General features: G+C 62.6%; 58 protein-coding genes and 5 pseudogenes (2 of these 63 cut by a window edge). 25 read left to right on the top strand and 38 right to left on the bottom strand.

Annotated features, from left to right (window positions below; all coding sequences use genetic code 11):
- On the top strand, positions 1-114 hold the 3' portion of the coding sequence (locus QF031_RS10750) for a molybdopterin oxidoreductase family protein (protein ID WP_307427659.1). The gene continues 2,376 nt to the left of window position 1, outside the view; the window shows 114 of its 2,490 coding nt (coding positions 2,377-2,490); its start codon lies beyond the left edge, outside the window; the stop codon is at positions 112-114.
- On the top strand, positions 111-572 hold the full coding sequence (locus QF031_RS10745; protein WP_307427657.1) for a hypothetical protein: 462 nt from the start codon (positions 111-113) through the stop codon (positions 570-572). Before QF031_RS10750 ends, QF031_RS10745 begins: the two co-directional genes overlap by 4 nt.
- Positions 573-869: 297 nt before the next feature.
- Here the strand turns inward: QF031_RS10745 and QF031_RS10740 are convergent, their stop codons facing one another.
- The 4 genes and pseudogenes from QF031_RS10740 to QF031_RS10725 form a co-directional block, all read right to left on the bottom strand.
- Positions 870-2,324 (bottom strand): DUF2254 family protein, encoded by a 1,455-nt coding sequence (locus tag QF031_RS10740; RefSeq protein ID WP_307427655.1) that lies wholly within the window; start codon positions 2,322-2,324, stop codon positions 870-872.
- Positions 2,325-2,752: 428 nt separating this feature from the next.
- Positions 2,753-3,056, bottom strand: a pseudogene (locus tag QF031_RS10735) (DUF4193 domain-containing protein).
- A 403-nt stretch (positions 3,057-3,459) separates the two neighbouring features.
- Positions 3,460-4,497, bottom strand: coding sequence for a DUF4192 domain-containing protein (locus QF031_RS10730; RefSeq protein ID WP_307427653.1), 1,038 nt, complete (start codon positions 4,495-4,497; stop codon positions 3,460-3,462).
- Between the two features lie 403 nt (positions 4,498-4,900).
- Complete coding sequence (locus tag QF031_RS10725) at positions 4,901-5,350, bottom strand: hypothetical protein (protein ID WP_307427651.1); 450 nt, start codon at positions 5,348-5,350, stop codon at positions 4,901-4,903.
- A 969-nt stretch (positions 5,351-6,319) separates the two neighbouring features.
- Between QF031_RS10725 and QF031_RS10720 the strand changes: the two genes are divergently transcribed.
- A complete protein-coding gene (locus QF031_RS10720; protein ID WP_307427649.1) occupies positions 6,320-7,099 on the top strand; it encodes an Lrp/AsnC family transcriptional regulator in 780 nt (259 codons plus the stop codon).
- An 87-nt stretch (positions 7,100-7,186) separates the two neighbouring features.
- On the opposite strand, the gene QF031_RS10715 is transcribed toward QF031_RS10720, so the two are convergent.
- The 9 genes from QF031_RS10715 to QF031_RS10675 form a co-directional block, all read right to left on the bottom strand.
- A complete protein-coding gene (locus tag QF031_RS10715) occupies positions 7,187-7,807 on the bottom strand; it encodes an MBL fold metallo-hydrolase (protein ID WP_307427647.1) in 621 nt (206 codons plus the stop codon).
- The gene (locus tag QF031_RS10710) at positions 7,807-8,907 is read right to left on the bottom strand and encodes an S-(hydroxymethyl)mycothiol dehydrogenase (RefSeq protein WP_307427645.1); all 1,101 of its coding nucleotides are present in this window, start codon (positions 8,905-8,907) and stop codon (positions 7,807-7,809) included. The genes QF031_RS10715 and QF031_RS10710 overlap by 1 nt, the downstream gene beginning before the upstream one ends.
- A 45-nt stretch (positions 8,908-8,952) precedes the next feature.
- Entirely contained in the window at positions 8,953-9,177 is a 225-nt protein-coding gene (locus QF031_RS10705; protein ID WP_307427643.1) for a hypothetical protein, read from the bottom strand.
- 120 nt (positions 9,178-9,297) lie between these two features.
- The gene (locus QF031_RS10700) at positions 9,298-10,695 is read right to left on the bottom strand and encodes an aldehyde dehydrogenase family protein (protein ID WP_307427641.1); all 1,398 of its coding nucleotides are present in this window, start codon (positions 10,693-10,695) and stop codon (positions 9,298-9,300) included.
- A gap of 51 nt (positions 10,696-10,746) precedes the next feature.
- Positions 10,747-12,087 (bottom strand): aspartate aminotransferase family protein, encoded by a 1,341-nt coding sequence (locus tag QF031_RS10695; protein ID WP_307427639.1) that lies wholly within the window; start codon positions 12,085-12,087, stop codon positions 10,747-10,749.
- A gap of 95 nt (positions 12,088-12,182) precedes the next feature.
- The gene (locus tag QF031_RS10690; RefSeq protein WP_224025895.1) at positions 12,183-12,581 is read right to left on the bottom strand and encodes a GlcG/HbpS family heme-binding protein; all 399 of its coding nucleotides are present in this window, start codon (positions 12,579-12,581) and stop codon (positions 12,183-12,185) included.
- Positions 12,582-12,678: 97 nt separating this feature from the next.
- On the bottom strand, positions 12,679-13,632 hold the full coding sequence (locus QF031_RS10685) for a phosphotransferase (RefSeq protein ID WP_307427636.1): 954 nt from the start codon (positions 13,630-13,632) through the stop codon (positions 12,679-12,681).
- Between the two features lie 142 nt (positions 13,633-13,774).
- Complete coding sequence (gene solA, locus QF031_RS10680; RefSeq protein ID WP_307427634.1) at positions 13,775-14,902, bottom strand: N-methyl-L-tryptophan oxidase; 1,128 nt, start codon at positions 14,900-14,902, stop codon at positions 13,775-13,777.
- 37 nt (positions 14,903-14,939) lie between these two features.
- The gene (locus QF031_RS10675; RefSeq protein WP_056390044.1) at positions 14,940-15,554 is read right to left on the bottom strand and encodes a TetR/AcrR family transcriptional regulator; all 615 of its coding nucleotides are present in this window, start codon (positions 15,552-15,554) and stop codon (positions 14,940-14,942) included.
- A 218-nt stretch (positions 15,555-15,772) separates the two neighbouring features.
- Between QF031_RS10675 and QF031_RS10670 the strand changes: the two genes are divergently transcribed.
- From QF031_RS10670 to QF031_RS10650, 5 genes are all read left to right on the top strand, one after another.
- On the top strand, positions 15,773-16,570 hold the full coding sequence (locus QF031_RS10670) for a tyrosine-protein phosphatase (protein ID WP_307427630.1): 798 nt from the start codon (positions 15,773-15,775) through the stop codon (positions 16,568-16,570).
- A 49-nt stretch (positions 16,571-16,619) separates the two neighbouring features.
- The gene (locus QF031_RS10665; protein WP_307427628.1) at positions 16,620-18,071 is read left to right on the top strand and encodes an APC family permease; all 1,452 of its coding nucleotides are present in this window, start codon (positions 16,620-16,622) and stop codon (positions 18,069-18,071) included.
- Positions 18,072-18,248: 177 nt separating this feature from the next.
- Positions 18,249-19,094 carry an SDR family NAD(P)-dependent oxidoreductase gene (locus tag QF031_RS10660; RefSeq protein WP_307427626.1) on the top strand — a complete coding sequence of 282 codons (846 nt, stop codon included), beginning with the start codon at positions 18,249-18,251 and terminating at the stop codon, positions 19,092-19,094.
- 258 nt (positions 19,095-19,352) lie between these two features.
- On the top strand, positions 19,353-19,961 hold the full coding sequence (locus QF031_RS10655; RefSeq protein WP_307427625.1) for a phage integrase central domain-containing protein: 609 nt from the start codon (positions 19,353-19,355) through the stop codon (positions 19,959-19,961).
- A gap of 55 nt (positions 19,962-20,016) precedes the next feature.
- The gene (locus QF031_RS10650; protein WP_307427623.1) at positions 20,017-20,628 is read left to right on the top strand and encodes a hypothetical protein; all 612 of its coding nucleotides are present in this window, start codon (positions 20,017-20,019) and stop codon (positions 20,626-20,628) included.
- 188 nt (positions 20,629-20,816) lie between these two features.
- Here QF031_RS10650 and istB read toward each other — a convergent pair whose 3' ends face one another.
- From istB to QF031_RS10630, 4 genes and pseudogenes are all read right to left on the bottom strand, one after another.
- Entirely contained in the window at positions 20,817-21,635 is an 819-nt protein-coding gene (istB, locus tag QF031_RS10645; RefSeq protein ID WP_307427622.1) for an IS21-like element helper ATPase IstB, read from the bottom strand.
- Positions 21,632-22,753, bottom strand: a pseudogene (locus QF031_RS10640) (Mu transposase domain-containing protein); the annotation flags it as partial. The gene istB and the pseudogene QF031_RS10640, both read right to left, overlap by 4 nt.
- 33 nt (positions 22,754-22,786) lie before the next feature.
- Positions 22,787-23,931, bottom strand: a protein-coding gene (locus QF031_RS10635) for an IS3 family transposase (RefSeq protein ID WP_307427455.1) whose coding sequence is annotated in 2 segments (ribosomal slippage) — positions 22,787-23,655 and positions 23,655-23,931 — 1,146 coding nt in all. Because the reading frame shifts where the segments join, the coding sequence is not laid out codon by codon here.
- A gap of 354 nt (positions 23,932-24,285) precedes the next feature.
- Complete coding sequence (locus tag QF031_RS10630; protein ID WP_307427620.1) at positions 24,286-24,687, bottom strand: hypothetical protein; 402 nt, start codon at positions 24,685-24,687, stop codon at positions 24,286-24,288.
- An 812-nt stretch (positions 24,688-25,499) separates the two neighbouring features.
- Here QF031_RS10630 and QF031_RS10625 point away from each other — a divergent pair.
- A complete protein-coding gene (locus tag QF031_RS10625) occupies positions 25,500-26,423 on the top strand; it encodes a phosphotransferase family protein (RefSeq protein ID WP_307427619.1) in 924 nt (307 codons plus the stop codon).
- Positions 26,424-26,902: 479 nt separating this feature from the next.
- The gene (locus QF031_RS10620; protein ID WP_307427617.1) at positions 26,903-27,583 is read left to right on the top strand and encodes a hypothetical protein; all 681 of its coding nucleotides are present in this window, start codon (positions 26,903-26,905) and stop codon (positions 27,581-27,583) included.
- A 126-nt stretch (positions 27,584-27,709) separates the two neighbouring features.
- Here QF031_RS10620 and QF031_RS10615 read toward each other — a convergent pair whose 3' ends face one another.
- The 3 genes from QF031_RS10615 to QF031_RS10610 all read right to left on the bottom strand — a co-directional run bounded on the left by QF031_RS10615 (position 27,710) and on the right by QF031_RS10610 (position 29,795).
- Entirely contained in the window at positions 27,710-28,288 is a 579-nt protein-coding gene (locus tag QF031_RS10615; RefSeq protein ID WP_307427615.1) for a hypothetical protein, read from the bottom strand.
- Between the two features lie 802 nt (positions 28,289-29,090).
- Positions 29,091-29,201 carry a DUF2510 domain-containing protein gene (locus tag QF031_RS21480; protein ID WP_370874562.1) on the bottom strand — a complete coding sequence of 37 codons (111 nt, stop codon included), beginning with the start codon at positions 29,199-29,201 and terminating at the stop codon, positions 29,091-29,093.
- 195 nt (positions 29,202-29,396) lie between these two features.
- Positions 29,397-29,795: a hypothetical protein gene (locus QF031_RS10610; RefSeq protein ID WP_307427614.1), complete on the bottom strand. Its 399-nt coding sequence runs from the start codon at positions 29,793-29,795 to the stop codon at positions 29,397-29,399.
- Between the two features lie 579 nt (positions 29,796-30,374).
- On the opposite strand from QF031_RS10610, the gene QF031_RS10605 reads away from it, so the two are divergent.
- Together QF031_RS10605 and QF031_RS10600 are read left to right on the top strand one after the other, a co-directional pair.
- Entirely contained in the window at positions 30,375-30,638 is a 264-nt protein-coding gene (locus QF031_RS10605) for a hypothetical protein (RefSeq protein WP_307427612.1), read from the top strand.
- Positions 30,639-30,694: 56 nt separating this feature from the next.
- A complete protein-coding gene (locus QF031_RS10600; protein WP_307427610.1) occupies positions 30,695-30,862 on the top strand; it encodes a hypothetical protein in 168 nt (55 codons plus the stop codon).
- 157 nt (positions 30,863-31,019) lie between these two features.
- Here QF031_RS10600 and QF031_RS10595 read toward each other — a convergent pair whose 3' ends face one another.
- The 7 genes from QF031_RS10595 to QF031_RS10565 form a co-directional block, all read right to left on the bottom strand.
- Positions 31,020-31,793, bottom strand: coding sequence for a class I SAM-dependent methyltransferase (locus QF031_RS10595; RefSeq protein ID WP_307427608.1), 774 nt, complete (start codon positions 31,791-31,793; stop codon positions 31,020-31,022).
- A gap of 120 nt (positions 31,794-31,913) precedes the next feature.
- A complete protein-coding gene (locus tag QF031_RS10590) occupies positions 31,914-32,579 on the bottom strand; it encodes a helicase associated domain-containing protein (RefSeq protein ID WP_307427607.1) in 666 nt (221 codons plus the stop codon).
- Entirely contained in the window at positions 32,576-32,854 is a 279-nt protein-coding gene (locus tag QF031_RS10585; RefSeq protein WP_307427605.1) for a hypothetical protein, read from the bottom strand. The genes QF031_RS10590 and QF031_RS10585 overlap by 4 nt, the downstream gene beginning before the upstream one ends.
- A complete protein-coding gene (locus tag QF031_RS10580; protein WP_307427603.1) occupies positions 32,854-33,015 on the bottom strand; it encodes a hypothetical protein in 162 nt (53 codons plus the stop codon). The genes QF031_RS10585 and QF031_RS10580 overlap by 1 nt, the downstream gene beginning before the upstream one ends.
- 975 nt (positions 33,016-33,990) lie before the next feature.
- Complete coding sequence (locus QF031_RS10575; protein ID WP_307427601.1) at positions 33,991-35,856, bottom strand: hypothetical protein; 1,866 nt, start codon at positions 35,854-35,856, stop codon at positions 33,991-33,993.
- Positions 35,857-35,921: 65 nt separating this feature from the next.
- Positions 35,922-36,398: a hypothetical protein gene (locus QF031_RS10570; protein WP_307427600.1), complete on the bottom strand. Its 477-nt coding sequence runs from the start codon at positions 36,396-36,398 to the stop codon at positions 35,922-35,924.
- Entirely contained in the window at positions 36,395-36,775 is a 381-nt protein-coding gene (locus QF031_RS10565; protein ID WP_307427598.1) for a hypothetical protein, read from the bottom strand. The genes QF031_RS10570 and QF031_RS10565 overlap by 4 nt, the downstream gene beginning before the upstream one ends.
- A 503-nt stretch (positions 36,776-37,278) precedes the next feature.
- Here QF031_RS10565 and QF031_RS10560 point away from each other — a divergent pair.
- Both QF031_RS10560 and QF031_RS10555 read left to right on the top strand, forming a co-directional pair.
- The gene (locus QF031_RS10560; protein ID WP_307427597.1) at positions 37,279-37,620 is read left to right on the top strand and encodes a hypothetical protein; all 342 of its coding nucleotides are present in this window, start codon (positions 37,279-37,281) and stop codon (positions 37,618-37,620) included.
- Positions 37,590-37,943 carry a hypothetical protein gene (locus tag QF031_RS10555; RefSeq protein WP_307427595.1) on the top strand — a complete coding sequence of 118 codons (354 nt, stop codon included), beginning with the start codon at positions 37,590-37,592 and terminating at the stop codon, positions 37,941-37,943. The genes QF031_RS10560 and QF031_RS10555 overlap by 31 nt, the downstream gene beginning before the upstream one ends.
- Before the next feature lie 31 nt (positions 37,944-37,974).
- Here the strand turns inward: QF031_RS10555 and QF031_RS10550 are convergent, their stop codons facing one another.
- The gene (locus tag QF031_RS10550; protein ID WP_307427593.1) at positions 37,975-38,391 is read right to left on the bottom strand and encodes a YybH family protein; all 417 of its coding nucleotides are present in this window, start codon (positions 38,389-38,391) and stop codon (positions 37,975-37,977) included.
- Between the two features lie 193 nt (positions 38,392-38,584).
- Positions 38,585-38,821, bottom strand: coding sequence for an EAL domain-containing protein (locus QF031_RS21475; protein WP_370874561.1), 237 nt, complete (start codon positions 38,819-38,821; stop codon positions 38,585-38,587).
- Between the two features lie 11 nt (positions 38,822-38,832).
- Here QF031_RS21475 and QF031_RS10545 point away from each other — a divergent pair, with 11 nt between their 5' ends.
- Together QF031_RS10545 and QF031_RS10540 are read left to right on the top strand one after the other, a co-directional pair.
- A complete protein-coding gene (locus QF031_RS10545) occupies positions 38,833-39,039 on the top strand; it encodes a ribbon-helix-helix protein, CopG family (protein ID WP_307427591.1) in 207 nt (68 codons plus the stop codon).
- A 63-nt stretch (positions 39,040-39,102) separates the two neighbouring features.
- Positions 39,103-39,219 (top strand): annotated as a pseudogene (locus tag QF031_RS10540) (hypothetical protein); the annotation flags it as partial.
- A 150-nt stretch (positions 39,220-39,369) separates the two neighbouring features.
- On the opposite strand, the pseudogene QF031_RS10535 reads toward QF031_RS10540, so the two are convergent.
- From QF031_RS10535 to QF031_RS10520, 4 genes and pseudogenes are all read right to left on the bottom strand, one after another.
- A pseudogene (locus QF031_RS10535) lies at positions 39,370-39,576 on the bottom strand (SDR family NAD(P)-dependent oxidoreductase); the annotation flags it as partial.
- Between the two features lie 93 nt (positions 39,577-39,669).
- A complete protein-coding gene (locus QF031_RS10530; RefSeq protein ID WP_307427589.1) occupies positions 39,670-40,641 on the bottom strand; it encodes an NAD-dependent epimerase/dehydratase family protein in 972 nt (323 codons plus the stop codon).
- Positions 40,638-41,237 (bottom strand): hypothetical protein, encoded by a 600-nt coding sequence (locus QF031_RS10525; RefSeq protein WP_307427587.1) that lies wholly within the window; start codon positions 41,235-41,237, stop codon positions 40,638-40,640. Before QF031_RS10525 ends, QF031_RS10530 begins: the two co-directional genes overlap by 4 nt.
- 12 nt (positions 41,238-41,249) lie before the next feature.
- On the bottom strand, positions 41,250-42,017 hold the full coding sequence (locus QF031_RS10520; protein ID WP_307427586.1) for a DUF4386 domain-containing protein: 768 nt from the start codon (positions 42,015-42,017) through the stop codon (positions 41,250-41,252).
- Between the two features lie 91 nt (positions 42,018-42,108).
- Between QF031_RS10520 and QF031_RS10515 the strand changes: the two genes are divergently transcribed.
- A complete protein-coding gene (locus QF031_RS10515; RefSeq protein ID WP_307427584.1) occupies positions 42,109-42,789 on the top strand; it encodes a TetR/AcrR family transcriptional regulator in 681 nt (226 codons plus the stop codon).
- Here QF031_RS10515 and QF031_RS10510 read toward each other — a convergent pair.
- The 3 genes from QF031_RS10510 to QF031_RS10500 are packed head-to-tail and all read right to left on the bottom strand — an operon-like array spanning position 42,756 to position 44,928.
- Complete coding sequence (locus QF031_RS10510) at positions 42,756-43,205, bottom strand: hypothetical protein (RefSeq protein ID WP_307427582.1); 450 nt, start codon at positions 43,203-43,205, stop codon at positions 42,756-42,758. The two genes, QF031_RS10515 and QF031_RS10510, sit on opposite strands and share 34 nt — an antisense overlap.
- Entirely contained in the window at positions 43,202-43,930 is a 729-nt protein-coding gene (locus QF031_RS10505; protein ID WP_307427580.1) for a DUF4386 domain-containing protein, read from the bottom strand. The genes QF031_RS10510 and QF031_RS10505 overlap by 4 nt, the downstream gene beginning before the upstream one ends.
- Before the next feature lie 14 nt (positions 43,931-43,944).
- Positions 43,945-44,928 carry an NAD(P)-dependent alcohol dehydrogenase gene (locus tag QF031_RS10500; protein ID WP_307427578.1) on the bottom strand — a complete coding sequence of 328 codons (984 nt, stop codon included), beginning with the start codon at positions 44,926-44,928 and terminating at the stop codon, positions 43,945-43,947.
- A gap of 314 nt (positions 44,929-45,242) precedes the next feature.
- On the opposite strand from QF031_RS10500, the gene QF031_RS10495 reads away from it, so the two are divergent.
- The 8 genes and pseudogenes from QF031_RS10495 to QF031_RS10460 all read left to right on the top strand — a co-directional run.
- Positions 45,243-45,797 carry a TetR/AcrR family transcriptional regulator C-terminal domain-containing protein gene (locus QF031_RS10495; RefSeq protein ID WP_307427576.1) on the top strand — a complete coding sequence of 185 codons (555 nt, stop codon included), beginning with the start codon at positions 45,243-45,245 and terminating at the stop codon, positions 45,795-45,797.
- Between the two features lie 513 nt (positions 45,798-46,310).
- Complete coding sequence (locus QF031_RS10490) at positions 46,311-46,997, top strand: DUF4386 domain-containing protein (protein ID WP_307427574.1); 687 nt, start codon at positions 46,311-46,313, stop codon at positions 46,995-46,997.
- Positions 46,998-47,186: 189 nt separating this feature from the next.
- Complete coding sequence (locus QF031_RS10485) at positions 47,187-47,447, top strand: hypothetical protein (RefSeq protein WP_307427572.1); 261 nt, start codon at positions 47,187-47,189, stop codon at positions 47,445-47,447.
- A 295-nt stretch (positions 47,448-47,742) separates the two neighbouring features.
- Positions 47,743-48,231, top strand: coding sequence for a hypothetical protein (locus tag QF031_RS10480; protein WP_307427570.1), 489 nt, complete (start codon positions 47,743-47,745; stop codon positions 48,229-48,231).
- Positions 48,232-48,580: 349 nt separating this feature from the next.
- Positions 48,581-51,235, top strand: coding sequence for a LuxR C-terminal-related transcriptional regulator (locus QF031_RS10475; RefSeq protein WP_307427568.1), 2,655 nt, complete (start codon positions 48,581-48,583; stop codon positions 51,233-51,235).
- Positions 51,236-51,432: 197 nt separating this feature from the next.
- Positions 51,433-51,699, top strand: coding sequence for a hypothetical protein (locus QF031_RS10470; RefSeq protein ID WP_307427566.1), 267 nt, complete (start codon positions 51,433-51,435; stop codon positions 51,697-51,699).
- 39 nt (positions 51,700-51,738) lie between these two features.
- Positions 51,739-52,491 carry a DUF4386 domain-containing protein gene (locus tag QF031_RS10465; RefSeq protein WP_307427564.1) on the top strand — a complete coding sequence of 251 codons (753 nt, stop codon included), beginning with the start codon at positions 51,739-51,741 and terminating at the stop codon, positions 52,489-52,491.
- A gap of 900 nt (positions 52,492-53,391) precedes the next feature.
- Positions 53,392-54,393: pseudogene (locus tag QF031_RS10460) on the top strand (alpha/beta fold hydrolase); the annotation flags it as partial.
- Here the strand turns inward: QF031_RS10460 and QF031_RS10455 are convergent.
- Entirely contained in the window at positions 54,310-54,621 is a 312-nt protein-coding gene (locus QF031_RS10455) for a 4a-hydroxytetrahydrobiopterin dehydratase (RefSeq protein WP_307427562.1), read from the bottom strand. The pseudogene QF031_RS10460 and the gene QF031_RS10455 sit on opposite strands and share 84 nt — an antisense overlap.
- A gap of 239 nt (positions 54,622-54,860) precedes the next feature.
- On the bottom strand, positions 54,861-55,534 hold the 3' portion of the coding sequence (locus tag QF031_RS10450; protein WP_307427560.1) for an alpha/beta fold hydrolase. The gene runs 151 nt beyond the window's last position; 674 of the gene's 825 nt are visible here — the last part of the coding sequence; the start codon falls outside the window, past its right edge; its stop codon occupies positions 54,861-54,863.

Raw genomic sequence — 55,534 nt, 5'->3', positions numbered from 1 at the left:
GGACGGGGAGGCAAACGGGTGCTGCCCACGGCGGGCGGGCCGGCAGCACAGGCCAAGGAGACAATCGCACCAGTCGAACCCCCGGCGGTGGCCACCAAGGAGGAACACTCATGAAGCTTCCCGTCTACCTGGGCCTGCTGCACAAGTCCGAAGGCACCCTCGCCGAATCCTTCCGACAGGTATCCGAAGGGCACGGGCACGAGCCCGACGTCCACTTCCTCTGCCAGACGCTGGCGGCACAATGCGACGAACACCAAAAGGCACTTCAGCCCGTCATCAACCGGTACGGCGAGGTCGATGCCGACGACGAACCAGAAAGACTGCATTCCGACGGGCTCCAGGACACCCGAACAGGTCCCGTTGGGCTGCTGAGAGACCTCCAGGACCTCTACCTCCTCGCGAGCCTCGTCGACACCACTTGGACCATGATCAAGCAAGCCGCGCAAGGACTAAGGGACAAGGAACTCCTGGACATCATTACCGCCTGCGACGGGCAAACCGGCACCCAACTCAAATGGCTGCAAACCCGAATGAAACAAGCAGCCCCCCAGGCCCTCATCATCGCTGAATGAATCCTCGTTTCCGCCTTCGTCCACCGCGGTAGTCGTCCCATGCACAAGGCCAATAATGGACCTTCCGTCGGGCTACGGCCACGGGGTTACGGTTCGAAGACGCCGTCGGACCGGTTCCCAGGCGCGGCGGGGAGAGGAGTGTTGGTCGCGGGTTTCGTACCCATCTGTTCGGCAAGACGGTACGCGCTCCCGTGACGGGGGCCCTGCACCCCCTCATGGATGCTCTCGAAGTCTCGAAGGCTTGGCCCTCCAGTAACTCATCTCTTCGGGAACCGGACCGACACCGGTAATTTTTCGTTACTGGGGATGAGCGGACTCTGGTTCGTCGGAGGGTTTGGGCAGCAGGCGGCGGGCGGATTCGTCGAGAAGGTGACGGACCTCGCCAACGCGGTCGATGTTGTATCCGCACTGGTACATCACGTGCTCAAGCTCTGCAAGGGCGTTGCGCAGCACCGGTACGTGTGCATGTTGGATTACGGCGGGCAAGGCGCCGTCGAGGACCTCTTCGAAGTCCTTCTTGTCAGTTTCGTGGAGTCTGGGTACCAGGCGCGCGAAAGAGCGGATCAGCTCAGCGCAGGTCTGGACCTGGCTGGAATCGACGGTGCCGATGATGAGGGTGCTCAGCGCTGCCATGCCCAGCGGCACAGCCCCGTCCAAATAAACTACGGGCAACTCTTCCTGTTCTAGAGAGCGGTTGGATCTGTCCCGCTCTCCGCTGATCATCCACCGTCCCAGTAGGTCGCTCAGTGACCGGATTGCAGCGGTGGCGGTGTTCGGGCTTTGGGAGGCGCTGGTGCCGGTTGCCCAAGCAATGTTCTCCAGTTGGTCAATGGCGTAACCGGCCTCGGCATCGACGTCGCGGATGTCGTCGATTCCGAATGCTGCAAGGACGCGGTCATCGTGTGAGGAATCATCTGGGCTTACGCCGACCAAGCGGACTACTACTTCATCGAAAACCAAGTACTCACCCAGCCGGCCTTCCACCAGAACCTCTGTGTGCGGACCAGCGGCCCGGGCAATCTGGGCAAGCCTGTCGACGTCGATTGTGACCACGTAACCACTATCCAGTACCCGCACCTTCCGCTCAGGCGCGCCCTCGGCGCTTATCCTCCGCTTGCGCGTCCGCCCCAGGAGGACAAGTTCGTTCTCGCGTGCCCGCAGCGCAAGTTCATGGATGGAACGCACGACCGACTGCGGGCGCATTTGGTCGATGGTCCCGTGAATGAGCAGAAGCAGGGCCACCAGCGCCGCCACGGTCAGGAACAATGTGATGGCTGCCCCGTACACGGGCGCCGGGTCATCCCGTGCCAGGCCGAGAACAAGGAAGGTGAAGGCGGTGGCCCCCACGAAGAACCCGAAATAGGCTTGGTTGGCACGTCGGCGCAGGAACTGGTCGAAGACCACGGAGGTCAGTGAACTCGCGGTCTGTTGCACGGCCAGCAGCAGCACTGAAAACGTAATCGACGTGACGGTCAGGAGGCTTGTCGCAACTGCTGATACGAAGTCTGATGCCCCTTTGGCAGGCACGATGGCCGCCGCAACACTTCGCAGCGGCGTCTGATTCCCGCCCACAATATCCAGGACTGACACGAGCACGCCCCCGACGCAGAAAGCGGCCGTAATCAGCAGAGGCACCCTGAGGAACTCGTCGACGCCACGCCGGACCCGGCCCGCCTCGTGCATGCGGCCAGAACTGCGCAGCGGATCACTAACTGCAGAATTCCTGCCCTTGCTGGTGTCCCATCCGCTCATGCCCACTCCTTCAAAGGGTCAATAACAGTGGTAAGCGGCGTCCCAGTGAGTTGCCTCCGGCTTGCTGTCCCGTCCGCGTCACTGTCAAGTATGCTCGCTACGGAGTTTGGCGGTCAGGTCCATTCCCAAAGTTCTTAGGTCCCGAATTTGTACCTCTGCACATAGATCTGTCCGGGCTGCTTTATGGGGTTAGGTCATGGTGGCGACGGCGAAGAGTCCGGCGACGCCGATGAGGTAGAGGATGAGGACGACCACGGGGAATGGAAGCCTTCGGCAGTGGTGAGGACGCCCAGCGCTGGCTGAAACAGTCCTTTTGCAGACACTCCCCTGTCGATTCTAAAGAGCCGATAGTGGATATTTTGTCAGGCTGGCGCCGAAAGGGGCTCCGAGACTACGATTTCGGCTCCTTAGGCAAGGAAGATTTTGCCTTAGCCTTCGCACTCGACGCAGTATGAATGGCCGTTGCTCTCGCGCGCCAGCTGGGACCGGTTGCCGGACGAGAAAACAGGAATAGCATGTGAACTCGTCAGCGGCTTGGGGAATCACTTGCACGATGAGCTCGTCGGCGATGATTTCCCCGCCAGGCGTCAGCCCTTCGTCCAGGGCGTCGGCTTCGTCCAGCTCGGTGACGACGCTGCGCGCATCAGGGGTTTTTACAGACTGTACGTCCTCCAGAGAGCGCTCCTGGGACTCCTTGACGTCGGGACGGACTTCGTCATAGTCGGCTGCCACGTTGTGCTTCTCGTTTCCTCGTTGCCTGGTGATTATCCTCTTCTGAGGCTGCAACGTGCGCGCTTGCGCGGTTGTTCCCGGGCCTAACTGGCCAATAGAAGGCGCCAAGCGGGACCCCTGCTCGTGGCGGCCACTGGTGAAGCTCCGATCAAATAGCGGTTGACCGGAGCTTCGGTACATTATGGTCGTTGGTGCCTGAGAATTCGCTGGAAGCCCAGCTCGCCGTAATTTAACTCCACGGACCATTTGTACTCCCCCAGCGCCCTTCCATCGGGCCGCTGATGGCCGACGTTCCGTCAACCTAGCAAGTTGCGATTGCCTTGGCGACCTTTTGCATGAGCTGAGGAGCTCACCGCGATGTAAGCGTGCCTCGACACTGCCCTTCTGTCCAGCTTCGCGTGATTTACGGCATTTCGTACGGCAGGGCTTTGTAGGCGGTGTGTTTGTTCATGTTCCAGCCTGCGACGATTCCGGAGCCGATCATTTGGTCGCTGAGTCGTGCGAGGCGGTAGGCGGGGTCGGTGTCGAGGGCGAGTTGGAGGAATTGGTGTGCTTTGCTGCCTCTGCCTTCCCACCAGTTGATGTAGCCGATGGTGGTGAGGACCGGGGCAGCGTGTTGGGGGCTGGTGCGGGTGTAGGCGTGCAGGAGTAGTTGCTGTGCCCACTCGATGCGCGACCACTTGGGGGCGCCGTCGGTTTGTGCAAAGAGGATGCTTTGCAGTGGCTCTTCCAGGTCTGGGATGTCGGCGATGAGGCGGTCGCGGATGGCCGGGAACTGGAGGTTTGCGACCAAGGCGTGTGAATCGTCGTCGCTGGGGAAGGATGCAGTGTCCAGCATGCCGGCCCAGAGCTCCCGGGCTTGCCTCGTTGCGGTACCGGCGGACATGGATCGGATGGTGTCCATGTGGTGTTCGACGGCGGCGGCGTTAGCAAGTGCCTCTCTGGTGGCTGGGAGTGTGATCTGGTCGGTGGGTTGGACGGCGCTGCCGCGGTAGATGAACTCGGCGTTGATTGCGCTGGTCTGGGTGGAGCTGACGGGCAGGGCGAGTTCGTGGCCGGGTTCGCCGTCGTATGGGGAGAAGGTGTCGTCGCCGACGAAGAGCCCGTCGCGGATGGTGATGCCTTGTTCGGCGAGGACTCCGGTGAGTGCGGCGATGGTGCCGGCGTGGGGTTTGGGCTGTCCGGGTTGCCAGGGTGCGCTGGTGTAGACGGCGAAGATCAGTGACGTCGCGGTGGTGTCGCTGGTGAGGTAGTGGGCGACGGTTCGGGCGTAGGGGAGTTCCTGGCCGGGCTGGCGGGGGAGATCGATCCGTAGGGTGGCGCCGATGCTGTTCTCGTTGAGGGTGATGCAGACCAGGCTTTCTTTTGGCCAGAACCCGAGTGTGTGCCCGATGAAGCTGAGGACATCCGGTGGCGTTTTGATGGTGAGTTTTTCCATCATCCCTGTTCTCCTTGACCCTTGAGTTGCCTTGTTCCTGTGGTTGTTGGTGGTGAGCGTCGTTCTGGTAGGGGACCATCCGCTGGGTTGAGGGGCCGGAGTGCAACTTGGGGGACCGGCGCCGGGGACGAAAACTTCATCGCCATGCAGTGCCTCCGGTGCGATCATGGAGAAGTTTTCGGTTCCGGGGTCGGCGCGGTAGCGCCCTGGTTGCGCGGAGGACCCGCCCAGCGATCATGGGATATATCAGAATGACAAGCAGCGATACAGCTTCCACTCATTCATCGGACTAGGCAGATCGAGCAGCATGACCACTCCAAGATGGCTGAGCTGCAAGCAATGCCCGGAGACCTTTCAAAACGACACTGGGAGCGGGGCGGCAGGGACCATCGGGCGTTTGTGGGTGTCAGCGATGTGCTGGTCGCATGGCTTCGATGTCGAGTTCGAGCGCGATCTTCTGGTCCTGGGGGAGGAAGCGAACGGACTTTTCGTAAAGGGCGAGGCCTGCGGTCCAGTTTTCCCAACGGCCGTCGCTGCGCAGGACGCCCGGGCGGTGTAGGGCGGCGGCGGTGAGGATTGCGGTGACGACAACGTCGTAGGGTTTGTTCTCGGTTTTACAGAACCAGGCATGGTGCCCACTGCCGGCGGCGTTTGCGCTAGGGAGGGAGAAAGTCTCGTAGGCTTCACCTGCTGCGGCGAACCCGTTCAGCTTGATGCCGTGTGCTTCGATGAGGACCGGCAGCCCTTCGCCGCGGGGCCCGCAGACTGTGACGCCGGAAGCTTCGATGATTTTTGCGGCCTCAGCGATGACTTGGGGCGTGGCGATCAAGCCGCGAAAGTAGTGGGTGTAGCCCATGCGCTGCTCCTTCGATAGTCAGGAGCGACTCTAATCCCTCAACAAGTTGAAGGGGGATGCCGGCGTGGAAGTAATGACCTAGATTTTCTGCTGTCGAGGGGCGGCGGTGCCCTCGAGGAGGACCGGAATAGCTGATCGGATAGAGGGTAGTATGCGTGTAGACAATGTCCACGCGTGCCGTCTCAGAATGCCTCGTGTAGCCTTCGGTTTCGACCGGATTACGCATGTTGCCGGCCGGGAATGCAGTTCGAGTCCCACCTTGGGCACGCAGAGCCCCTCGTCAGAGGGGGTTTTTGCTTTAAGCGTGTCTACAAAGCTTTGGCCCGTCGACTCTGACGGTGGTTCGCGGCCGTGGCCTGGCCGCCGCGGTGGCCTATTCAGGTGTGTGGGTGGCGGGCTCAGTGCCCTGGCTGGTGGGCTCACCGCCTGCTGTTTATGGGTGGCAGGTGGTTCCTCGTTCCGGTTCTGTCGGGTTGGTCTGGGGTGGCCAACACCTGTTCATGGCTTTGCGGTGCGGGAACGACATGACGAAGACCTCTCTGGTGCGGAACGGTCTCGGAAGGCCGCTCTTGGTTGCGCCGGAGGACGTGGTCGTGTATTTGTCCGGCCAAGGGAGGTGTGGACTGTGTCCACAGCTACGTCTGCTTCTTGGAGTGGCCGTAGGGGTCGTGTCCACTGTCCGGTTCAGGGATATGAATTCATTTCGGCGGCGTCAGAAAAGAAACAAACCGAGCCCAGCCGGACCCTACACACCACCGCTCGACGTCAGGTTGGGGTGTGCCCCACCTGGTTGACCTCGATGCCTGCGGCAGGATGCCTGTTCGTTGTTGGATGTACCGCGCAACCCGCGCGACCGGGCGGCCTGTACGCGGACGACGCTGTAGGTTGCCCGACTTAGAGACCTAAATGGTCCCTCTGCTCCAGCAGGCGGGACACCCCGTAGCCAATCGCCAGGCCCCAGAAGGCTGCATGGATGTTGAAGAGGTTCATGCCGCTGCCGCCGTCGCGAGGCGCCCGGAAACCTTGTACACCTACATCCTCACCGGGTCCGCGGACTGCGCGGCGGAGCTTTCCAGCCCTGCCTCTAAGTTTGCAGAGCTGTTGATCCGGGACATAGGGAGCATCCCGGGCGTTAGATCGGCCGCCACGTATCCCGTCCTCAGCTATCCCAGAACGATGCACCAGTGGAATCCCGGCGTCCTGACGCCGGAAGAAATTGAGGTGATGGGCGGAACCCGCTACTCGAAGGCACCGACCGCCCTGGAACACGTGGAGCAACTGGGAAAAGAGGACCGGCAACTTCTCAGGGCACTGGAACGCGATGGCCGCGCCAGTTACGAGGAACTGGCGCGCATCACGGGACTCTCGGTGCAGACGACCCAGCGCAGGGTGGAGCGGATGCGGCGCGAGGGGACAGTGTTCATCCGCGCAGTCTTCGAGCCTGCGCTGCTCGGATTGCCGGTAGAGGTGCTGCTGTGGGTCAAAGTGCCGTTTCCGGAACTGGACCGCGTGGAAGCGGAAATGCTTCCTTCCCCGTCAGTCCGGTACGCCGCGGTACTCGCCGGTGACTTCCAGCTTGTTGTCGATGCCGTCTTTCCCAGCCGCGCCGCACTTTCCACGTACCTGAAAGAGTCCCAGTGGGCCACCCGGGCCCATGCCATCGAGCCGGCCGTGGTGGTAGACGCCCTAAAGCGCAGCGGAACAATGGCACTGTCGTTCGGCGAAGACCTCGGCGGGTACAGCTCCTGACGCGTGGGTCGCCCTCGCGGTGTCTTTGAAAAGCGCGCCGGATGTTCACGGCTCGCTTTTCGCTGGCTTATTGCGTTGTTCCTGCCGCTACTGCGGGACTTTCGCCAGCGTTTCCTGCTCCGCGGCGATGGTGGTGTTGTCGCCGTGGCCGGTGCGGACCACCGTTTCCGAGGGAAGCGTCAAAAGCCGTCCACGGATGGAGGTCAGGATGGTGGGATAGTCACTGTAGGACCGGCCCGTGGCACCCGGGCCGCCATTGAACAGCGTGTCCCCGGTGAATACCGTTCCTTCGCTTTCGAGGTAGAAGCAGGTGGACCCCGGGGAGTGGCCGGGCGTGCGGATCGCCTTCAGCGTTGCCCCGCCCACCTCGAACACGTCCCCGTCCGAGTGATAGCGGTCCGGCTTGGCGTCAGGGTAGACCTGCTCCCACAGCACCAGGTCCTCCTCGTTCAGGAGGACCGGTGCTCCCAGCGCGTCTGCAACCTCCCGGGCGGCACCGATGTGGTCGTTGTGCGCGTGGGTCAGCAGGATGGCCTTGACCTTGCGGCTGCGGACCTGGTTGATGATCGCGGCGGCGTCGTGGGGAGCGTCGATGATGACGCATTCCTCGTCGTTGCCCACGATCCAGACGTTGTTGTCCACATCCCAGGTGCCGCCGTCGAGCGAGAACGTGCCCGAGGTGACCAGGTTCTCAATGGTGACGGCCATCAGATCTGCACTGGGCTGACTTCAACAACGGAACGCAGGACCTTGCCCTCGTGCATTTTGCCGAAGGCCTCCTCCACCTGGTCGATGGTGATGCGCTCGGACACGAACGCGTCCAGGTCCAGGTTGCCCTGCTTGTAGTGGGACACCAGCATGGAGAAGTCCCGGGAGGGCAGGCAGTCGCCGTACCAGGAGGACTTCAGCGACCCGCCGCGGCCAAAGACATCCAGCAGCGGCAGTTCCAGCGTCATCTCCGGCGTCGGCACACCGACCAGGACCACGCGGCCGGCAAGGTCGCGGGCGTAGAACGCCTGCTTGTAGGTTTCAGGACGGCCGACGGCGTCAATCATCACGTCCGCGCCGTTGCCTCCGGTAAGGGCCCGGATGGCCTCCACCGCGTCCTCCTGCTTGGAGTTCACGCCATGGGTGGCGCCGAGGGACTTGGTCATCCCGATCTTGTTGTCGTCGATGTCAACGGCGATGATCGTCGTCGCACCCGCCAACTTCGCGCCGGCGACCGCGGCGATGCCCACGCCGCCGCAGCCAATCACTGCCACGGACTCGCCGCGCTTGACCTCGCCGGTGTTGATCGCGGCACCGATGCCGGCCATGATGCCGCAGCCCAGCAGCCCCACGGCCGCCGCGTCTACGTCGGGGTCCACCTTGGTGCACCGCCCCGCGGCCACCAGGGTCTTTTCAGCGAAGGCGCCAATGCCCAGGGCCGGGGACAGGACCGTGCCGTCCTCAAGGGTCATCTTCTGGGTTGCGTTGTGGGTATTGAAGCAGTACTGCGGCTGGCCCTTGGCGCACGCCCGGCACTCGCCGCACACCGCCCGCCAGTTCAGGATGACCCGGTCACCGGGCCCCACCGAGGTGACGTCCGGACCAACTGCAGAGACAACGCCGGTGGCCTCATGGCCCAGCAGGTACGGGAAATCATCGCCGATGCCGCCCTGCTTATAGTGCAGATCCGCGTGGCAGACACCGCAGGTCAGGATGTCCACCAGCGCTTCCCCCGGCCCCGGATCCGGCACCAGGATGGTCTCCAGCGACACCGGGGCGTTCTTTTCCTTAACCACTACTGCTTGGACTTTATGAACCATGAATGCGTACCTTCGTTTGCGTTCTTGCAGTTGAACCGGGGCGGATCAGATGTTTTTAGTGCCGAGATGCCAAATTCTGTGGGTCCCGACGCTGAGAAGCTGGCGGTCACCACTGGAGATTCTGCGGACCCAGATCACTCCGATGTCTGCTGCTGTTTCTTCTACTTGGAGCGCGTCCTGGTAGAAGAGGTCTTCTGAGACGGCAACCCTGTCGCCGGCCCGGAGCATGGACCAGTCCTCTACCTCAACTGCACGGGTGTGGCGGTTCAATTAATCCTCCGCGATGTCGATTGGCACTACCGGTCGCTGTATCCAGGAAGCGGCCCTCAGCCTTGGCATTCCGCGGTGGGGGCGCCGCCTGTGGCGGTGCCCCCACCAGTCAGTGGTGTTTTAGCCGTTGATGACCTGGGGGACGCCGAGGTGTTTGAGTCCTTCGACGCCGAATTCGAGGCCGTAGCCGGATTGTTTTGCCCCGCCGAAGGGGATGCGAGGGTCGACGGCGCCGTGTTTGTTGATCCAGACGGTACCTGCTTGGATTCGGGCGGCGACGTTGCGGGCTGTTGCCGGGTCTGAGGACCAGACGGAGGCGCCGAGGCCGACGTCGAGGGCGTTTGCTTTCTGGATTGCTTCGTCGATGGTGCTGTAGCGGATGATGGGCAGGGCGGGGCCGAATTGTTCTTCGGCGACGAGTGGGTTGTCGTTGTCGATGTCGGCCACGAGGGTGGTGGGGTAGAAGTAGCCGGGCTGGTCAGTGTCCGGGTTTCCGCCGAGGAGGACGCGGGCCCCGGCGGCTTTGGCGGCCTCCACGAGGTTCGCGACGATCTCGTACTGTGCCTTGTTCTGCAGCGGTCCCAGGACGTTGTTTTCGTCCAGGCCGTTGCCCATCGGCATGGCCTTGGCCACATTGGTGAGCTCCTCGCAGACGGCGTCGTAGATGTCGTCGTGGACGTAGAGGCGTTTCAGGGCAGCGCAGGTTTGGCCGGTGTTGATGAAGGCGCCCCAGAACAGGCCTTCGGCGATGGCCCTCGGGTCGGCGTCGGGCAGGACGATGCCGGCGTCGTTACCGCCGAGCTCCAGGGTGAGCCGCTTGATGGTGTCCGCGGAGGATTTGATGATCGCCTTGCCCGTTGCGGTGGAGCCGGTGAACATGATCTTCCCGATGGCGGGGTGCGAGGCGAGGGCTTCGCCTACGTCGCGGCCGCCGGAGACCACGGTGAGGAGCCCTTCGGGCAGGGCTTCGTTGATGGTTTCAACGAGGGCAAGCACGCTGAGCGGGGTGTATTCGGAGGGTTTGACCACTACGGCGTTGCCCATTCTCAGTGCGGGGGCGACCTGCCAGACGGTGATCATCATGGGCCAGTTCCATGGCCCGATGGCCCCGACGACGCCGATGGGCCGGTAGTGCAGCTCCGCACGGGTTTCACCGTCATCGACCAGGGTTTCCGCTTCGAGCGGTGTCCCGGCGGCGGCGCGGAGCCAGGCGGCGCAGGCGCCGACTTCGAAGCGGGCGTTGGGGCCGTTCAGCGGTTTGCCCTGCTCGCGGGAGAGCAGCTGGGCGAGTTCTTCCGCGCGCGCTTCGACGGCGTCGGCGGCCTTCAGCAGTGCGGCGGACCGTGCCTCGTGACCGAGTGTGGCCCAGCCGGGCTGGGCGGCGACTGCCACGTCGATGGCGTGCTGCAGGTCCGCGACCGTATGCACCGGGGCTTCTCCGACGGGTTCACCGGTGGCGGGGTTGAAGATGGTTCGGGTGGAGACGGCGTCCTGGGTAAGGACAGGCGTGGTGTTCATGGCATTCTCCTCATTGAGTGGTTGGTTGTTGTTCGGGTGAATCCGGGATGGTCACCATTGGTTTTGATCAGCTGGGTCGTTGAGTGTTTCCAGTGCCAGACGGAGTTGCTCGATCATGTGTTGGGCGTGTTCGAGTTCGAAGACGAGCGGTGGCCTCATTTTGAGGACGTTTTCGTGGCGACCGATCTTTCCGATGAGAACGCCGCGGGAACGCATCTCTTCCGTGAGTGCCTTGGTGGCGGCAGGGTCCGGTGTCGCATCCTCGGGATTGACGATCTCCAGACCAAAGAACAGGCCCCGGCCGCGTACGCTCTTGATCCTGGGGTTGCCTTTAGCGACGGCTGCGAGTGCGTCAGCGATGAACTTGCCGAGTTGGTGCGCATTTTCAATAAGCCCGTTCTCTTCCATGACATGCAGCACAGCAAGACCGGCAGCTGACGAGACGGGGTTTCCGGCAAATGTGTTGAAGTAGGTGTTGTTTTCCCCGAATTCCTCCATCAGTGCTTGCGTGGTGATGACACCACCTACCGGGTGGCCGTTGCCCATCGGCTTGCCAAGCGTCACCAGATCAGGGGTGGTGCCGAAAGCCTGGTGGCCCCACATATGGTTGCCGGTCCGTCCGAAGCCCGATTGGACCTCGTCCGCTATGACCAGCCCGCCGGCGGCACGGACCCGCTCGGTGACTGCCTCTATGTAGCCGTCGGGGGTCTGTAGGAGTCCTTCGGTTGAGAACAACGGGTCATACAGGATGGCTGAGACTCCGCAGCCTTCGGCCTGGAGCGAGGAGATGGCTGCGTCGACGTCGCGCAGCGCTTCCTGGAGGAGGCGCTTTCCTTTAGCCTGTGTCAACCCTGCTGCGTCCGGAATACGAAGGGGGCGTACGTGGGCGCCGAGGGGTTCTTTGACCTGGAGGCCGGTGGTCAGTTCGGCCAGAGTGGTTGTGTTGCCGTGGTAGCTGTGGTCCGAGATAAGGATGCCGGTGTTGCCGGTGTGTTGCCGTGCGATTCGTAGGGCGAGCTCGTTTGCTTCGGATCCGCTGTTGGTGAAGAATACCCGCTCCAGCGGGGAATCGAAGAGCGCCAGCAGCTTTTCGGCGTACTCAACGACGCGCGAGTTGAGGTACCTCGTGTGGAGGTTGACGGTCTGCAGCTGGGCTGTGATTGCTTCGCGGACGACAGGGTTGGAGTGTCCGACGTGGGGGACGTTGTTGTAGACATCCAGGTAGGTCTTGCCGGTGGCGTCGTGGACCCACACGCCTTCGCCGGCCACGATTTCCAGGGGAGTGGCATAGAACAGCGGGGAGTGGCGCCCGATGGTGCGTTCGCGGCGGTCAATGAGGCTTTCCTGAAGGAGTGCGTCGGGTGCCGGTTCTGTGGCTGTTTCGAGTGTCATTGCTGTCCTTGGCCGTTGGTGCGGATTTGAGTCCGGAACATGAGTCGGTGGGTGTTGCCGGGGTCGGACGGTCGCTGGCCGGCCCCGGCAGCCGGTTAGAGGGCTTGGGCGCCGGCAGTAGCGACCAGGTGGTCGTTTTCAACGGTGCTGCCGCTGACACCGATGGCGCCGACGGTGACCCCGTCTTTAGTCAGTGGGATGCCTCCGGGAAAGGTGATCAGGCCGCCATTGGATACTTCGATGTTGAACAGCGGTCCGCCGGGCTGCGAGATGGAGCCGATGTCTCCGGTGGGCATGTCGAAGTAGCGGGCCGTGCGTGCCTTTTTGATGGCGATGTCGATACTGCCGAGCCACGCACCGTCCATGCGGGTGAAGGCCTTGAGGTTTCCGCCGGCGTCTACAACGGCAATGTTCATCAGGGTTTCCGAGGACAGGGCTGCCTCTCGTGCCGCTTCAACTATCTTGTGTGCTTCTTGCTGCGTGATGTCGTTCATCTGTTGCTCCGAAATCTTTTCCTGTTTAAGGGCGTAGTTGCATTGACTGGCGTAGAGCCAGCCTTGGTTAGGCGCTAACGCGCGCGCCGCGGTTTTGTTAGACGAGAGCTGCCGGTTTTGCGGCTGCCTTTATTAAGTCGGGGAAGTCAGGGGCTGTTATTTCAGAGATCAACCCTTCCCAACAGGTACGCAGTTCCCCTGCGTAGTCGGCGTCGTCGTTGGGCGCAGCGTTGCCCATTGCGGTGATCCACAGTCCACTGTTGGACCAATGAGCCACCGCCATGAAGAGCCTGGCGCGGGCCATTTTTACTGGGTCAGTGTTGCCGAAGTAGGCTTCGAAGAGTGCCTGTGCCTTCTCTTCCCCGAATCCGTTTTGCGCTGCAATAAATCCGATCTCGTAGCACGGGTCCGAGTTGCCGGCGAGGTCCCAGTCGATAATGTTGTAGGTCATCGAGGAGGTGTCCTTGATGATGTTTGCATCCCAAATGTCCAGATGGCAGGGAACAAACTGGGAAGGATCCAGGGCCAGGACGGTCTCCAGACGGTCCATCAGGGCTTGGATGGCTGACGTTCCGGGCGGCAGCTCGATACCTTGTCTTCTGGCGGCCTCCATCCTTTGTCGGGCCAGGTTGAAGGGGTTGATGTCGTTGAGGAACCGGCGGCCGGAGTGATGAAGCCGGTGAAGGGCAGGGACGAGTCGGGTGACGGAGTCATCGTCGTCGCTTAGCCTCGGGTGGCCTCCCGGAACAAAGTCGAGAGCCAGCGCCAAGGGTTCGTTTGAGACTGTTATGACGGGCGCGCCTACGCCGATCTCGGCGGCAATTCTTGTGTTTTCCAGAACCACGTGGGCGGCGGGCAGAACTCCTACCGTTTCCCAGTAGTTGTTCCAGAGCTTGACGACGCAACGACGGGAACCGTCCTCGACGAGGTAGTTCTTATGGGCCTGGCCGCCGGAGAGGGAATGTGCGGTGACGTGACAGCCAACCCAGTCTGGGTTCGTCGAAAGCACCGCCTCAATGCTGGTGATTTCGGTATCAGGGACGATGGTCATTAGGATTGGATGTCCTTCGATGTTCGAATGCAGGTGCACTGTGTTGGGGTCGGAGGTTGTCCTGGCTGCACTGTTCGCACTGTTTCACGAGCTCCCACAAGCTCTGTAACGGTGCGGTCAGGACGTCTGCCGGTGTCACGGTTTATGCCTTTGCTGTGGCGAAGCGTGAAGGCAGGAACAGGTTTGTTTCGGGGCGGGAAATGCCGTCGACATGATCGGCCAGCATTTCACCAACAACCGCTGCATAGCGGAACCCTCGGCCCATGTCTCCGGTGCCGATGACGACATCGGACGACTGCGGGTGTCCACCGATAACCCAATGGCCGTCCTCCACCTCAGACCACATGCATACGGTGGTAGATACCGGGTTGGTGTCGATGTCCGGGAGCCTGGCGCTGAGGACTTCCTGGATCCGTTCGAGGTCTCCGGGTCTGAGGTCTTGGCTGAGGTCCTCGGGGTCGATCCAGTTTCCCTTCCCGGGGACAGAGAACTTCCATTCACCGTTAGGCTCGGAGCAACCGTAAGCCGGTGCCTCGTCCGATCCTGGGGGCTTGGCGAAGTAGATGGCCGGCTTCGGTGGCCCGTCCTGGCGGAAATTGGCCAGCACCTGACGGTCCACCTTGTAGGGCAGATCCAGTTGCATCAAATGGTTGGCGCGGGCACCCACGGTGACGACGACCTTGTCGGCTGAATAGTTACCCTGATCGGTGCTCACGACGATGCCCGAAGCGCTCTCATCCCAGCCTTGAACCGCTTCTCCCGTGCGCAGGGTTGCGCCGAGCCGGCGAGCCTCTGACTGCAGGGCCTTGATGGCGGGGTGAACGAGGGCAACGGTGCCGTTTGGCTCCCATACGGCGACTTCGTCGTCTTTAATCGTGGCCCAAGGGAACCGCTTCCGTGCCGTCGAAGCGTCAAGGGCATCGTACTCAAAATCGGACGCGTTCAGGGATGCCACCGTTTTGTCGAACCACATTGATCCGGGTTCGCCGACGAACACAGTTCCCGAACGTTCCAACAGCCGGGTCCCGGTTTTCGCGCCCAACTCGTCCCACAACTCAAAGGTCCGCTTCGTGAAGGTGGTGTACTGGGCTCCTGCACTGCTGGACTGCCGGGCCAGCCGGGTGGCGCCTCCGTGCGAACCGTGCATGTGCGGTGGTGCAAACTTGTCCAAGCCGAGCACGGACTTGCCGCGGGCCGCCAAGTGCCATGCCGCTGACGAACCCCAGGGGCCCAATCCAATGACAATGACGTCGTAGTGTTGTTTTGACACAAATTCCTCCGTTAGTGGTTTTCGGACCCTTGGCGGGTCAGACAGTGGCTCGTACTAGAAGTCCGTCCATGAGCAACCGGATAGCCGCGACCGCTGGCCCGGCGTTCGCCGGCTCACGAGCTGCAGCAGCCCCGGCAGCGCGGATCGCCCCGGTTATCGTTGCTGCCAAGGCCTCAGTCGGCGCGTCCTCAGGCAAGGTGCCGCTGTCTTTGGCATCCTTCAGATCCCGCGCAATGAGCTCTTCGAAAGAGCGGGAAGTCGAGCCCATGACGTCCGAGAGGGCCGACACCAGGTCCGGTCCCATCACCCCGTAGAACCGGCCCTTGGGCTCCTTGGTCGCCTCCACCAGCGCGGTGGCCAGCGCCGTGATTCTTGCACCGGGGTCCGTGAGGGGATCGCGCAGGCTGATGCCCCGTACGTAGACGGCGTCGGCGATCCGCAGATACACCTCACGGACAATTTCGTCCCTTCCGCCGGGGAAGTGGGCATAAATGGTGCCCCTCGAAATACCCGCCTGCTGGCTAAGGACCTCCAGGGCGGTCGAGGCGTACCCCTCCGAACTCAGCAGCTCAGCTGCGGTGTCGAGAATGTCGCCGCGGGTTCTCATACGGTTTCGTTCCCGAAGGGAGAGGGGCTTGTTGGAGGCGCTCATTTCTGGTCCTTCGTGTGGGGTGCTGGTGATCTGCTTCACATGATTGCACATCGGATCCTAAAAGTGAACAGTCTGTGCAAACTTTGAAGAAGGGGTCCGCGGTCGCTCTGGAACGGTTGAAGACATTGAACACTATGCCTAAGTTCTGAACTAGTCATGCAACAAATATTTAACTTGTTCTATTGCAGTACGAAACATTCAGTGTTTACCTTTTATGTATGAAACAGGTCACACCAGGCTTGGCTGGTCCTAACTCCCTTGAGGGCGTCCGGAACTTCCGAAGCCTCGGGGGACTGCCAGCGCACGGAGGATCCCGTGTGGCTGAAGGCCTGGTGTACCGGAGTGGACACTTCGGATACTCGACAGCCCCGGATCGTCAAAGGCTGGAGGCGGCACGCCTGCACTTCATGGATCTGCGAAGTCCTCGGGAATCCGAAACCGAAGACCGTTGCGTGCCTGCGCTAACGGCTGTACAAACGCCACTACAGGCTAAAGACAGCAGGGACGCGTGGCTGTGGTCTGCGGTTCGCGAAGGTCGCGTGAGCGAGCTTGGCAGGGCCCTTACGGCAGTGCGGGCTGAAGAGGCAATGCACCGGCTCTATGCCCGTGACATAGCAGGCAACCCACCGGTATTTGCCAATTTCCTTCAGTCATTGGCTCGAGTTGAGCTGCCTGTCGTCGTCCACTGCTCGGCTGGGAAGGACAGAACCGGATGGGCAATAGCCATCCTTTTGACCATCCTGGGGGTACCTGAAACCGCGATCCTCGAAGACTACGTTCAGAGTTCATTACCGGAGAACCAATACCTCATCAGAGACTCAGCGGGCAGTGTCACCAGCATCGACAAGCACCTGCGAACAGTCATCACACCCTTGCTGGAAGCGCGGCAAGGGTACCTCGAAGCCGCATGGCACAGCGGGGAGCACGCCTGGGGATCACGCCACTCCTACTTGGAAGACGGACTCGGCATCACTCCGGCGCTCACAAACAAACTCAAGGCACGGCTCCTCGTCTGAGGAAGCCCGAACACGGCTACGGCCATTATCTGCCCGAAAGAGAAAATTCATGATTGATAATGTCAGCGAGTTGCCGGCAACGACGCCGTCCAGCACACCTGTCCAACCGCAAGCAGGCCATCTCCGCTCAAATAAACTCGGCGTCTTCGCCATCGCCTTCTTCGTCATCGCAGCGGCGGCCCCCATGGCGGCTGTCGTCGGCACCGGTCCCGTGGTCTTTGCTGCGGTTGGACCTGCAGCCCCATTGATCTACGCGATCGCCGCACTGCTCATCGCACTCTTCGCCGTCGGATACCTACGCATGAGCAGGCATGTCACCAACGCCGGCGGCTTTGTCGCCTACATCGCCAAAGGCCTCGGTACACCCTGGGCCACCGCAGGAGCTGGTCTGGCGCTGCTGATGTACCTCAGCCTGCAGGTCGGGCTGTGGTCACAGTTCGGCGTCTTCGCCGGGCAGTTGCTGGAGAGCATCACGGGACTCTCCGTACCCCCGCTCGTCTGGATCGTCGCGTTGCTCGTCATCACCACGGCACTCACCATGCGGGGCGTCGACACGAGCATCCGACTCTTGGCCGTTCTCATCATCGGCGAAACCCTCGTCGTTGCTGCTCTGGTTATTGTGCTCGTTGCCAGCAAGGGGCCGGGAGTCTTCACATTCTCCGGCTTCACCGCTGAGAACCTCTTCAGCCCGGGCCTGGGCATTGCATTGCTGTTCGCCTTCCTGTGCTTCACCAGCTTCGAAGCAACCGTGGTGTTCTCGGAAGAAGCAATCAACCCCCGCAAGACCATCCCGCGGGCCCTCTACGCCGTAATCGCCTTTGTCGGAATTTTTTACACGCTCTCCATCTGGGTTATCGGAGGGGCCATCGGGGTGGACAACATCCAACAGGCGGCAACGGATGACCCTGCAGGATTCATCTTCAGCCTCGCCTCCGAAAGCGGAGGGAGCGTCTTGAGCATGGCCATGCAGGTCCTCGTCGTGACCAGTTACCTGGCCATGCTGCTGGGCCTGATGAACATGTTCGCCCGCTACCTTTTCGCCCTCAGCCGTGCCGGAGTCCTGCCGGCCAGGCTGGCCACCGTTTCCAAGGAGGAGAGTCCCGCCACGGCAGCCCTGTCCAACGGCGTGGCCGTCGGCATCATCGTGGTTACCTTCCTCGTCCTCGGCGCAGACCCACTGACCGTCGTGTTCGCCTGGTTCAGCGCCCTGGCAACGGCAGCCTTTATCACCATCCTCATCGTGGCGTCCGTATCCATAGTCGTGTTCTTCGTCCGGACCAAGGACAACACCAGTATCTGGGCGACGAAGATCGCACCTACCCTCTCCACCGTGATCCTCTCCTATATCGGCTACGTGACGATCGAGAACTACGACTCCCTCATCGGGCCTGACAACGCCGCAGCAAAGTGGCTGCTCGTCCTCATTCCTGCCGCGATGCTTGGCGGCCTGGTATTCGGCAGGAGCAAGCGCGACATCGACTACGCCAAAGAAGTTATCTGAAACGGTTAGCGTGCTGCCGCCTCCGCGGGCGGCAGCACGGTAATTCGTTTCCTCCAGGACGATAACGTCTTTACGAGGTGGCCCAGTGGTGTGCCCGCATCGTCTTTGAAGTCTGACGATTGGTCCTCCACGAGTAAGCGAAAGCACACACCTTCGAAACAGAACCGGGAGATCAGAATGACCCCCACATCAGTTGCAATCATTACCGGGGGAGGAACCGGAATAGGAGCCGCCACTGCCGCAACACTCCGGGGCCAAGGGTGGGAAGTTGTCGTCTGCGGACGCCGCCCAGAAGCTGTAAGCCGAGTCGCTGACATGACCGGCGCCCGCGCTGTCGTCGCGGATGTTGCTTCCGCTTCCGACATGGAACGGCTGGTCGCCGATACCGTGGAGCAATTCGGCGCTATTAACGGCCTCGTACTGAATGCCGGAATTGTCCGCGCCGGCAGTGCCGGCGAGCTGTCCGATGAAGACTGGAACGCCATGGTCAGCACCAACCTCACCGGGCCCTTCCTACTAGTCCGTGCCGCCTTGCCGCACCTGATCAAAGCCGGCGGCTCGATCGTAGGGGTGGCCTCAGCAGCAGCGCTTCCCGCGACGGCTGGAATCGCGGGCTACGACGCCACGAAGGCCGGCCTTGCCATGTTGATGCAATCCATCGCGGTCGATTACGGACCGCTCGGGGTGCGCGCCAACGCGGTATGTCCTGGCTGGACCCGGACGGAAATGGCGGATATGGAGATGGGCGAATTTGCTGAACACAGCGGCATCGATCGCGAGGAAGCCTACAGCCTTGCCACTGCGTTCGTCCCCAGTCGGCGCCCGGCCGCGTCCTCCGAGGTCGCCGATGTCATTGCCTGGCTGCTCTCCGATCAGGCCTCGTACGTTAATGCAGCCACGATCCCGGTGGATGGGGGACTGATCGCGGTCGAACCCGGAGCCATCGCCTTCGACCCCCGTGTCAGTATCGCCACCGCTGCCGTAGACGGACCCACCCCGGCGATGCAGGCAATTCCTGACTAAGCGCTACAGTCCGTCTTTCAGGTGTTAGTTGAAAAAGGAGTGTGGACATTGTCCACACTCTTCCCTTCGGATCCGATGATACTGCCGACGGACTGCTCCGGATTCCGCATGTTTCCGCGGATTCCTAGTGTCTGCAGGGGCTGGAATGTAGTTCGAGTCCCACCTCGGGCACAGTGTTTCCGCAGGTCAAACGGCACTTGCCACTTTGTGTGTTGACAAAAACGCCCAAAGTGTTGACAGCGGCGTACCGTTTTTGATGTGGCAAGCATCCGTAAACGCACTAAGAAGGACGGTTCCTCGTCCTACATGGTGCTGTGGCGGGACCCAAAGAGCCGCGAGCAGCAGGGACTGACAGTCGCTAGTCTCGTCGAGGCTGAAACCCTGAAGAGGCTGCTGGACGCTAACGGCCAGTCGTTTGAGATCGCGCAGCACGCCATCCTGACAAACGAGAAGCGCCCGCCGACTGTGGCGGAAGTCATCCAGGAACATATCGATCTGTTGGTCCGCCCGTCGAGCGGGACAGTCAAGACGTACCAGACCATGCTTGAATTCCACATCCGGCCGGTCATCGGCCACGTTCCTGTGGACAAGCTCGACTACCGCGTCATTGCCCATTGGGTGAAGTCGATGATGGCCAAGGGCAAGGCGCCCAAAACGATCCACAACATCCACGGCCTCATATCAGCTTCAATGAATACCGCCGAGATGCTCGGCTACATCACCCGCAATCCCTGTCGGGGCGTGCTGACTATGTCAACCTTTTTTGGCCCCAGCATGACGGTTATTTCTGGCCCCACTGAGGAACTTTGGTTGTCCTGGTCCCGCGGGTGCCCTGCCGTCATGGATCCTTCATGTACCACTGCATAGACTGAGGCGCCGTCCTGGACTTTCCGCCCACGACGCGCCGGCGTAGCGTGAGGGCATGGTGGAGCAGACGCGGTGCCATCCGCTCGGACTGGTTCCTTTGATCCTGCTGCTGGCTGGATGCACCGGCGGCGGCACTCCGGCGCCAGACGCTGCGAGCGACTCCCCGCCTTCGTCGTCCACGGCAACAACCTCCGTCACGGCACTTCCTCCGCCTGCCGGGCATTACGAGGCGGGATGCCTGCAGGGCCAGACCGACGCTGCGGGGTTCAGCCCGTCCGGAGAAAGGCTCTTCAACGTCGATCCGCTGTTCATCATGGACAACTTTTCCCAGCCCGGCGATGGCACGCCTCAGCTCATGAACGGCGTTCAATGGATGAAGGATCCGTACTGGCTGCGTGCCGGGCAGACGGTCACCGTCACCGTGGCGTCGGAGCAGAAGACGACCGTGGGACTCGTGGCCGAGTACGGGGCGACGGAGGGTAACACATCCGTGACCTTCACGGCGTGCCCGGAGGAGAAGACCCCGTACACCTGGTGGCCGGGCGGCTTCCTGGTCCACGGAACGGAGACCAGGTGCATCAGGCTGAGCGTGGAGGTGGAGGGGGCCGAGGGGGTCAGCAGCCCTGTCATCCCCGTCGGTTCCGCCCTGTGCCCCACGTCCTGGTGAGGGTCTGAAGGATTCCGGCAGACTGCCGCGGACTGACCCAAGTCAGCGGGGTGGGGTCAGCTCCATGCCACGGAACGATGTTTGTCTCGCATAGACCAGAAATCCGTGGTCGTAGATCGCGGCGCGCCAAGCCTCATCTGCTCCGCCCACCAAGAGCGGAGACACCGGCAACCCCCTAGGTCCAGCGATTAGCTAGCGGCTTGTTGGTTGAGGGTGTGGGCAAGGCGGTAGGAGTCGGTGCCGGTTTCGATGATGGTTCCGTTGAAGGTCAGCCGGTCCACGATGGCGGCGCAGAGACGCGGGTCGCTGAAGGTTTTGGTCCAGCCGGAGAAGGATTCGTTGGACGCGATAGCGATGGAGTTCTTCTCCTCGCGCTCGGTGAGGACCTGGAAGAGGAGTTCGGCGCCGCGGCGGTCCAGTTCCATGTAGCCCAGTTCGTCGATGCAGAGCAGGTCTACCCGCCCGTAGCGGGCGATAGTCTTTGCCAGGACTTTCTCATCGGCAGCTTCGACGAGTTCGTTTACGAGCCGGGTGGCGAGGGTGTACTTGACCCTGTAGCCCTTCTCGCCGGCGGCAGTGCCGAGTCCGATGAGCAGGTGGGATTTGCCGGTTCCAGAGTCTCCGATCAGGCAGAGGGGTTGTCCTTTGCGGATCCATTCCCCGGTGGCCAGGGTATGGATGGTGGCGGGGTTGATGTTCGGGTTTGCATCGAAATCAAAGTCCCCGAGCCACTTGTCCCGGGGAAAGTTCGCGGCTTTAACTCGGCGGATCGAGGAGCGCCGGTCCCGGTCGTTGCATTCGGCCAGTAGCAATTCGGCCAGGAAGCCTTGGTAGGAGAGTTGTTCTTTCCCCGCGACGGTGAGGACTTCATCGAGGACCCCGCGGATGGTGGGTAGGCGCAGTCGGCGGCAGGCCTGGTCCACGGTGGCGACCGCTGCCTGCTCAGTCAGGCCGCGCCGCCGGCGCAGGGTCGGGGTGATGGTGGTGGCCGGTGCGGTGGGGCTCATGAGATGTTCTCCTTTGACGCGGTTCCTGCGGGGTGTTCGGAGCGTTTGGCCAGCAGTTCGTCATAGGCATTGACCGAGGGAAGGGGACGGATGTCAGGCGGGAGCCCGGCAATGACGGCCGCGGGGTCCATGAGTCGGCGCTGGGTGAGACTGACAACCCGTTGCACTTTGTCTTCAACGTGAGCACCGGGATGACGGTCGGAGCTGGCCCCACCCAGGGAAGAGGTCGTGGCGTGTCTGCGGGCTTCGACCGCGACGACGTCGGCGCTGACCGCGCCCACTCCCAGCGCCGCGCTGATCCCTGCATGAATGTCTGTGGCATTCATGGACCGGTGGAGGAGCAGGACGTCGATCAGTTCCCGGGTCCCGTCGGCGTCGCCGTTGACCCGGCGGGACGCGGCCCAGAAGGCTTCATGCGCACTGGTGAACGCCCCGGACTCCCGGGCCCGGGCCAAAGCGGTGGAGCCCGGGAGGGCTCCGGGTTTGGTTTTGAGGACTTCGAGATAGTGATCTAGCTGGACCGATTGACCGGACCGGGCGGCGACCCGCTGATGCCTGGCGACCACGGTGCGGCCATCGAACACCACTACCTCGGACGCGCGCAGCGAGACCCGGACCCTCCGGCCGATGAACCGGGCTGGGACGGAGTATTTCACCATCCGGACCGTGATCATCGAGGACCTGTCGACCCTCGGGTTCAGGGACAGACCCGGATCAAATTCCTCGGCCGGCAACGGGGCCAGGAATGGCCGTTCGATCTCGAAGTCCTGGCCTATGGTGCGGATCCTGTCGTTGATCCGCCGGGCCTCGTCCTGGGCTTCCCAAGCCCGTATCCGGTCGTTGAGCTCGTCCAGGGAGTCAGCGACCGGCATCGGAGAAAGCCGGTTGCGGCGGAACCAGCCCACCTCACCCTCGACGCCGCCCTTTTCGTGGGCCCCTGCGATACCAGGCTGGCAATAGAAGGGATCGAAGCCGTAAAACGAACGGAACAGCACCCACCGGTCATTCTCCTGGCGGTGCCGGCCCTGGCCGAACACCACCGTGGTGACCGCGCTGGTGAGATTGTCGTAGCGGATGTGTTTGGTGGGGATGCCTCCCAGGACTTTGAAGGCCTCGATGGGGACTGCCCCGGCTTTTGTTGACTCCGGGTCTTAGGCCGCTGTGAGCGCGGTCCGGTTGATTGTTTCATATTCGATGGGCGTGAGTTTTCCCAGCCGTCTTTGCCGTCGCCGGCGGTGGTAGGTTCTCTCGATCCAGGTTGTTATGGCCAGCCGGAGGTCCTGTCGGGTGAGCCACCGCTGACGGTCCAGGACGTTCTTTTGCAGCAGCGAGAAGAACGATTCCATTGCGGCGTTGTCGGCGCACGCACCGACCCTGCCCATCGAGCCGGTGAGCCCGTGGTGACGGAGTGATTCGACGAACCGGCGTGACCGGAATTGTGAACCGCGATCGGAGTGAACCACGGTCCCTTCCGGGCGCCGTGCCCGCACGGCGTTCTCCAGTGCGGCGACGGCCAGTGAGGACTTCATCCGCGAGTCCATCGAGTAGCCGACGATCCTTCCGGAATAGACGTCCTTGACCGCGCAGAGGTAGAGCTTGCCCTCGGCAGTGGGGTGCTCGGTGATGTCGGTCAGCCACAGCTGGTTCGCCGCTGCGGCGGTGAAGTCCCGCTCCACGAGATCGTCGTGGACCGGCGGCCCAGGTCTACGGTTCAGGCCCCGTTTCTTGGAGAACACCGACCAGATGCCGTGGTCCCTGCACAGGCGCTGGACCCTGTTCTCGCCCGCCACGATGCCCTTCTCCGGGAGTTCGTCGGCGATGAACCGGTACCCGAAGGCCGGGTCGTCGGTGTGGATGTCCAGGGCGGCGTTGACGAGGTGCGCATCGATCCAGTCCCGGTCTGTCACCGGGCTGGCCCTCCACCGGTAGTAGCCTTGCTTGCTGAATCCCAACACCCTGCAGGTCACCGCCACGGGAACACCGTCAGCGGCAAGATCCGTGACCAGCGGGTAGGTCATTTTGGGTTGATGTCCCTTGCCAGATAGGCAGCCGCCCGGCGCAGAATCTCATTCTCCTGCTCCAACAACCGGTTCCGCTTCTTCAGCTCCCGCATCTCGGCCGACTCCGCGGCCGCAGGGCCGGCCCCGGATTCCTTACGTTCGGCGATGGCAATCCAGCGCTTCAACGTCGTGACCGAGAGCCCGAAGTCCTTCGCGATCTGCGCCAGCGGCGCCTCGCCCTTGCGGGCCACATCAATAACATCCTGGCGGAACTCCGCCCCATAAGCCGTGGGCATGGTCAACATCCTTCCACGAGCACAAGCTCGCTAGGTTAAGGAGTCAACAAAACTGGGGGCAGTCCCAGTGCCCGTGAGAGTCGCGCCGAGGTTTGCCCTGCCAAAGAGGGTGTGGACAGTGTCCACACTTACGTCTGCTTTATAGAAGGCCGAGCGAACTTGAGCCCGATGTCAGGTGGGCCCCCAACACGTCGTCTTCGGATGCCCCCCGCGGGTGCAAGAGGCAGTCAGGCTAGCTCTCGCCTGCCGCCTCTATGCCTCGAAACGCTAGCGATTTGAGGCACCTCGGTTATGAGACATGCAGGTGGGTTTCAGAGAAGGAGCCGGCGCCCGAGGGCGGGATCGCCCATCACATCAACTGGTCTTGTCGGCCTTGAACACGATCGAGTCGAAGACGGCGCGTGCCTCTCTCATCAGCTCCGGATTGATCGTTTCGTCGATGTGGGCAACGGCGACGACAGCCCGCTGGCCGTTCAGGTCGACCACCCGGTAGGTTTCGTGTTCATTCTGAGTTGAGTACCAGCGGGAGCAGTCGGATCTAGTTTCTGAGTGGATGCATAACTTGCCGCCGTCGCAGGCTTTGATGTCCACGCTGCCCTCGACGGAGTGGTCGAACTCGAAGCCGGAGTAGTTGCCGACCATGACCTTGGCGGGAGGGGTGCTTGTCGTTGACGTCTGCGCCGCCATCGCGGTAACGAAGGCCTCGGCCGACGGACCGTCATCGGAAAGGGCGCCCCTCCACTTGCATGCGTCCATCGCCACATACTTCGCGGGCCAAAGAGTAAGGTAGACGGCCCATTCAGCCGGATGATTCGGTTCGTCCTTGCCCAGGCTGTCGCCGTCGAGACCAAACCAGCCGTTTGGGACGGTGATCTGGAAAGGCTCCTTGTAGCCGGCAATGGGGACGAGGTATGTGCCGGCGTCGATGTCGCCACTCTTCGGCAGCGGTGGGACCGTGCGAGTGTCGCTACTCTCCGGCGGCGGTGGGACCGTGCGAGCCTCCGTGGTCGGAGAACTGGCGGACGGGAGGGAGACGTTATCGGGCTCATACTGGCACCCGCTGAGACAGCCTATCAGTGCGATAGCCACCAAGGGCAAGAGATGGCGCGACCGCTGACCGGCTTTTTCGGTAGGTGCCATGGAGCTCATCGATCCACCAAGCCGCTACAGGGTACTGTGAGGCCCCGCAGCCGGGTGGCCCCGCGGGCGGCCCGAAATGGGATGCCGTCACCTCAAGTCTCCTCTGGCAGAGAACTCGTGACAATGAAGAGTTGCCCGAAGCCCGGTTTCGACTCGGGCAACCTCCGAAATGACAGGAGCGCCCTGAGGCAGTGTTGTGGGAGTGGCAGCTTTCACCGCCCGAGCCTAACTGGCCCGAGAGATCTGGCGGCAGTATGCACTTGAAACCCTTGGGTTTCGAGGCGCAGAGGATTCGAGACACCGAATCGGGCTAAGGCGTGTTTGGTAAGTGGTCGGGCTGTAGCCATTCGTCGGCGTGGCGCTGATCGTGCGCATGCATGGCGGGATAGTTCGGTGCATCGGTGAATGGCAATCTTTAGAATGACTGGGTGGACCTTTCGCATCTCGGCGCGCCGTTCGGGCCGATGATTCGCGTCCACGGCGGGTTCGCCAACCGGATGTATCGGCTCGACACTGACCAGGGGTCGTTCGCGGTGAAGGAGTTGAACCTCGTCGACCGCCGCTGGACCTACCGCGTCGAGGACGTGTTCCGGTTTGAGCGGGCGGCCTTCGCTGCCGGCATTCCGATGCCAGAGCCGATCTCGGCCAGCCACCACACACTCATTCACCGGTGGGTCGAAGGCGAGAAGGTACCCGAAGCGCCGGTGACGGCGGCGTACGCGTTTGAGATCGGTGAGATCCTCGCGCGCATCCACGCGCTCGACGTCGCGTGGACCCGTGTGTCGATCGAGGACCCGCCTTCTCGGGACTGGTCCGAGCTCGCCGTGCGGGCAGCGGCGACCGGACAGCCGTGGGCCGACGAACTCGCCTCTCACGTCGAGACGTTCCTCGCGATTGCCCACTTCGTCGACACCTGCGAACGGCCAGGCCTCGTCGTGCTGACCCACAGGGATATCCACCCATGGAATCTGCTCGCTCGAGAGGGTCGGCCGGTGGTGCTCGACTGGGAGCTCTCGGGGATGCTCGACCTGTCCAGTGAGCTCGGCTCGACCGCGCTGAGCCTCGCGAAGGGACCTGGCTTCGATGACATCAGGCCCGCCATTTTCCGCTCGGTTCTCGACGGCTATGTCGCGGGGGGCGGAGTGCTGCCGCCGTCAGGTCCAAGCTGGTTTGTGTTCATGATCGGCGGCTGGCTGGGGCACATGAGGTTGAACGTCCTCCGGTGCCTCGCCGGTGGCGAGGCGAGCACCGGCCCTGGCCTCGCGCTGTCGCACGAGTCCGTGCGCAACGGGGTGCGCGGCCTCCCCGACATGTTCGGCCGACTTCCGGAGCTCGAGGCGCTGCTCGTGTGACAGTGAGCTGCGTCGGTGCTTGGTACGCGGCGTAAGGCGCGCCCCCGGATTCCGCGCGGGGGCATAGTCGATGACCTGCAAGGGTGATAAACGGACAGGTCATTTGGGCACTCCGGGACCGCCTCCGGTGTCCTGGCCGGTTCGAAGCGGATGTGGACGCGTCCGCGTCGGTGCTGTGAAGGTCCCCAACTCGAGCATTATGTGCGTCTCACAACCCTTGGGATGTGAGCCGTCTCGAACATGCGGTGGTGAGATCAAGCGGCCAATAAGGGGCACTGGTGATGTCCAAGATCCCTACTGCTTGGACTTAGATGCAGATAATCGGTGGTCCTGCGAAACGTCCCGCTGACTCCAGCCACCCCAAAGCTTTTTCTTCTGTTTCCAGTCACTGCTTACACTGCCGAAAAACCTGTGGACATATGGTCGGGCGGAACCTACCATGAGCCATGCCCGTGACCGGCCGATCCGTCACTGCCGCGGTGCTGCTCGTCATTGGGACAGGACTGGCGCTGCTGGGCGTGCTGGTTCACTACGGATTCATGAGGGTGTACGGCGATGTCACCGGCACCGCGTTTGACGGACTCATATGGGGGTTGACGGCCGGACCCTCCAGATTGGCGCTCCTTCTGGTCGCGGTCTTGGCGGTCATCGGTTTCATGCTCTCGACAAGACGATGGATGCGGCTGACGGCCGCGGCCATTCCTGTCCTCATGCTGGTCGGGATGTTCGCTATCACCCCCCTGGCGCTGGGACAGCGGTTTGAAAAGCAGTACGTTTCATCTCCACAATGCGTGACCGAAGGCACGGATGAGCCCATGGCCACCGCAGATCGTGAGGCCCAGCAGGTGTTCGATACCATCAGCCACATCGGCCAATTCAACGGCGGCGGCATGAGTGGGGTGGGCGGCTGTACCCGCTGGTTTAAGCTCTCAGGAGACGTCGATGTGTTGCAGCACTATCGCGCAACGCTGCTGGCGGCCGGCTGGGAAGTGGTCGAGGATGACGGGCACCATCTGCGGGCGCACCTCAATGGCAGAGCGTTCGATGTTATGCCCTGCCCAGGGGGCGGTGTCATCTGGGCAGGAAGCGACGACGACCCCTCATACGGACAGGGAAAGCCTGAACTGGCTGGCACTGAAATTTGTCCACACGACCTCTAGGGCAGGCGCTGAAGCTCCGTCCCCTTCGGGATCGACACTTGTTGGGGTACCAGAGGCAGGACACACTCTAAAGCCTGCTGCATGGGAGAAGGCAGGCTTAGACCAGCACATAAGCGAGTCTCCCTATTAGCCGCATCGGTGCGTGGCCCTGCAGACAGGTCGCGCGAGTGCCTTCATTCCCCGCAGTAGGTCAGCCGACATTCCCGCAAACTCGCCACCAGCCTTTGAAGCAGCGCGAGCCTCTTCACTCATTTGCAAAAAAGATGGAATGGGAGCGGAAGCCGCGACTTCCTTCTCCGCTGCCGCCCAGGACATTCCGCATGTTCCTGAGGACGTTGCTATGTCTAGTCCTTGTTTCAGCAGTTCTGCAGGGTCGTACTGCGGAGAAAGGATTTGTGGAACCTTTAAAGCGACGTCATACACAGCTTTCGTGCAGTCCCATACTGCTTTCCGTACCGCGGAACCAGAGGTGTAGGCCGACTTGAGGGCCGCGGTGGTCTTCTTGACGACTTGCTTAATCACGAATTCATTGGTCATCCACGCCAGGCTGAGATCAGGATTGATGACCCATCCAAACGAAGCGGGTGGCGAGTCAACATAGATTGTTTCCGCCGGTGCCATGAAGCCACGGGAATCCATGCCTGCTTGTGTCAGTGCATGGAATTCCTTGACCTTGAAGTCCGCGTCTTCCTGGTAGATGCTCACGGGAGTGTCCGCTTGAAACATCCAGACCATGTTGCTCTTATTTTTCACTGACATTGATCCCGTCGAGTCGTTGACGCAGACGACGATCAGATCGAGGTATGCAACCTCTTCACGAGTCTCAGGAACCGGAGGCTGCCTCCGGGGCCACTTTGGGGTGCACCCCACCTGCGGGACGTCCGGGATCGCCGCCGTTGTTACTGGCGGGGCGGCCGTATAAGGCGCCGGCGCGGGGGGGCTGCCGCCGTAGTCCTGGGGCGCCTGCGGCGCGCCACCTCCGCCGCCGCCGGAATCTCCGCTCCCGCCGCCACACGCGCTAAGCTGTACGGCCAGAATTACAGCGACGCAAGCCGCAAATAAGCGGGCGACTGTTCTGGCGCTAAGACTCTGTTCTGCAGGATGCCTTTCCGGCTCAAAAAGTATGCTGTCCATGCCGCTACCCCAATGAAGACGAGTCTTGGGAAGACGTTACGCCCGCTGAAAGGACCTGTTGAAGGGGGCTGGCACCCCTGTTGCCATTGGGGTACCCCTAATATGTTCGCGATGTAATGGACCTCGCATGGCATCTCGCCGGGACCTTCTCGATCAGCGGGGCCCGCTCGGTAACGGATTGTTCGTCGAGGAGTTCAGCGGCATCCACACCTGGCTGGATGGGCCCACCTGCTGGGGTCGTGGTCCTGTTCGTGGATACCCGACCCGTGGATGCCCTCCCCTTTCACCACAATCTGCTCGGTGCTGGCGACTCGGTCGGTTTCTTCAGGCTCCCCTGGTGCCCAACTGAAGGACTCGGCAATTCTCGCGTTGCCTATCCCGGGAAGCTGTTGGGGTCAGGCCTGGTTTCACCGGTCCAAGCCTGGCCGTCCCAGTACCCAAGCACTCCAGCTGTTGCCGTTGGATACCAGCCGGCCGGCGGCATGGCTGGCTGCTGAGGCAGCTGTATTTGCTCGGGGGCGGGAACCTGTGCCGAAGTTGCTCGGGGGTTTTCGGAGATGACATCCGCCGCCTGTTCGACGTCATGGCGGCGGCCTTTGTAGTCCTCATCGGAGAGGCGCTGGACGAGCTGTTTCGCTACTTGGACTGAGGTGACGTGGTGAGTCCACATCGTTCCGTTTCAGTAGCGGGCAGTTCCCTCGCCTTGGTTGTACCATCCTCGTCCAGCCCCGCCGGCATTGAGCCCTGCGATGAGGAAGTCTGTAAAGCGGGCGGTAATCCTGTCGGATGGTTGGGGTGGAGGGGTCACGAAATTGTGCATGTGGGTTGCCACTTGGGTATCTGCGTCAGCTTGGCTAAGGCGCCCGGCGGCGACTTCCGCTTCGGCCCATGCGCGCAACCGTTGATACTCCGCGTCGAGTTGCCGACGTTTGAGCTGGGAGAGTTGGGCGGCAGCCAGTTCGGCTTGGACGGCGTTCTGCTGAGCGATGGTTCGTTGGACGCCTAGCTGTTGCCGCCCGGTGATGAAGCTGCCAACGTTCGCCGCCGTGTTCAGCCGGTTACCCTTCATCTTGCCCATGGCACCCCTCTGGAGAGTCATCGCCAGTGACTCCCGGCACCGGCCCGCGTCTGGAGACGCATAGGGGATTTTATCCCGAGCGGCCACAAAGAAAGCTCGAGTTTCCCCGCAAGATCGCCTCAGTTTTAGTCGGTGCTCCAGACTCGCTCTGAAGCCCCACCGAGCAGGTTGGGGCGCTAGGCAGGACTGCTAACCCGCGCTCGTGGTTCGACTTGGTCACCACCTCCCGAATACAAGAGAGCACCCGCACTCATCAACTGTATGTGTTACCTCTGGCGGCCACGGCCTGCCATAGTGGTGCCAGCAACCCGACTGACATCGAGAGGCCAACTAATGGGCGCATGGCACACTGTGCTCCTGACACTCACGGCTGAGTGCACTGCCCCTCCGATCGATCCATACGGCCTTCCAGCAGGATGCTCATTGACACCTTTCCGGGGCCGGAGTAACACAGCCAGTAGCGGCTCTATTCGGGGTCGCCGCAGAAAATGTGCACGCGCCATCCCAGATCAGGTCTGCCCTCCACTACCTCAGGGCCGGCTCCAGCAAAGGCGCTACACGCTTCAAAGGAGAAGCACCATGACCGTTGCAACCATCCTTCACCGCGTCGCCGACTACGACACCTGGCGCAAGGTCTACGACTCTGTGGGCGACATGCAGAAAGATGGAGGGGTAACCGAGGAGTCAGTACACCAGATGGTCGATGACCCTAACAACGTCCTCGTCATCCATCATTTCGACAACCTGCAAACCGCGACGGCGTTCTTCGGACGGGAGGACTTGAGGGACGCGATGCAGCGCAGCGGCGTTCAGGGCGAACCACGCGTGGAGCTCTTCGAGTAGCCGACGATCCTGGAGGCCACTTCCGAAACTGCCAGATGCGCAGATAGGAGAAGGCTATGTTGAAGCCCTTGCTGTGCAAATTCAATATCCGCCATGAATGGCACGTTGAACATACTGAAGATGGAGCGATCTATAAGCGATGTCTGCGCTGCGGCAAAGATGGGGAGGCCGGCGACGCCGGGGATGGTGCAGCTAACGGGTGGGCGCTGAAACGCTGGTGGTAGACCAACGCCGGCATGCCGGGCTTGTCGTTCCCCAAAGGGACGGTCCCCATATGAAGCGCCAGTAAACGGTAGCCAAGTCCCGTCTGGCCTGATGCAAGGCCCCGGCATGCATTGGCTTACCGAGGCGTAGTCGGTTCAGGGACATGACTCCTCGCGGCTATACCTTGCTCGCGACCACCATGTAGTTCTCGGCCTCAAGATCGAACGTGCTTACTTCCGTCCGGAGTCCGATCCGGCGCAGCTCGACTTCGAGTTCCTCATACCGGTAGGGCCAGCAGGACAGCAGTTCCGAGCGGACAAGAACCAGACCCGTAGCATCAACTTGGGCAACCGCAATCTCGATGTGGTGCTCATCCTCCCAACGCGGCGCAATCTCCCAGCGGTAGACCACAACGGCATCGCGACCGTTCCGGCGGACGAGTCGGTCCCAGATGTCTATCCGGGAACCTCTGGCCCTCACGAGTTCCCAAGTGCGGGATGTGAGCACCAAGCGCCCGCCAGGGCGCAGAAGCCGTGACATCGACTCCAGAGCAACACCCCTGCCTGTCGCGCCCGCGGCATGGTGAAGCGAGTTGCCAACGCAGAACACCATGTCGAACGTGTCGTCCTCGAAATGGTTGGGCAACTCATCCCAGTTCGCCCGCACGGCCCGAACGGAGGCCCCGAACTCCTCAGACAACTCTGCAGTCCGGCGAACCATCGCTTCGCTGGCGTCAGTTGCGACAACCTGCATGCCACGACCGGCGAGGCCAACCGCCAACTGTCCGGTTCCGCACGAACAGTCGAGGACGTTAGCGTTCGACGGCAGGAGACTGAGGACGTCATCGAACGACGCAACGAACTCGGCGGGAGGCAACTTTTCATCCGAGATGAGCCATTCGTACACCTCGGCAAGCACATCATATTCCGTCACAACAACTACCTCCGTCACGCAGCAGCGAGGGTGACACGTTCAAAGCCGCCTGCGGCACCACGTCCGGCCAAACCTGGGCGGCACCGTCGCCCAGGCCTCAATCGTACGACCGGCCCTCCTGGTGGGAAAGGGATCCTGCTAAGCGCCGCTCCGCCGGCTGTTCGCGCCCCGCCGCGCCCTGCCTTGGCACCAGCCCGGAATGCCCTCGTTCAGCTGCTCTTCCTTGGCCGGGCCCAGCTTTCCGGCACGGTAGTCGATGCGCTGGGTGTGCAGCCACACGCCCAGGGTCCGTTCCTCTTGGTTGTCGGTTTTGTTGTGCCGGGGCCAGTCGTGGCCGGCGGCAAGGTAGGCGGCGAGCTCGGCCAGGCGCTGCTGCCAGCGGGCCGCGTCGGCATCCCGCTTCGTGGGGTAGTCCCGCCAGTTCGGAATGCTGTCCAGGACCAGAGCGTAGGCGGGGGAGAGGGTGCCGTCGGCTGCCTCCTTGCGGCGCCGCACCAGCCAAGCCGCCTGAGCCGTTTCCCGGGCGGAGCGGCGATGCATCGGGAGTCGTCCCTCACTCTTGTAGAACGCCAGGATCTCGTCCAGGTTCTTGCGGCCGGGCTCCGTCACCCGCGGTGCAGCTGGCGCAAGGGCCGCCTGGTGCTCAGCGGTCAGCCCCGGCTCCTGCTTGACGGCAGCTGCGAGGTGGCGCCGTACCGTTGATTCGGACGCCCCGGCGGCCGCGGCAATCTTCGGGTTGGTGATGTCGTGCCGGTACATCAGCACCCACTCAAGGTCCGGGGCGGGGCGACGAGCCTGGGTCACGAAGTCTCGGAGCTCCGGACTGACGACAAACGGCCCTCGAGGTCGTCATCGGTGAGCCTGTCGATCTTCCGGAGCCCGTGGAAGACGGCGGTCACAATCAGAATGAAGCCGATCAGCAGCAGAAGCAGTCCGATCAGGGAGAGGAGCGTATAGAGGTCCTCATCGTTCCGGTATTCGGGCTTGGAGAACCTGACGTCAAGGCCGTGCGCCCAGAATCCTACGGGCAGCAGCAGGACTCCAGCGAGAAAAATTCTGGCGTTGCGGGTGCGGCGCATCAGCTGTCCCCGGCCCGCGCGGCCCGCTTCAGCTCGGCGATCCGCAGCCGAAGGAAGATGATGGCCAGGACCAGGGCGTACACCGCCAGGCCGGCCAGGACGACCGTGAAGACTGCGTAAAGAATGCCAAGGATGCCAAAGGCTGGACTGAGACTAAACATTGCTACCCCCACATAGTCGTTGCCCCAAGGCTACGCGAGGGTGGGCAGCATCGGGCAAAGAAAGAGCGGGCCCAGTCCCGACTGGCCCGCTGTTTACACTCCCTACCACTCGACGCCTGGCAGGCCCTGTTGATGGCCATCAGCCTCCTGAAGGGTTCTCCTTCGGGGTACCGTCGGGGTCCTCAGTAACGGGACGGTCTTCCTCGGGCTTCGTGTTCGGTGTGTCGGTCGGTCTGCGGGTCCTTCGGCTCACCGACAGGCTGTTCCCTGGTTCCGGAGTCGCTCACATTGTCCTCCTTTTGTTGCATAGATACGGGAAAGGGTGCGCCCCGTTCGCTGAGCGCACCCTTTCGATTCCCCTTCGCACCGGATCCCCATCCGGATGCAGCTATTGTAAGCATGCTTAGCAATGTGCGGTCAAGCCCCGCCTCAGGATCCCGGTCTACAGGCCTGTGGAGTGGGAGACGCCTCTCCTGACGTGCCGGGCCGCCCTCCTCGCCTCTGCCTGGTGGACAAAGCTGGTACCCGAATACGCCATGTAGTTGTCGACGGGCTCGATGGCCCTCCACGCCCATCCGCCGTCAGGATGAGGATAGATTTCATACCTCACCCGCAGGGCTGCTAACCGGAAGGCCGACGCTTCTGTGCGGGCGAACTCGAGGGAGACGTATCGCCGGCCAGCCCAGGCCAACAGTTCAACGTGAGCCCCGTACAGCCACCACGAGGGGGCTCCGTCCGGGCCGGTGGTTACTCGAAATATCACGGCGGTTGCCTTCCTGCCCGTGCCGACCCGGAAGTGCCCGGGCGTTGCCCCTATGATGCGCTGCGTGACGCAAGGGTGATGCCCAAAAGTCCCCAAGAGTTGATCAAGAAATTTCGCAGCAGCCTCCAGGCCGGGCGGCCGAGCCGCCAGCCGCCGTACCAGAAGCCGAAGTTCCGGCCGCCCGATGTGCCATTTCAGGCGGCGGGGAGCGGTTAAGGTTCCGTCTGCCAGTGGATGCTGCGGTCGGGGTCCGGTTCATAGCGGCAGAACCTTCCGGTGTGAACGCCGCTGCGTAGTAGGGTCGCGGTTGCCGGATCTGCTGTTGCGATGCTGTCTATGGCGGCCGTGATGGCCTTGCGGACGGCCACCCGGGCTCGTTCGGGCGCGGAGCTGAACTCCCGTGGCCGTCCCATCAATCCGTACGTCTTGGCCAGATGGTCTATCAGGACCTGCCGCTGCTGCCTCGCTGCCGAGGCCCGGGCGGTGTCGTTCCAACTCTCGGCATCCTCAATTTCTGATGCCAGGTTGGCTAGGCGCTGTTTGTAGGCCGTGCGTGCCGCATCGTCCAGGATTTCGCCACCGCCGCCGGCGTCGGCATGAGCGTCAGCCGATCGGGAGAAGCCGGTGGCCAGGTCCAGGCATGAAATTTCCTTGCCGGGATTACGAATTAGCTGGCGCAAGTACTCGAAGCCTCGCGTGTGTGGGAGAAAATGCGGGGCTGAAGGTGGCCCAATTTTCCATATCCGGTGATCAGTGGGCCGGAAGTCAATCGTGGATTCCGCTCGAGTGGTGGCGGGGCCAGCCGGTCCGGCGGCGGGACCCAGTGGTGCGGGTGGCAGTTGGGCTTCCCACCACGTCGCTCCCAGCCGTCCGTAGCCGGCCCTCGCCTGGTCCAAGTGGTGTTCTGACTGGAGGTCGTTTCCCAGCAGAAGCGCTGCGGTGCCGAGATAGGCATCGACCATGCCGTGGAAGCTGACAGAACCGGCGTTCACGACTCCTTGGCCTGCGAATGGTTCCAGCAGGTCCGCCATGAGCGAGGCTGTCGCGGTGTCCCCGGTGCGCGTGGCCACATCAGTAACCAGGCAGGCCGTGAGCAACCAGTCAACGTCACGCTGAACAGTGCCGAAGTCTTTTCCCGCAATTTGCCGCGCCATCAGGCGGGCGCGCTGCGGGTCACCTGACTCCAGCCAGAGCACGGCGGCCTGCGCCAGGACGGAGGGGACTCCTTCGGCCCTGGCAAACTCTTCGTGCAGGCCCGCTTCCGCGGCCAGTTGGGCCTTGTCGCGGGTTTGCCGGGCGATCTCGCCGCGCAGGGTGTGCTCGAGGGCGATCGTGTCAACGTCTCCGGTGTCACGTCCGGCCGCCGCCGCTTCTGTGCACAAGGCGGCAGCCTGGACTGTTTCCCCGCAAAGAAGCAGGTACATGGCGCGCCGGCTCAGAGCGTAGAAAGACACCCGGCGGGATCCGGACTGGACGGCAAGCAGTTCCAGTTCCCGCAGCTGTCGCTGCACGCCGAGCCCATCGAGCCTTTCCAGGCAGCTGGTCAGCACCCAGCAGAGGGCTCGGAGCCTGAGTTCGACGTCGTCCGTGTAGGCGGTCAGCTCTGCCAGCCTGGCCGACAGCCACGCCCTTTCGGCCACCTCCTGGGGTCCCCAGTGAACCAATAATCCGGCCTCCAGGGCCTCGGCGACACGATCGGGGTCGTTAGCTTCCTCTGCCAGGTGCAATGCATCTGCCGCGAAGTCGGCCGCCCGGGCGGCCTCTCCGCTGTAGACCCACAGCCGTGCCATCGCTGCCCCCAGCCGGCTACGTTCAGCCGGTCCGATCGTTGACCGGTAGGCAGTGTTCAGCAGGGCAGGAAGCTGACCGGCGGCGGTACCGAATCGATGGCGATTGATCAACTGCAGCACCGCGGCGGCCAGCACATCGATCCGGCCGGATTGGACGGCCTCGTGACAGGCCTGCAGGTACAGCGATTCGCCGGCCGGGTCGTTGTTCCGTTCTGCCTCCTGCGCACGACGGAACAGCATATCGGCAGTGGTACCGACAGGCGGCTCGGGAACGGTGGCCGAAGCCATGTTCCGATACTAGGCCCGTCTGTCCACCGTCACCACCGCTGCGGGTACTGACCCCTGGCACACTTCTAGGGCCGCAGCATCACTTCCTTCTGGGCATGACGGGCTTGCCGCGCCGCGTCCCAATCTCCAGTGCAATATACGGACAAGGCAGAGATGGCATTGTCGGCGACGTCTGCCCGTGCCATTTCGCGGCAGTACCACTGCTGCCCCCCGTCCACCCAGACTTCCTCGAATTCCATGACAAACCCCGTGTCGGTGCGATCGGTACGCCACCGTGGAACTTTGCCAGCGCAGGGGTGTCCGGAGCGCCGCAGGGCCACCGCGTCCTGGACGCCTGATGCCTGCAGCCGCCAGAGGGGAACGGTGAAATCAAGGAAAACGTCGTCAGCAAAGAGCCCATCTGGAATGTTGCCGGTCTTCAGGAACTCGATGAACTTCCGCTCCAGGACCCTCACGGTCTCCTCCGAGACTAGGGGCACAACGGGGGGATGCTGATGGATCTCCGTCCTGGACTTCTTTTCCATCGGGATGTTCGTGATCATTGTCCTTCTCCTTCCATCGCCATGTTGGCCTGCAGGACCTCCATGGTCTTCGCCAAAGCTGCCGTGGGGCTGAATTCGGCGACCTCTGTTCCGGCTGCCACGAGCGGCAGATGGCCCGGCGGCACATAGTAGAAATCCCCTGCGGTGAATTCTTCATCATGGTCCGCGAAGCGGAACACGACCTTCCCGCTCCGGACCATGCCCCAGTGCTCGCACTGGCATCGGTCCTCAGGCAGTCCGCGGAACAGTGTTGCAGGGTCCTCGTCGATGTGAAAATGCTCGAACGCTACGGTGAACGGTCCAAGCTCTGCATAACGGCCCTCCAGATGTTCGTCGCTGACGAGAATCGGGGCTTCCATCTTGCTGATTTTTGGCATTTCTGCCACCTCCCTTGATTGTCCTGACACCCAATAGGCGTGAAATTCCAGGGCACAACGTGAGGGATGAAGGAACGAGTTGATGGAGCACGTATGGCAGCAAACCGCCGACCCGCTAGCAGCAGCGACGCTGGGCAGGCTGAGCACCATTGGACGTTTAGGATCGTAATCCCAAGTGCGCGGTGCGTCTGATTGCATCCGTCACGCTGTCTGCTTGCATGAAGTCATGACCTGAGCAGCCACCCGCACCGGTAATCGAAGACCTGGGCCGGCTCCAGACGGCCCTCGCCACCGCCATCCCTACCAAGACAGAGTCCAATCTGCTGGTCGGAACCTGGAACATCCGCGGACTCGGCGACCTCACGAACAAGTGGCTGGCCGGGCCCAAAGATTCGCCGAAGCGGGACTGGCATGCCATCGCCTGCCTTGCCGAGATCCTCTCCCGGTTCGACGTCGTCGCCGTGCAGGAATCCGGCCGCAACCCCGCGGCCCTGAGGCGGCTCATGGCCAGTCTGGGGGAGCAGTGGCAGGTTATCGTCTCCGATGTCACCGAGGGGGCGGCCGGCAACGGCGAACGTCTGGCCTTCCTCTACGACAGCTCACGGATCCGGCCCTCGGGTCTGGTGGGTGAAGTCGTGCTGCCACCGATCGGGGACGCCCCGGCCCGCCAGTTCGCCCGCACCCCGTACACGGCCAGCATCGCCGGGGCCGGCGTCCAGTTCACCCTCGCCACCGTCCACGTGCTGTGGGGCAAGGACGAGACCGAGCGGCTGCCGGAGATTACCGCGTTCGCCCAATGGATGCATGACTGGCCGTGCGCCCCAACGAATGGAACACCAACCTGATGGTCCTGGGCGACTTCAACCTGGACCGCATCGGCGACCCGTTCTACGAGGCGTTCATCTCCACGGGCCTCTGGCCGTCGGCCGAGCTGAACGCCGTCCCGCGGACCATCTTCGATGACGACAAAACCAAGCACTTCTACGACCAGCTGGCCTGGTTCTCCACCCCCGGCGGCACCTCCCTGTTGCGCGGCCTGGCCTACGGGCAGCGGGCCGGAACGTTCGACTTCATCCCGCACGTCTTCCAAGGGCTCAGCTGCAACGAGGTGTCCTGGCGGATCTCCGACCACTACCCGCTCTGGTGCGAATTCCTCCTACTCACGTAAGAGGCCGCACGCGGCACGGCCCCTCGGCCACTTACAGGCTGCGGTCCGCGTTCGGCACCACCGTATCGGCGTGGCGATGGACTACTTTCCACTGCCCGTCTTCGCGGCGGTATATCTGCGTGGCCCGGAGGGTAAAGGTGCGGGGCTCGCCCTCAACGGAGGTGGAGATGTGCTCCAGACCACCTGTGTACGCCATGTCTCCCACAACGTCATAGGCCTGCACTTCGAAATCGTAGGACTGGCAGTCGGAGAACATCTGCACCAGCCAGGTGAACAATTCGTCCACGTTCTGCACCCCATAGGAGTTGCGCAGCGCCCCCAGGATGCTGACCGGTTCATTGCGGGACCATATTGCCCGCCGCGGCGCAGCATCACCGTTATGCAGTGCCAGCTCGGCCTGGTGGAGCGTTGACTTCACCCAGGCGAGGAAATCCTCACGGTCGCTCATGCCACCAGTATGCTCCTGACCCAGCAGCCTGTGTCCCTCATTCTGCTGCCGCGTGGCCACAACGAGCGCAAGCATGATCGGGATGACGCGGAGTGGCTTTCTGGTCCTCGGCCCCAGCCTCAGCTTCATGCTGCAGCCATTCTGCGCGCATTGGATTTCCTTGACAGATATGTCCTGGCCGGCGTCTCACGAACTATAGGTAATGACACCACTGCCCTGATGGCCGGTTTCCCGTGGTTTCTGGGCAAATAATGTTTGTCGCGCCATGCCGCCCAGTTGGAGGGATGCACGTGGGCTGGCCCAAATAGAAGCCTTGACCGGACGTCATGCCGAGCTTGGTGGCCACTTCGAGTTCGGCCGGTGTTTCGATTCCTTCCGCCACGATTTGAGCGCCCAGTTGCTTGGCGAACCCGACTATGGATGCCCCCAGAGCCTGAGGACATGGCTATGAATCTCCGTGTTCCTGAAGACCTCGATCGGCGGCTGGAGAAGTTGGCTGCCGAGGAGCACACGTCCAAGTCCGCGCTTCTGTTGGAGGGTGCTGAGTTGGTTCTGCAGCGCCACGCGCGCCGGCGCGAAATCAGCGCAGGTCTTGATTTTGTCACGAGTCATGACGCTGATCTGCTGAAGCGCCTTGAAGACGCGTGACAGCGTACCTGGACATTGAGGACCCTCTTCAGGTAGTTGATCGGTACGGCTTCCATATCCGTGATGTCGGGTTGTTGGCCTCCGCATTGGCCAGGCCGGCTACAACTGTCATGGGGCGCGGAAGCCTATCCGGAACTCGCGGTGAAGGCGGCAGCCTTGTCGGAGTCGGTCGCCCGGTTCCATCCACTCATTGATGGCAACAAACGGACTGCGTGGACGCTCATGGTGTTGCTGATGTGGATCAACGGTTACCGGCACGACTTCATCACGGATGCAGGCTTCGACCTCGTCGTCGGAGTCGCCGCGGGCACTGCCGACTGTTGTGTGGCGGGTGTTCCAATACCCTCCGGCCTTGTTGATCAGCCCATTGATGCAGGGGAGGGTGAGCAGCTCGTCGGCGAGCCGACGTACCTGGTTTTGGGAAGACAGGTCGGCAACAAAGGCGTCCACCTTTCCGCCGCCTGCCAAACGCAGTTCTTCGGCGGTTTCTTGGGCGCGTTTGGCGTCCCGGCCGATGATGACGACGTGGGCCCCCATCAGAGCCAGCGTGGGCGGTTGCCTTGCCGATGCCTCCGGTTGCGCCGGTGACGACCACTGTCCTGCCCGCCATGGGTCTCATGTTTTTGTTTTTCATGACTGTGCTCGTTCCGGGTAGGGCTGGCTGGTGTCGGTGTAGCTATTGAGTGTTTCTGCGATGGCCTCGTCCAGGGGCGTGGCTGTGACGCCGAGCCTTGTGGTGATTTTGCTGCTGTCAACGATGAAGGGTTCTTCGAACTGGTACTGCATTTCGAGGAGTTCACGCACGACGGGGCTGTTGATGGCCAGAGCGCGCAGGAGAAATGGCGGGACGGCGCGGATCCTGGTTCGCTGTTGGCCTGCCTGACGGTAGATGGTGTCAACGAGTTCCTGGGTGCTGCACGTGTGGGGGTCGTTGGGCAGGTGCCAGATTTGGCCGGGCGCGTCCGGGTGTTCGCCCAGGACGGCGAGGCCTTCACCGATGTCGGGAACGTAGGTGTAGGTGTGGGGTTGGTGCCGGTCGCCCAGTACTGTGCTGGTTTTTCCGGCCAGGGCTGCCGGGAAGACGCGGTCGCCGAGGTTTGATTGTGCTCCGCCGCGCGGACCGAAGTAATCGGAGGCGCGGCCGATGGCTACTTCGACGCGGCCTGCATGGTGGGCGTGCAGGAGTTCGTCAGCCATCGCGGCGCGGAGCCGGCCCTTGATCGTGTGGGCGTTGTTGTGTCGGTCTTCGGTCAGTGGGCGTCCTGCCGGGCGGCCATACATGTAGACGTTTTCCATGCTGACCAGCCGGGCGCCTGTGGCTTCCGCCGCCGCAAGCACTCCGGTCTGCAGTGCGGGGAATTGTGCGCTCCACAGGTGGTACGGCGGGTTCATCGTCTGATAGTGGACGGTGGCACCGTGGGCTGCGCGGGCGGCGAAGACGGGGTCGGCGGCGTTTCCGGCGATGACTTCCACACCTTCGGGCACGGTGGCCTGCCCGGACCGGTTGACCAGACGGACGGTCCGGCCTCGCCGCCGGAGGGCGTCGAACGCGGCCAGCCCGATGGCGCCGGTACCGAAGATGACGTGGAGCCCGGTATTCATGACTGTACCTTTGCGTTCGTGGGGGACACGGCCGGCTTGTTGAGCAGCGGGACGGGTAGCAACCGGTTCAGGATGAGGCCGGTGATCGCGGTGACGAGGAGGGCTCCGCTGGCGCCGAAAACGATGATCTGCTGATCGACAGCGATCCTGGCCAGCGTGGTTACTGTCCAGCCCAGGCTCCATAGTGCAGGCATGGCCGCTGCCCAGATCCAGCGGCGCCAGCCCACCTGCCGTGGAAGGGCAAGTGCCTGGGCGAAACCCAGGACGAGCCCGTTGAGTGCGCCCATCAGGGCAAGGTCAGGAAGGGCGGTGCCGTAGCCTGCGGCCGTGGCGCCCAGGGCCAGTCCGGCGCCCATGCCCAGGACAGTCGCCGGGATCCAGGCCAGGGGCCGGACCCTGTGGCTGCTGGTCAGTGCCTGCCCGCTACCGATGATGAGTCCGGCGGTGGCCCCGCCGATGACCGCAGAAAGCGGGTCGTCGATGCGGCCACTGATCATGGTGCCGGCGTATTCGCCGATTGGCAGTGCCAGGAAGCTGGTGGTCCACAGCAGCCAGGCACAGATGGTGCTTGCCCGCGAAGTCGTTGTGTGGGTCATGATGTCCGTTCATTAGGCCATACCGTGCTGGGCAGGATGTAAATGCGTGGTGAGCACAGGCCTTGCAGCCACTGAACGCTTTATGAGAATGCTGATACCGAGCCCTGCAACCCAGAGGCCCCAACCTGTGCTGCCGAGAAGGCCGGCGAGGTCCCAGACGGGAAATCCCGGGACGGCGGTGGCGAGGATGTCGCCCTGATTGAGCAGATAGATGCTGGAAGTGATGAGGCCGGCGGCACCGATCCATCGGGGAAGAATCCCGCTGCGCAGGATCACGATGCTGACGGCGGCGGACCACCCGATCACCAGCAGCTGGCCCAGGTGCTCACCCAGCAGTGCACCGCCGAACTGGTGCTGCGCTGTCCAGGCAGCGGCCACCGCAGCCCGCGTCTGCCCGTCCCCTGTCGCGTAGGTGCTGGCCAGTGCCGGGACGACGAACACCCAGCGCAGGAACCCGATGAGTGACAGGAGTACCGAGGCGGCCCCGGCATAGGTGGCAACCTTCACAAAGGGATTCCCCTGCAGGCCGAGAGCTGCCGGCAGAAGCAGGATCGGGATGGCGAGGAGCCCGTAGGTCCAGGCCGCCGCGAACCAGGCCCACACGAGGGCGGGGCCGCCGGCGGTAAAGGCAGGCAGCACCACCTCGGCCGGCTCCCGCAATACGTCCGGCCAGTCAAACATCACTGACAGGGCTGTGGCCGCTGCCGCGAACGCGAGGGCACTGAAGGCAAACAGCCCACCGGTGGTGCTGCGAAGTTTCGTGGTTGGCATGGTGTTCATGGCGGTGTTCCTGCCTATTTCTGTACGGCGTGCAATCTGGACGCTGTACAAATGGTGTACGCTGTACAGAGGAAAGTCAAGAGAGGAATTAATGACGACGCAGGCACGCAGTTCGAAACCGGGGCCCCGCAGGACCCTGACCGAGAACGCGATCATGGACGCAGCCCTTGACCTTCTCGACGAGGGCGGAGTTAATGCCGCTTCCGTGCGGGGGATTGCTGCCCGGGTCGGGGTCGCCCCGAACGCCGTCTATACGTACTTCCCCGATAAGGCGGCAGTCATCAAAGCCATTGTTGAGCACCTGCTGGGGCAGGTTGACCTGGCCGTGTTCTCGGACCGCAACGTTCCGTGGCGTCAGCGCATTGAATCCCTGGCGTTGGAACTCAGGGAGCGGCTCACCGCCCATCCGGGAGCGGTGAACCTGATGATCGGCGGGCCCATGGACGGCCCGCGGGCTCTTGCCCTGAACGAACACCTCATGGAAACGCTTCGGGATTCCGGGCTCGACGCCGGCGAGGCCGCGAGGGCGTCCTACCTGCTAATCGTCTACGTCTTCGGCTCGATAGCCCTCGAGGCGGCAGAGCTGGGTAATGGGCCCAGGGGAATTTCGGAAGCGGAGAAAATTGCCTCCCGCCTGGAGGGGTTTTCGGCAATACCGGCCACCAGGTACCCCCTCTCCGCTGAAGCGGCAGCGATCATGGCCACCTACGTCTCTACCCAGCAGTACAGATGGGGACTTCACAAAGTGCTCGATGGGCTTACCCGAACGTAAGCGCCGTCAGGCGGTTCGTCCCCAATGTCCCCGGGAGTCAGTAAGTAGCGCTTCCAGATGTAGTCCCACGGGGTCACGGCCAGGATGGCGACAACGAAGAGGATGCTGAAGAGCATGTCGGCCGTGGCGGTGTCCATGTCGTTGGCGAGAAGGTGGGGCAGCGCCACGATCCCCAACCACAGCTTTTTCCAGATCACCTCGAACAAGAGGATCGGCAGCATCCCGATGGGATATCTGAGGCCCAGGAGTGCCAGGAGCGACATCGCTGTCAGGAGGCAGACGATCACTCCGTCAGGCACGGGCATGGAAGCGGCCTGGCGGAGGAGGGGCCATTTGACGATGATGAGGCCTACTGCCATCAGCAGGTAACCGCCCCGCATCAGGTTCAAGCGGAAGGTAGGCAGTCCAACGTTCATGGCATGTCTTTTCCGGGAACCGGGGAAGAATCGGCGGGGACCCGGACCTGGCGGCCCCTGATGAGCAGCCAGAACATGAGTGCTACTTCGCCGCCGAAAACAAACACGGCGAAGCCAAACGGGAAATCAGGGACGAGGATGGTGGCGAATCCATCAGCGAGGTAGCCCAGTCCGGCGATGGTGAGGAGGACGCCGAAGATCCTTGCCATGAACCCGGACCGGTAGGCCAGGTAGCCGATCAGCAGCAGGTGGACGGCGAAGAGGACCAGCCCGACTTTCCAGGTGGCATCGAAGGCGTCCAGCATACGCACCGCCTGCCCACCGTCGTTCTTCAGGAGTGCGGGCACTTCCAGGAGCCGGCAAATGGCGACGAGGAAGACCGCTGAGTAGGCGAGCCGGAACCAGGCCGCCATCATCGATAGGCCCCGGTCCACGGACTCGAACACCTCGAACAGCGCTGCGGCGACGATGACGTCCAGAACGACGACGGCGACCAGGGCGGCTACGCCCATGCGGAACAGTGCTTCTGAAGCGGAGATATCCGCGACGGTTTTGGCTGTGTCCCCTGTGGTGATGAGGTTTTCCAGGATACCGAAGTTGCCCCAGGCGGACAGTACCGCCATGAGCAGCAGCGCGGTTCCGGCAACCAGGCTGGGTGCACGCAGGGATTTGGTGAGTCGGTTGCCGGTGGCGTCCAGGGAACCGTAGGGTGCTGATACTGACATGGCGGGCTTCTCTCTTAGGCTTGTGGGGCTTGGATGGTGATGGAGATTTTTCCGCGGGCTTTGCCGGCGTCGAAGTAGCGCATGGCGTCCGGGACCTGCTCTAAGGGGTAGGCCCGATCGATGACCGGTGTAAGGGTGCCAGCTTCGATAAGTCCAGTGAGGTGCTCGAGGTCCGACGCGCGTTGCTTTGACGTGATCATGGTCAGCCGCTGGGTGATGAACGGGTTGAGGGCCAGGGCCCGGAGCTGCCGGTCCATGCTGCCGGTCCAGGATCCGCCTTCCTCCCCGCCGGTGATGACAGCGGTTCCCTTAGGGGTAAGGGCGTTGCGGAGGCTGGCCAGGGTGGGGTTTCCTGCGATGTCCAGAATCAGGTCGTATCGTGCGGTGCCGTCAGCGAAGTCCTGACGCGTGTAGTCGATGACGTGGTCGGCCCCGAGGGAGCGAATCAGGTCCATTTTGGCGGTGCTGCCCACGCCGGTGACCACGGCCCCGGCCGCCTTGGCCAACTGCACGGCATAGCTGCCGACCCCGCCTGAGGCGCCCAGGACCAGTACCTTCTGCCCCGGCGTTATGGGGCGGGCGGCGCGGAGCGCCTGCAGGGCGGTGCTGGCCGAGACCGGAACGACCGAGGCTTGTTCGAAGGTCAGGTTGGCAGGTTTGCGGGCGAGTTTGTCTTCCCGGGCGGCGGCGAACTCAGCGAAGGGACCTTTTCCGAAACCGAAGACTTCGTCCCCGACCGAGAACCTGGTCACGGCTGCCCCGACTGCTGTGACCGTGCCGGCAAGGTCCAGCCCCGGGACAGGGTTTTTAGGGGCGCGGATGCCGTAGACCAACCGTAAGGCGTAGGGCAGTCCGGTGGTGACATGCCAGGTGCCCCGGTCCAGTCCCGCCGCGTGCACACGGACCAGAACCTCTTTTTCGCTAATGGCGGGGCGGGCAATGTGCGCCAGGTGCAGGACATCGGCGGGTCCGTAGGCCTCCTGCACTATGGCCCGCATGGGCACTTCCCCTGCGGACGCTGGGCGTCCTAACAGACCTTCTGTGACGCTCTGACCCGGTGAGGTCATGGCCGCTCTCCTTAGATGCTGGATTGAAAGCGCAATTTCGTACGCTGTACGGTTATGGTAGCGTACATAGTACTAAACCGATACGGCTGGGAGCCACGATGTCAGTCAGCACGCAAAACCTGCCCCCGAAACGAATTCCACTCAGCCGGGAAAGGGTACTCAGATACGCCCTCGACCTCGCCGATGAGTCGGGAATCGCGTCTTTAACCATCCGTTCCCTCGCGAACAGCATGGGGACGAAGCCGATGTCGCTCTACCACTACGTGGCCAACAAGGATGAGATCCTGGACGGCATCGTGGACATGGTCTTCGACGAAATAGAGCCGCCATCCCCCGCGGGGGACTGGCGTGACCAAATGCACCGACGGGCGCACGCAGTGCGGGCTGCGCTCAAGCGCCACCCCTGGGCCGTGGGGCTGCTGGAGACCCGCGCATCTCCTGGGGCTGCAACCCTGCGCCATCACGAGGCGACCCTTGCTACCCTGCGGTCCGCGGGATTCTCCGTGCAGATGACGGCCCACGCCTACGCGCTCCTCGACAGCTACATCTACGGAGCAGCCCTCCAGGAAGCCGCCCTGCCCTTCCACGGCCCGGACGCCGCCGTCGAGGTGACCGCCTCGATTGTTGAACGCTTCTCAGGCGGGCAGTACCCCCATCTCGTTGAGATCGCCACTGAGCACGTCCTCAAACCCGGGTACGACTTCGGGGACGAGTTCGATTTCGGGCTGAACGTCATTCTCGACGGGCTCGCACGCGCGATCCCCAGCAGCGGCAAGGACCAGTCGCAGCAGAACACGTAAAGGAACGAACACCCGTCACGGCCGAACGGTGTGGTGAAGAGCGGAGGGCGAACACTCAACCATCCGGCTTCCTGCGATTGGCCGGCCGATTCCCAGGAGTGACCACGTCCGCGGAGCCTGTGGATCCCAAAAGCAGGTAACGACAGGGAGGTGCCCTGCAGCTGGAGTCGAAGGAACACGGCGAATGCAGGCCCGGCACTTCAATGGGTCCCCGCGGCTTATCGCGCAGCCCGTACGCCGTCGGCTGGTACCGCCGCGCTATGGCTTTATCGTACTTAGTACGGTATGCTCAGCGTACAAAGTACGAAGAGCTCCTTACGCATCTCTCCCATGAACCAATCTTCAGGACCTTCCGGGGATGATCCGGAACCTCCCTACACGGAACCCGGTCCAAGCGGCCAAAAGCGCGACTAAGACTGGCCGGAGGCTGTCATTTGGCAGGGACCCGTCGAATTCCCGCCGGACCGAACCTGCACACCATCCCCAGCCAGACATTCCCGAAAGAAGAAAGCCATGTCAGCGTCAATGCCGAGCGGATACCTCCGGCAACCCAGCATCCCTAAGCGGCCGTTGACCCGAAGCGTGCGGGCGACAGCCCGGATCGTCGGGACACTGTTTCTTGCGGGCTTCCTGACCTACGGGATCGGCAACGCCATCGCAACGAATCTGGCCGGGTCTGTTGACCAAAGCTCCAGAGCGATGCTCGTCGTCGGCGCCGCGCTCATGCTCACCAATTCCTTCGTCGTCATTGGCATCGGCGTGCTGATGCTCCCCATCCTGCAGCCGCACAGCAAGGCCGTTGCCTTGGGGTATCTGGCCACCAGGATCTTTGAGGGCATCGGCCTCGCCGTCGGTGTTGGCTGCCTGCTGCTACTCAACGGCTCAGCCGCGATCTCCGGAAATTTCATCGCCTACAACGTCGCAATGTCCGGACTTGGAATCGGCAGCCTATTCTTCTGCGCGGTCCTCTTCCGCTCAGGCCTGACTCCCAGATTTCTGGCGGGATGGGGCTTTGTTGGATACGCGTTCTTTGCCGCCGGCTCGCTCTTGGAGCTGTTGGGCGTCAAAGGTGCGGGTCTCGTCGGAGCTGTTCCCGGAGGGCTATTTGAAGTGGTCTTCGGTATCTGGCTCATCGCCCGCGGCTTCCGCCACGCCGGGACGGTCGTTGACGGCGGTCCGATACACAGGCGCATCGCGTGAATATCAGCCCCACTGAGCCACACCCCCGGCGGTAACACGGTACCTGTCCGTCCCTCTCCCTATCGCGTGTTCGTACTAGGTGCGGTATGTGGACCGTACGCAGTACGAAACCTGTGCTGTGGCGGGCCGCTAATCCGGTCGCCGGCTCTTGGTACTCCAACCGTCAGCCCTCTATGAAAGAAGCAAGCCATGTCCACGTCAATGCCCGACAATCCTGCCCGCGGGCCCAATTCACCAGCAGCCAGAATGCCCGCGCTGCCCATGGCCATCCTGATGCTGGGGGTCCTGCTCGGACTCGCCGCGGTGGGTGCGCTGTCGGCCTACCGTTCGCTTCCGCGGGAAATGGATGGACTCACCACCGCGCTCCTACTAATCGGCACGGCGGTACTCCTAATTCTTCTGGGGGCCGGGGGCCTGGGACGAGGGATTGCACCCCCCGGGCGCTACTGATCGGGGCATCATGGGTTCTCAGCCTCGCCGTAGCCGAGTACTTCATCTACCGCCGCGCCCACGGACCCGGACCCGCGTCCGGCCCTTCTGCCCGGCCCGCCCAGCCCCCGCCCAAAGCTGCGTAACGTCGGGCCGGTTCCGGCCCTCGCGTCACGTATCTTATGAAGTCCCTACCTGTACTGCTCGGTAGTAAGGTAGGTGGCCATGATTTTTGCTGCGGCAGCGGATAACGGAAAGCCACGGGCCCGGCAACGCATCCGCGGGCCGGACCACCAAACATCAAAGGATCCTGACCATGTCACAGCCCGCCGCATCCTCACTCCCCCTGAATCATCATCCCCGGACAGTTATACCCGGGAAGGACGGCCCGGCCGGCGCGGTTTTGCCGACCTTCCGCCTGCACATGATGCGGGGCGGTTACCTGCTGATGGCAGTAGGGCTCATCATCGTCAAATGGCCCCTGCTTCTCCAGGCAGCGTCGATGCCGGTAATGGACGGCGTAGTCGTCTGCATTCTGACAGCGATGTCGCTTCTGGCGCTCCTGGGACTCAGGTACCCCATCGGAATGCTCCCGATTCTCATGTTCGAAGTGATCTGGAAAGTGCTCTGGCTGGGAATCGTAGCCCTGCCCCTCCTCATCGCCAACGACATGGACGAGGCCACCTCTGAAATGCTCTTCAGTATTCTCTTTGTAACCGCCATCCTGGCCGTGACGCCCTGGGACTACGTGTGGAAGCGCTTCGTGAAGGCGCCCGGGGACAGCTGGAGACGAACGGCTAGATAGGTTGCCTCCAACCATGACGACCAAACCGTAACCCCTGCCCTACAGGTGGCAGGTCAGCAAAAGACCGTCCGTCCGCCAGGTCACCGCCTCATCCTTGGATGTGAAAAACCGGGTCAGGTGAACGGGGTTATGTCTTGCTATGTAGAAGCTGGCTAGTACTGGGCGTTCACAGTCCACATTGATGATCACCCGGGCCGAGCATTTCGCCCTGCCGACTCGGAATGGGCGTCGGCACCATTCGTGGCAGCCGTACACTGTCTGCAGAGGGGAGGCGGTCATGGCGGGCCCACTGCTTGAGAGCAAGCTCCGCGTCCCCAGACGGCGACGGGGTCTGACAGAGCGTCCGAGGTTGAGCGAGCGTCTGAACCGTGGAGCGGAGTCCACGTTGACGCTGGTGTCGGCCCCGGCCGGCTTCGGTAAGACGACGTTGCTGACGGAGTGGCTCGCATCCGCTTCCGCTGATGGATGGTCGGCGGCGTGGCTCTCGCTCGACAAGCGTGACAACGATTCCACGATGTTCTGGACGTACTTCATCACGGCGTTGAAGACGGCGTCCGATGGGGTTGGCGCCGCTGCGCTCTCGCTCCTGCAGTCGGCACAGCCGCCCATCGAAGCGGTGCTCGCCAGCCTGCTCAATAACCTCCACGCCGTCTCGAGCGATGTGGTCTTGGTTCTCGATGATTATCACGTTATCGATGCACCCGATATACACGACGGGATTGCTTTCCTGCTGGAGCACCTGCCACCGCAGGTGCATCTCGTAATCGCCGGCCGAGCCGACCCGGTGTTGCCGTTGGCAAGGTTACGGGCACGGGGCGAGCTCGTCGAGATCCGCGCCGCCGATCTGCGATTTACTGCGGACGAGGCGGCGGCTTACCTCAGCGGCGCCATGGGATTGGAGCTGACGGCAGGGGATATAGCAGCGCTGGAAGGACGCACCGAAGGGTGGATCGCGGCGCTCCAGCTCGCTGCGCTTTCGATGCAGGGTCGCGAAGACCTCGCCGCCTTCATCGCAGGCTTTGCCGGGGACGACCGATACATCGTCGACTACTTGGCCGAGGAGGTCCTGCAGCGCCAACCAGAGGATGTCCAACGCTTCCTGCTCGAAACCTCCATCCTGGATCGGCTTACCGGCCCACTGTGCGATGCCGTCACCGGACAGGACAACGGCAAGCTCAGGCTCGTGGAGTTGGAGCGAGCGAACCTGTTTCTGGTTCCCTTGGATGACCGCCGTCAGTGGTATCGCTATCACCAGCTTTTTGCCGACGTTCTACGGGCGCGCCTGCTGGAGGAGCGCGGCGAAGAGCTCCCGGTTCTGCATCGGCGGGCGAGCACTTGGTACGAACAGAATGGTCAGGCGTTCGATGCTGTCCGCCATGCCGTGGCCGCGCAGGATTTCGATCGGGCGGCGCACCTCGTCGAGCTAGCGGTTCCCGCCATTCGGCGGAACCGGCAGGAGGCCGTGCTGCGCGGCTGGTTGAAGGTGCTCCCGGACGATGTGGTCCGCGTCAGGCCCGTTCTGGGCGTGGGGCTGGTCGGGACGTTGGTCGTAAGCGGCGATGTCGAGGAAGCCGAGGCCCGGCTGCGGGAGGTCGAACGGTGGCTGAAGTCACTGACGGATACGAGTAAGGAAATCCAAGGCCGATCAGCGGAAATGGTCGTCGCCGACGAGGAGGAATTTCGCCGCCTTCCCGAGACGATTGAGGTATATCGGGCCGCGCTGGCGCTGGGCCGGGGCGACGGATCCGGGGCGGCAGGTCATGCCCAACGTGCACTTGAGCTTGCACCTGAGGGAGATCATCTCAGCCGTGCCGCCGCATCCGGCTTGCTGGGACTCGCCTACTGGGGGCGTGGGGAGCTCGAGGCAGCCCATCGGGCGTATGCCGAATGCATGGCCGGCCTGCACCGTGCACGGCACCTTGCCGACACATTTGGATGCGCGATCGCGCTGGCGGACATCCGGCTGGCCCAGGGACATCTCAATGACGCCATGCGCACCTACGAACGGGCCCTGGAGCGCGTCCCTGAACAGCACGGATCGGCTCTGCGGGGGACAGCCGACATGTATGTGGGCATGAGCGGGGTCTGCCGGGAGCGCGGCGACCTGCAGGGCGCAGCCCGGCTCCTAGTCCGCAGCCAGCAGCTCGGTCCCCTCAGCGAGCTGCCGCAAAATCTGTATCGCTGGCGCGTCGCGATGGCTCGGATCCGGGAGGCGGAAGGAGACCCGGCCGGAGCGCTCGACCTCCTGGCTGAGGCTGACCGGCTCTACGTCAGCGATTACTTCCCCAATGTTCGTCCGGTGCCGGCTTTGAGAGCACGGACCTGGGTCGCGCAAGGGCGGTTGGGGCAAGCGCTCGGCTGGGTGCGGGAGCGGGCCCTGACAGCGGAAGATGAACTCAGCTACCTTCGCGAGTTCGAGCACATCACTCTTGCCCGGGTGCTCCTTGCCCGGCACACAGCAGAGCGCTCAACGCCCTCCCTTGACGAGGCAATCCGACTGCTGGGCCGCCTTCTGCAAGCGGCAGAGGATGGCGGGAGAACGGGAAGCATCATCGAGATCCTCGTGCTTCATGCGCTTGCCGACCAGATGCGAGGGGACATCCCGGCGGCGCTGGCATTCCTGCAGCGAGCCGCAGCGTTGTCCGAGCCGGAGGGCTACGTTCGGATTTTCGCTGATGAAGGCGCACCGATGGCTTCACTGCTCAGGGCGGCTGTGAAACAACGGACAGCCCCGGGCTACCTCCGCCGGCTCCTGACGGCAATGAACAACAACACCGAAGAGACCGCACCCGTCAATCAGGGCTTGATCGAGCCGCTGAGTGAACGCGAGCTGGACGTTCTCCGGCTGCTCGGAACGGACCTCGACGGTCCGGGCATCGCTCACGAACTCACGGTGTCCCTGAACACGGTGCGGACGCACACCAGTCATATCTACGCCAAGCTCGGTGTGAACAGCCGTCGCGCAGCGGTCCGCAGGGCCGAAGAACTGGGCCTGTTGTCCTGATCCGGCAACCGGCCAGCCCGGGCCGCCGCGGATGGACGGAATATGGCATGACAAGGCCCGGTGAATAAATCACCACGCTAATCACCATGTGTGATGACGCGTGGTCATTAGGTCTCCTTCTACCGTTCGATCAGGACAACGAAACAGCCGCAACGCCGGCTGAGGTCCATCCAGTCGGACACAGTGAAAGGAGCGCCGTGAGCGAAATACCGACCGGCCATCACCACAACTCCGGATGGTACGACATTCGACTCGAAGGCCACCTGGATTCCCGGTGGACTGCCTGGTTCGACGCACTGAGCCTGACGAACGAAAACGACGGCACCACAATCCTCCACGGCCACGTGGCTGACCAGGCCGCACTGCATGGTCTGCTCCAAAAAGTGCGCGATATCGGCCTGCCGCTGATTTCTGTCACTCAGGTTGAACCCGACAAGCCCGAGTCCACCACAGAGCCCCGATAGCTCATGCTCCCCAGGCATTCCACGAAGGAGAACGACACCATGACAAGCATCGACCCTTTAGCAGCAACGAAACGAGTCCCGATGGGCTCGCTGCGAAAGACCGCGCTGGCCGCGGGCGTGCTCTACCTGATCACCTTTATCTCGATCCCGACACTCGCTCTCTACGGTCCGGTGCGAACGGACCCTAACTACATCGCCGGACCGGGACCGGACACCGCCATCATCTTCGGTGGCGTCCTCGAGATCATCGTGGCCCTTGCTTGCATCGGCACTGGCGTCGCGCTGTACCCGGTGATCAAGAGGCAGAACGAAGGGCTCGCGCTGGGCTTCGTCAGCGTGCGGGTACTGGAGGCCGCCACCATCTTCGCCGGTGTCGTGGCCCTCCTCTCCATTGTGACCCTGCGGCAGGCCGGAGCCGGAGCAGATGCGTTGACCACAGGGCAGGCATTGCTCTCCCTGCACACCTGGACCACGGTCCTCGGACAGGGCTTCCTCCCGGCCCTGAACGCCCTGCTGTTGGGCTCCCTGATGTACAAGTCGCGGCTGGTGCCGCGGATTCTTCCCATGCTGGGATTTATTGGAGCGCCCCTGCTCGTCGCTTCTGTTGCCGGAACGCTGTTCGGACTCTGGGGACCAGTGTCCTTACTGTCCGGGATCGGCGCACTCCTGCTTGCGCTCTGGGAATTTTCGCTGGGCATTTGGCTGGTCGCCAAAGGCTTCAGGCCCAGTCCCATCACGACAGGAATGGCGCCTGCCGTCACGATGCCCGCCCGCAGTGACGCCCCCGCCTAACGATCAAAACACCCGCATCCTGAAAAGGATCAGATCCAAATGCGCACTTTCACATCCAATAAGGGAACTGACCTGTCCTGACAAAGGATGCGCCAGTCCCATCGCCGCAATCCGCTACACCCCCACGAAAGAAGAACCCCATGTTGACTACCGCCAGCCCAACTCTCGACAGACAAACACCTGCCCCGTTTCCGGTCCGCCTCGCAGCAGTTACGGGCCTGGCCGCAGCCGCGGTCCTGTTCGTCAATGCGGCCAAGCGTGCCGAACTGATTCCACTCAATTCAGCGACGCAGCTTGCTGCGCCCCTGGCACAGGCACTCGCAATCATTCTGGTCATCGGCCTAGCCGCGGTTGCCCTGCGCCAATCATCAAAGTTTTCCGCGGTCGCCCTCGTGCTGAACGTCCTGGGACTCGCCGCCGCGACCGGCGTGGAATGGGTGATCAACCTGGTATTTGTCCGACTCGACCCCTCCCAGATCGCTACGTTGCGGGCAGGTCCGCTCGGAACAGCCTTTGTGGCAGCCTCAATGATCTTCCTACTCGGATCAATCCTGTATTCTCTGGCGCTGCTACGGGACGGCAAAGCGCGATTGGAATGGTTGCGATGCCGTAGGCGATTGTTGGGATCCGGGGTGCGCTACGCAACTTCGTCCCGGAGCTGGCACTTGATCTGGCCCTGGCGCTACTGGGCGCCTCGGTCGTCTGGCTCGCCCTCTGGATGCTCCAAAGCAGGTCAGCAACCACTGCCCACCAGTTGAATGCGGTGTCGCCAGCAGGAGAGGAACCGAATTAATTCCCCGACCGACTCGCCACGTGTTGGCTGCAATGGAGCCTAAGGTCCCGGGGCACTGCCCAAAGGCGTCAGCCCACGGGTTCACCTGCACCCCACGCTAACTCCCGATGCTCGGCGCGCGCGGGGAATCAAGCGATTCCACAATCCAGGTACCACCCTTGACCTATACCCCGGGGGTATGTCTTCAAGGTGTTGGCAAACCCACTCGCTCTCGGTTCACACCCAGCGCAACAGGTCCTTCACGCACACATGAATGCCAATTCAGCGACAACACGACACGCCTGCAGGACTTCCCTTCCCTCGTCGGGGGGCGATGTCATTCGGGCGAATGGCCCGCCTTTGAACGGGCTCTCACTTCATCCGAACATCCTCAAGTCTGGAAACGTCCCCATGTCACAGGTCAGCCGTCACCTATCACACCCTGCAACCGAACCAACAACCGTAAGGCGCCGCCGGCCACTCCGCGCGCTGAAAGTCACAGGCATCCTTGCTCATACCGCGCTGGGAATGACTCTTGCACCACAGCAGCCAACTCCTTCCTCGAACAACAGGAGAAGTCGAGCATTGCCCCTTACGGCGACCTCTTAAAGGTCGCGGACGGCGCGGTGAACGTTTACCGGGCTGGCACCGAAGGTGCACAACCCCTTGTACTGCTCAGCGGTCTAGGCACGATAGCTCCGGCGTTGGACTTTGCACCCCTGATCCGGGAACTGAGCTCCTACGACGTCATCGTCGTCGAAGGCTTCGGATACGGCTACAGCGATATGAGCGCCCGCGAACGGACCCTAACGAACATCAGCACTGAACTCCATGAGGCCCTCTCCTCCCTCGACATCGGAAAACCGTACGTTTTGGCCGGACATTCGATCGCCGGCTTCTACACGCTCGACTATGCCAACCGGTATCCCGGCGAAGTATCCGCAGTTGTCGGCATCGACCCCAGCGTGCCCGCCGCCAATAATGAAGATTCCGTCAAGGCCGCTTTTGCGCCCCGACGAGCCTTCGCCCTGCTCGACGGCGCGGACTTACTCCGTTGCGGCGACCCCGAGGTCCGCGGCGTGGCCGCTGATGGTGCGGGCCAGGTCGATGTCGCGGCTGGTGATCCCGCCGACATCGTGGCTCAAGAGCCTGACGCGTACCTCAGGGTAGGTGAGCGTGAGGTCGGGGTGGTGGTTGGCCTCCTCGGCGGAGGCTCCGATGCGGTTCACGAGCTCCAGCCCGGTGAAGAACTCCCGGGTCTTGAAGGTGGCGGTGAGGGCCTCGCCGGTCAAGTGCCAGCCCGTGAGCCCGGCTTCGGCGAGCTCGGCGGCGGACAGCTTCCGTAGGGGATTAGTCATAGTGCCATCATGGCTCCGGAGGGCGGCCGAGGCTACCCTTGCAGGCACCACGCCTCCAAGTGGGATGTCCGGCGCCAGCCACTGCGGGTAAAACGTCCCCACTGCGCGGGGAGGGCGCTGTCAAGCCCTGCCAGTGAGAGAAAACGCCCGACCGTGATGCCAGGGGTCTCCTTTTCAGAGCCTCTGCCCTGGCCAAATACAAAGGCCGGCAAGGCAGATTCAGTAAGGCTGGACCGCTCTCAGGAGTGCGTGTCGAGGTAGTGCAGAATCGCGTGCGCCGTTTCCTCCGGCGCGCTTATGTGGGGGCAGTGCCCTGTTGCCCGAAGCTGCACCAGGGTGCTGTGTTCCAGGTTCTTGTGCAGGTAGGCGCCCACCTCCGGCGGGGCTAGCCGGTCGTCGGAGCACTGCAGAATGAGGCAGTTGGTGTGCAGCTTTCTCAGTTCGGGGCGGGTGTCGGAGAAGAATGTTACTTCGGCGAAGTGTCGGGCGATGGCCGGGTCTGTCTGGCAGAAGCTGGCACGCAGGTCTTCCGCTAGTTCCGGCTCTTGCGGGTTGCCCATGACGATCGGTGCCAGGGCCGCGGCCCAGGCGAAATAGTCGCGGTCCAGAGAAGCCAGAAGGCCCACGATGTCTTCCCGCGAAAACCCTCCGATGTAGCCGTCGTAGGGGTCGTCCGTATGGCGGGGTGAAGGAGCCAGCAGGATCAGGTGGGAAAACCGGGTGGGTTCTTGGGCTGCGGCGACCACGGCGATCATGGTGCTGACGCTGTGTCCCACCAGGATGACGTCCTCAAGTTCAAGGGCTGCGCAGATCTCCAGAAGGTCCGTCGCGTACCCCTTCAGGGATTCGTACTTCTCCCAGTCATAGGCGCTGATGTCGGAGTGTCCTGCGCCAACATGATCAAAAAGCACCA

Origin of the sequence: Pseudarthrobacter defluvii, assembly GCF_030816725.1 — a bacterium.
GTDB lineage: Bacteria > Actinomycetota > Actinomycetes > Actinomycetales > Micrococcaceae > Arthrobacter > Arthrobacter defluvii_A.
Note: the sequence above shows the minus strand (reverse complement) of the source record. Positions and strands in the feature narration are given on the sequence as shown.

Bases quoted from the DNA above. Each gene is read 5' to 3' on its own strand.
- QF031_RS10745 (WP_307427657.1), top strand. From the start codon at position 111: ATGAAGCTTCCCGTCTACCTGGGCCTGCTGCACAAGTCCGAAGGCACC.
- QF031_RS10740 (WP_307427655.1), bottom strand. From the start codon at position 2,324: ATGAGCGGATGGGACACCAGCAAGGGCAGGAATTCTGCAGTTAGTGAT.
- QF031_RS10730 (WP_307427653.1), bottom strand. From the start codon at position 4,497: ATGATGGAAAAACTCACCATCAAAACGCCACCGGATGTCCTCAGCTTC.
- QF031_RS10725 (WP_307427651.1), bottom strand. From the start codon at position 5,350: ATGGGCTACACCCACTACTTTCGCGGCTTGATCGCCACGCCCCAAGTC.
- QF031_RS10720 (WP_307427649.1), top strand. From the start codon at position 6,320: ATGGATGTTGAAGAGGTTCATGCCGCTGCCGCCGTCGCGAGGCGCCCG.
- QF031_RS10715 (WP_307427647.1), bottom strand. From the start codon at position 7,807: ATGGCCGTCACCATTGAGAACCTGGTCACCTCGGGCACGTTCTCGCTC.
- QF031_RS10710 (WP_307427645.1), bottom strand. From the start codon at position 8,907: ATGGTTCATAAAGTCCAAGCAGTAGTGGTTAAGGAAAAGAACGCCCCG.
- QF031_RS10700 (WP_307427641.1), bottom strand. From the start codon at position 10,695: ATGAACACCACGCCTGTCCTTACCCAGGACGCCGTCTCCACCCGAACC.
- QF031_RS10695 (WP_307427639.1), bottom strand. From the start codon at position 12,087: ATGACACTCGAAACAGCCACAGAACCGGCACCCGACGCACTCCTTCAG.
- QF031_RS10690 (WP_224025895.1), bottom strand. From the start codon at position 12,581: ATGAACGACATCACGCAGCAAGAAGCACACAAGATAGTTGAAGCGGCA.
- QF031_RS10685 (WP_307427636.1), bottom strand. From the start codon at position 13,632: ATGACCATCGTCCCTGATACCGAAATCACCAGCATTGAGGCGGTGCTT.
- QF031_RS10675 (WP_056390044.1), bottom strand. From the start codon at position 15,554: ATGAGCGCCTCCAACAAGCCCCTCTCCCTTCGGGAACGAAACCGTATG.
- QF031_RS10670 (WP_307427630.1), top strand. From the start codon at position 15,773: ATGAAACAGGTCACACCAGGCTTGGCTGGTCCTAACTCCCTTGAGGGC.
- QF031_RS10665 (WP_307427628.1), top strand. From the start codon at position 16,620: ATGATTGATAATGTCAGCGAGTTGCCGGCAACGACGCCGTCCAGCACA.
- QF031_RS10660 (WP_307427626.1), top strand. From the start codon at position 18,249: ATGACCCCCACATCAGTTGCAATCATTACCGGGGGAGGAACCGGAATA.
- QF031_RS10650 (WP_307427623.1), top strand. From the start codon at position 20,017: ATGGTGGAGCAGACGCGGTGCCATCCGCTCGGACTGGTTCCTTTGATC.
- istB (WP_307427622.1), bottom strand. From the start codon at position 21,635: ATGAGCCCCACCGCACCGGCCACCACCATCACCCCGACCCTGCGCCGG.
- QF031_RS10630 (WP_307427620.1), bottom strand. From the start codon at position 24,687: ATGGACGCATGCAAGTGGAGGGGCGCCCTTTCCGATGACGGTCCGTCG.
- QF031_RS21480 (WP_370874562.1), bottom strand. From the start codon at position 29,201: ATGCCGCCGGCCGGCTGGTATCCAACGGCAACAGCTGGAGTGCTTGGG.
- QF031_RS10610 (WP_307427614.1), bottom strand. From the start codon at position 29,795: ATGGGCAAGATGAAGGGTAACCGGCTGAACACGGCGGCGAACGTTGGC.
- QF031_RS10605 (WP_307427612.1), top strand. From the start codon at position 30,375: ATGACCGTTGCAACCATCCTTCACCGCGTCGCCGACTACGACACCTGG.
- QF031_RS10600 (WP_307427610.1), top strand. From the start codon at position 30,695: ATGTTGAAGCCCTTGCTGTGCAAATTCAATATCCGCCATGAATGGCAC.
- QF031_RS10585 (WP_307427605.1), bottom strand. From the start codon at position 32,854: ATGCGCCGCACCCGCAACGCCAGAATTTTTCTCGCTGGAGTCCTGCTG.
- QF031_RS10580 (WP_307427603.1), bottom strand. From the start codon at position 33,015: ATGTTTAGTCTCAGTCCAGCCTTTGGCATCCTTGGCATTCTTTACGCA.
- QF031_RS10575 (WP_307427601.1), bottom strand. From the start codon at position 35,856: ATGGCTTCGGCCACCGTTCCCGAGCCGCCTGTCGGTACCACTGCCGAT.
- QF031_RS10570 (WP_307427600.1), bottom strand. From the start codon at position 36,398: ATGATCACGAACATCCCGATGGAAAAGAAGTCCAGGACGGAGATCCAT.
- QF031_RS10565 (WP_307427598.1), bottom strand. From the start codon at position 36,775: ATGCCAAAAATCAGCAAGATGGAAGCCCCGATTCTCGTCAGCGACGAA.
- QF031_RS10560 (WP_307427597.1), top strand. From the start codon at position 37,279: ATGGCCAGTCTGGGGGAGCAGTGGCAGGTTATCGTCTCCGATGTCACC.
- QF031_RS10550 (WP_307427593.1), bottom strand. From the start codon at position 38,391: ATGAGCGACCGTGAGGATTTCCTCGCCTGGGTGAAGTCAACGCTCCAC.
- QF031_RS10545 (WP_307427591.1), top strand. From the start codon at position 38,833: ATGGCTATGAATCTCCGTGTTCCTGAAGACCTCGATCGGCGGCTGGAG.
- QF031_RS10530 (WP_307427589.1), bottom strand. From the start codon at position 40,641: ATGAATACCGGGCTCCACGTCATCTTCGGTACCGGCGCCATCGGGCTG.
- QF031_RS10525 (WP_307427587.1), bottom strand. From the start codon at position 41,237: ATGACCCACACAACGACTTCGCGGGCAAGCACCATCTGTGCCTGGCTG.
- QF031_RS10520 (WP_307427586.1), bottom strand. From the start codon at position 42,017: ATGAACACCATGCCAACCACGAAACTTCGCAGCACCACCGGTGGGCTG.
- QF031_RS10515 (WP_307427584.1), top strand. From the start codon at position 42,109: ATGACGACGCAGGCACGCAGTTCGAAACCGGGGCCCCGCAGGACCCTG.
- QF031_RS10510 (WP_307427582.1), bottom strand. From the start codon at position 43,205: ATGAACGTTGGACTGCCTACCTTCCGCTTGAACCTGATGCGGGGCGGT.
- QF031_RS10505 (WP_307427580.1), bottom strand. From the start codon at position 43,930: ATGTCAGTATCAGCACCCTACGGTTCCCTGGACGCCACCGGCAACCGA.
- QF031_RS10500 (WP_307427578.1), bottom strand. From the start codon at position 44,928: ATGCGGGCCATAGTGCAGGAGGCCTACGGACCCGCCGATGTCCTGCAC.
- QF031_RS10495 (WP_307427576.1), top strand. From the start codon at position 45,243: ATGTCGCTCTACCACTACGTGGCCAACAAGGATGAGATCCTGGACGGC.
- QF031_RS10490 (WP_307427574.1), top strand. From the start codon at position 46,311: ATGTCAGCGTCAATGCCGAGCGGATACCTCCGGCAACCCAGCATCCCT.
- QF031_RS10485 (WP_307427572.1), top strand. From the start codon at position 47,187: ATGTCCACGTCAATGCCCGACAATCCTGCCCGCGGGCCCAATTCACCA.
- QF031_RS10480 (WP_307427570.1), top strand. From the start codon at position 47,743: ATGTCACAGCCCGCCGCATCCTCACTCCCCCTGAATCATCATCCCCGG.
- QF031_RS10465 (WP_307427564.1), top strand. From the start codon at position 51,739: ATGACAAGCATCGACCCTTTAGCAGCAACGAAACGAGTCCCGATGGGC.
- QF031_RS10455 (WP_307427562.1), bottom strand. From the start codon at position 54,621: ATGACTAATCCCCTACGGAAGCTGTCCGCCGCCGAGCTCGCCGAAGCC.